Raw genomic sequence first — 51,532 nt, forward strand, 5'->3', positions numbered from 1 at the left:
AGATGTAATTTAACAGACAGTGTCTGGCAAATTATTGACAAGAAAATATTAAGACTTAGAGAAGTGGAATGCATCAACTTTTATTAATCAGCTATGACATAAGTCCATATAGCGTTAGCGTAGGTGATAGAGAAGGGAATCTGATATTAATAGAATGTAAAGAGGTTTATGAGGAAGGTCGAGAAGATGGACGCCATTTTGTTCACCTGGTTACTACAGAACGGCTTTGAGATTCATAAACGAGCATCATCAAATATTGCAGTTCTTAGCTAGTGAAAAAGAGACATGTCTTATAGCCGCTTATTTTTGTTAGGAGTGGGGAGTTCAGGAGACAAACGGAGATTTTAAGTTGCCTCCTAACTATTTTATGTTTTTTTCTTTAACGGCTGAAGCTATATATAATGCATATCCAGCTGCAATTAGCGCAATCAAAATACTTGAGATAATTTGCTTTTGTGGTGTAACGATCTCTTCATTTGAAAATACGCTTAAACTATTAAGAATACTATGCGTTAAAATGCAGGGTAGCAAACTTTTGGTCTTGTAATAAATCATGACAAATGCAAAGCCAATAGCTATTGCATAGACTACTTGTAACATGGTTGGTAGTAATCCCGCTCCTGAACCATTTACCAAATTCACGATATGGCCGATTCCAAAGCTCACACTTGAAATGATAATCGCTGATTTCACACCATCCCTAACCAGTGCATTAAATAAAAATCCGCGGAATATCATTTCTTCAAGAAAACCAACACAAAGCATCGATAAAATATATAATACATTTTCTAATGGTGAAAAATTAATCGTTACACCATACCAAAGGTTTGTTGTCATTATAATTATTAATGGAATGTAAAATAACATTTTAGAAGCTGGAATTTCTGATTTACAAAGTCCATACTTTTTTGCCAATCCATTATTTTTAACAAAAAGAAATAATATGATTGATAAAATTATCAATATAGGTAAGGTTGCAATCTTTAAAATCCCTATATTTTCTGATATATTATCTCCTGTTGATGCAAGTACAACGTATATAATAATCCATGCTAATGCAAACCAAATCTCACTCTTTTTATATAATTTTTTAATCATCAATTGAATCCTCCCAGTGATGCTTTCGCTAAATTAGCTTTGTGCATGGTCTTGAATTGCGACATTTTATATTTGAAAGTTAAGAGTGTGTAACGTGTAATTGGTTGTTTTAATATTTGCTTTTTTATTAAATCAACTGCTGTAATTATAATATACACTGCAGTGAAATTAAATAAGGAGTGTATAATTAAGTTGGAAAGAAGTAAACATGAGGAATGATTGGTTGCCATCAGCTGCTGAGACATCACTCTGAATGTGAAAGGGTAGTTAAGACTCTATTAATAGGGGTAAATCAATGATATAGATTAAGTGAAGGAGTCAGAGATGAAACGATTAGAGACTGAGCGTTTAATATTAAGAGTTCCTAGGCTGGAGGATTTTGATGAATTATATGCCATTCATGCCAATCCTGAAACGAATCGGTTTAATCCGGGATGGAAAAAACCAAGTAAGGAAGAATTTATCGATAGTTTAAATGCCATGATTGACCATCATAATAAGTATGGATTTGGCTATTATTCCTTAGTCGATAAAGCGGATAATAGTGTTTTTGGCTTGTGTGGGTTAAGGTTTACCTTAATAAACGATAAAAAGTATTTAAATCTCTATTATAGAATTGATCCGTCTAAAACGAGAAAGGGATTTGTCAAAGAGGCAGCTCGTCAAATAATGGATCGTGTTACGACTGAATTAAACAATGACTATAAAGTCGTTGCCTTAACCTTAGACGAAAATATCCCTTCAAGAAAAACCGCTGAATCATTAGGCTTAAAACATAATAAAGCCTTCGATAATGTGGGTGGAGCTGGGAATGTCTATTACTTTAATTAGTTGCATGATCATTATAAATGTTGGAGCATGACTGTGTCTTCTTATGATTCCCAGATAAAAGTTACTGACTGAAAAAGCTACTGAAGCCTGGGACTTCAGTAGCTTATTTTGTTATTGCTGATCGATGTTTGTCAGGTGGAGTTGTTTGATTTGTTCGAATAGATGAGGGCTAAGTTCGTGTTTGCTAACTTGGATGTCGCATTCACTGAAGAGATCAATCGCATTGGGGTCATTGTGGTAGTCATAGAGGTAATGCACTTTTTTGATACCTGCTTGAATAATGACCTTGGAGCAGTTGTAACAAGGAAAATGGGTAATATAGATTTCTGCACCATCAGTCGATATTCCCATCTTAGCGCATTGAATAACAGCGTTCACTTCGGCATGGATGGTCCGAATACAGTGTCCATCTACCACAAAACAACCGTGGTCGATACAGTGCGTTAAGCCTGAGACAGACCCATTGTAGCCCGTTGCGATTATTCGATTATTTCTAACAATGACCGCTCCAACCATCAATCGGTCGCAGGTGCTTCGCGTTGAAATCACTAAGCTTTGCGCCATAAAGTAATCGGTCCAACTAATTCGATCCATTGATATCACCTCATCTGATATTCTTTTCGTCCCAATTCTACCATGAAATCGAGGTGGATATAAGACCTTCGGTATTATATCTGGATTCATCCGATATTAAATTATAAGGTAATGTATTATAAGAAGAATGGAAGAGGGAAATTTTCTATTACATATACCGCTTAGAAGCCCCCTAGTATTGCTTGGATCTGCAGGCGATACTAGGGGGCGAAAGCAATGTTTAACTTGAATAGAGTGTGGAAACGAGATTGTTTGATGAGATCCGCCCAGAACAAATCGAAGAATTCCATTAAGAAGTAACACAAAATGGGTTTCTAATTAATATTTGGATAGTTTTTTGCTAATTCCTTAATTTCATTCGGGGTTATATCGGCCTTATCTGAGTAATTCACCTGTTTGATGCTTTGTATCACTGTGCCTTCTTGTTCAATTTGAAAGGATGTAAGTAGATGAGAAGTCTTATCAATCTCAAAGATCCAAGTTCCATCATTAAAAGGAGATAAATCTTTAGGCATTTGTCCTTTAATCGTATAGCTTTGGTCTGTTTCGCTCATTTCAAGTTCTTTTAATTCCTGCACTCGAATTAAGAGATCCATAAATAGACCTCGGGGTTCGATTAAATCAGCCATTTTTCCATTTTCCTGATAGGGATCCATTTCGGACGAAGCCATTTGTACGTATTGTCCATCCAGATAATAATTGAATGTTTTATTTCCTATTTGTAAGATTTCATAGAATAGGCCCTTGCTCTGATCGAACTTCCCCGATATAGAAGCAGAATCTACCCCTTCAAAATTTGTCATCTCATAGTTATAAGCCATCTGGTCTTTATTAAAAGCCGTTAAGGCATCAAAAATTACTTGCTTAATAGTGGGGTCCATCTTTTTAGCTTTTTCCTCATCTAGGCTTAGGACATAAGACAGGTAAGTCGGATTCTGCAAGTAAGGTTCTTCTTCCGACTGATTCGCAGAAATTTGTTTGATCGTGTTAACATTTTCTTGCTGTTCTTGCTGGTTGACTTGCTTAAGATAAAAGGAGTAGCCTCTGTAAGCCAATAGAGCGATAATGATTAGTAGACTAGGAATTAATATAAAGTGTATCTTTCTTTTTTTCATGAAGGTCATCTCCTTATGACTAACTTTACCGAATTAATGGGACTTTATTTTTAGTCGGGGTAGATAGCTGTAGACAATGTAGGTCAATCCAATCATTAAAAGTAAAATAAACAATCGGACTAGTAATGAGCCAACTGTCATCTGCGTAAAAGGCTGGGTTATGATCCAAGTAAAGTCCATTCGACTATAAAAGCTATGCACAATGATGACCAAATTAAGAACCAACCCTAGTACGCTGTAGCCTAGGCAATGAATTGCGATCTGCAAGCATAGCATTCCCCAGATAGAGAGCAATAAATGGATAAATAATGAAAGAATATCAGTCAGAGGCATTACATTATCCACTTGAAAGAAAAAGGCAAGCAGAATTGATAGGAAGACATACAAGCTGACATAGACTCCCATACAGGCAATGCTTAGAAGAAACAATATTTTAGGATGACGAATCCGAATAAAATCAAAGGGATTGTCTTGAACTAAGACTTGTCCAAAGAAATTAAAAGGAATCAATAAAGGAAATACATAAAAACTAAGCCAATTCATATTATTAGATAGGACATTTTTATCATGTATCGCAAAATAAGCCCAAGCATCTCCTTTGTCAATCATGAAAGAGACAATACTTAATAGGTAGATGAATATCAAGATGCCTATGAAATAACGTAGCTGGAAGAGTCGATAAAGATTCATTCTTAGATAGCGAAGTGAGGCTCTCATCATTATCTCTCCTTATTCTATTTGAAGCTGATAGATAATACTAAATCATATATTGTCGTTGATGCATCAGATATCTATCCAGTTGGTAAGCTGGATATAAAATAAAGCCCATCTTTAATAAGATAAAAACTAAACCCATCCAAGTCAGGGGATCGCTTTCTTCAATGAAGAATAAAAAGACTTGTTTCAATATGACGATAAATAATAATGGACTCAGTCCTAAACCTATCAAAAGGGCTAGGAAGCGATACTTGACTAAGGATTCTAATAAATGGTATATCACGCCAAAAATGCTTAAGATGAGCGACTGTTGAACAGCGGCATAGAGAATATCCAGTAGGATAAATTTTTCTTTAGTCCAGATCAAATCCAGTAGGACTATCCCTTCACTCATCAAAAATATCATTCCTAAACTGATTAAAAGTATGATCCATTTATAACGGCATTGCCGTTCAATGGAGATGCGCACTTGCTCTAAATTCGTAAAATAGCTTCTTAACAGATAAGTTAAGACCAGAAAGCTAGGTACAGCAATCCACCGTAGAAAATTGCTATCCATGGGTTGACTAATCAGTCCTTCGTATGGCCATTGGTCGATGATGCCTTTTTTAACATCGATAAACCTATTAATGAATAGCATTAAGGCCACAGACAGATAAAAAAGCAGACCTCTTTGCCAAGCAATACGGATCCGATCATAACAAATAAGCTTATTCATAATTCCACTCCCCTTGGAAGCCAAAATGCTGATTGTCTTCAATCATAAAATTACTAAAGGCCAAAATCCACTCGTTCTTACCAGGCTTAAAGGCTTCTTTGGGGAAGGCAAAGAACAGTCGATATTTCTCTCCATTAACTTCATTGGCTGAATAAACGGGCATGGTCCGGTATTGTCGATTAAATATGAGGCTATAGCCCATATGTTTTTCTTTGGTTTTTGAGACATCGCCTTCTACCTCTACTTGGAAAATGAAATCATAGTTTGGATTGACAAAGGCGGAATAATCTTTTTGAAACTGTTTTGTTTCCTGTTCATTTAAACGCTTGATAGAGTGCAATTTATAGTCTTTTTCTTGCAGGGTAATGATCTCGTCAGCGGCAAATAAACGAGCGGTGACGCCTACTTGGGTTAAATTCACATAAACGATCCGAACTAGGACTAGGACAACTAGAGTGATAGCCAGAATTATCTTAGTTTTTTTCATCGTTGACCACCTACAATTCGCCCATCAGCAATCTCGTATACATGGTCTGATACTGCTTGAATCAGTTGTTCATCATGGCTGGCAATCAAAAATCCTTTACCGCTCGCTTTAATTTTATGGATTAAGTCAATAACTACCTTGACGGAATCTCGATCCAGACCGTTGGTTGGCTCATCGAGTAAGATTAAGCTTTGATTTTCCATGAGGGCTTGAATAATGGCCAACTTTTGTCGCATTCCTAAGGAATAGTTCGATACTTTATCGTCTTTATGTTGGTACATATCTAAGTCTTTTAATAGGGATAAGACCCACTCTTCCTGGTAATTATCATTGATAGAGGCTAGATATTTCAGATTTTCTAATCCGGTAAAATGAGGAATAAATTCAGGGTTTTCAATGATGACTCCTACATCAAGGGGCAGTGGCTGGTTAAAGATGACTGGATGGTCCTTAAGATAGACTTGACCTTTATCCAAGCGCATACTGGCAATGATTGCTCTTAATAACATGGTTTTTCCAGATCCATTATGACCCACCAAGCCCACTACTTCGCCTTCATTTACCACAAGTTCAATTTGATCTAGGACTTGTTTTTTACCAAAAGCTTTAGAAATTTTATCGACTTTTAATAAAACCATCTTCTTCACTCCTTACTTAGTCTACACCCGATTTGTGATTTGATAATTTCCACAGAAATAAGATGCCACTGATCAACTCTAGAACTAGCCAAAAGGTTATAGTCTGTATCCATTCAATCTCATTCAACATCGATAAGTGAGATAAAAGCATCATTGGAATCAGGTCCAGATGAATAATGCCGATTATCCCAAAAACCAACGGTGTTAAATAAATAACAACAAAAGAAAAGAAATACTCAAAATACTTATAAGCAATAAAGTATGAGGCTGTCAGACTTAAACAGGTTAAAATTCCTGAAATTAAAAAAATTTCAAGACCAAAGAGCAACCACAAAACAAATGGGTGAAGCGAATATAACGAATACAAAATTCCCGGAGAAATCGTGTTTAATTGAGTGACAATAGGATCGGGTAGGGTCATGGGATAGACCATGAAGAAAATCGTTGAACTTACAATAAAAGGACTAATCCCTGCTAGGCCACCTCCGATAAAGGCGGTAAAATATTGTTGATAATAGTAGGCCTTTCGACCGAAACGTACTTCTTGATTCAGAATCATTGCTCGGTTAACATCTTCTCGGTAAAGGCCTGCTCCAAAGAAAGCGACCATAATTGGTAGGGTCATCGCATAAACTTCGGTTCCATACCCTGTACTATCAAAACAGAGTAATCTCGGAAAGACGGAAGGTTCAGTGTAATAATTAGGTCGATTATAGGTATAGAATTGAATCGCACTGATTACCAAAATATAAGCTAGTAAAATAAGTCCATTTCTTTGTAGGAATAGACGCTTCATATTGCCTTTAAATAGGGTCATGACTATCGAAACCTCCTTTTTTAAGATGGCCATCTTTTGTTCTCGCTTTCATCTTATCAAGAGGCCTTATAGGTGACAATAGGCTTTACTTATTTTGGCTCTTAAACAGCTAAATTTGGCTTTGAAAATGAAAGGTTTTCAGTTTTCAGTCTAGTAGCTGAGTTTTTGACCATCTTTTAATATTAAAGAGTGAAGTAGGAGGTCTTGGTACAGGATGTGATTTTTGTTAACAAGATAGCTTCTACCATAATAATCAAAAAGAGGTTGTAAATAGATGAAATGCTTTAAAGAAGCACGAACGCGTTCAAAACTTTTATTCTTATAATGAACTTCAAGATAATGACTGCCTTTTTCTTTTTTAAAATAACGTATGTGATCGGGCTGGTTAAGGATCGTACTCATAATAGGGTCTTGCTTTAACAGATATTTGGCCAGACTTTTTTTTAACTCTTCCATTGCTTCTACCCAATTAGCACTAACAATTAGATCAGCGCTATGAAAATGATGGTGAGACATCGCATTAAAAATTTCCTTGGATTCGTGAAGAAAAATGCTATCATGAATCTTACCATTCTTCTCGGATTCTAAAATAAAGGTTAACCACTTGTCGCTATAATCAGTTGAACAATCAAAAATAAAAAGTTGCTGCTTTTGATGATAATCTTCGATGAATTCAGCTAGAGGCAGGATAAGCTCATTCATATCCACAAAATTGAAATCAATAAAGAGTAACTCATAATGGTCATAGGTATGTTTGAATCCTTGCCAACGTTGAGGCTGGTGACTAAATATGTGTACATTCATGGTTTCGATCCTTTCTATGTGGCCCGTCTCATTATCAATGTCTCCTATTTAAATATAACAATAATATAAAACGTTTTCAAATATTGATGGGCGAGTTTAAAAATGCTAATAACTTGCATGTTTTTATTGAAAATTATAAATACTCAAGCCTTGATATTCATTTAAAAGTCTTTATGAATTTAAATGGTTTCGTGTGATGAAATAGTCTACCAAAAGCGATATTAATGAGTAGCAGCTAGATTGCAATTAGGAGTTCCTTTGTTAGAAGTCTTGTTAACGCATTGCGAATATTGCTCATCGTTGAATCTCAGCGAATCCCTGTCATTGGCTATAAATGCTATTGGGCGGGGATCTTTTTATGGGACGATTTTTTTATTCGATTTATATGGAAAGCTAACTTGACATCGAAAATGATCCGCGATATATTAAATGTAAAGCTAGCTTAGCATTTTAGGGGGAGGTAAAGGTGAAAAATCGGCTTGAAGAAATAAGAAAACAAGGTGGAATGACTCAAGAAGCCTTGGCTGCCTTACTTGAGGTATCCCGCCAAACTATCAGTTCCTTAGAGAAGGGGAGGTATAATCCTTCCATTATCTTAGCGTTTAAGATCGCACGACTTTTTGACTTGCAGATTGAAGATATTTTTATATTTGAGGAGGAAGACCAGGATGAACAAGGATAAAATTTGGTATTTGGGCTATTTAATCGGGATGGTTAGTTTAATATTATTATGGGTATTTAGACAGGATGAAACCATGACGATTCTATTGACCTTTGTCTTTTCAATCAGTGTCACGATTGCCTACTTAAAGCTCCGACACATTAAGCAAATGAAGAATGACTCGCATTACCGGATCCTTGTGCAGGATGAACGTAATGAGAAGATTAGAGACAAGGTTAATGCACGCATGACATCGATTCTAATGGTTATGATGGGCGTGTGGCAGTGATTTGTCTGTCGATGAAGGCCTATTTACCAGCGGGTCTATTAGTGCTTGCGGTAGTGGCTTATCCCTTATTATCCTTCTTTATTAATCAATACTATGAAAAACGTTATTGATCTTGTTAAATGTGGAGAGACAACGAAGAAAATTTAATCGAGATGATCAATGAAAAAAGGAAGGACAGAGTTTAAGTGAAGATTTTAGGCATTGGTTTGTTTTTAGCAGGTTTTGGCTATAATTATTGGCTAAAAAGTAAGATGACCATTTTCATTAAGCAGCGTCCGCTAGTTCAGTGGATACTTATCGCTTATGCCGTGCTTGCTTTTTATATGGCTTATCAATGGGGGTCTACGATTCAAGATTATGTCCTTGCCGGAAGTTCCGTCTTGCTTCTCTATTCTGTAGCCTTTTTTCAAGGAATCAACAAGGATTCGGTGCTGGTATTTTTGGGGACGACGTCCTTATTGAAGCGAATTAAAGCCAGTGAGATGGATCATATCCTGCTTGAAAAAGTGTCTGGTAAGACAACTTATCGACTCAAAATCGTCGCTTTTGGAGAAGAATTTACTCAGCTTTACCAGAGAGATCATTTGGAAAAGGAGGGTGCTTTTACCAAAGAGTTGACTGAGTTGCTGGCGACGGTGAAGCATCAATAAGTTGATTCAGCAATCCCATTTATCATTCAATCAATGAGTGAGGCTTGAATAACTTGCTTAAATGGCAGGATTCAAAGCCTCTTTTTTTCGGGTTCAAGCTAAAGTAAAATAGTTTTAAGAACTTGCTTGGACTGGTACAAAAGTGATTAGAAGGCGATGTCAATGATTTTTGACTGGCGAATTTTGCCCTTGTCAAAGAATTTTTACCCTGTTTTGTGGGGATGTCAAAGAAGTTGGATGGTATTTTTAGGCTGGATCGCTTAAAGTCATGGCTAGAAGGAGGAAAAAAGATGACTATAGGAAGCTTATTAAAAGAAGCCCGGCTAAAGTCAAAGTTGACTCAAGAAGAGGTGGCAGAATCGCTGGGTGTCTCCAGGCAGTCGATTTCAAATTGGGAAAATAATAAAACCTATCCGGATGTTTTGAATGTGATTGCTCTGAGTGATTTGTATCAGGTTAGCTTGGATGTCTTATTGAAGGGAAGTGCCGATTATATGCAGCATCTGAATGAAAGTACTGATGTGGTTAAAAGTAATAAGCTTTTAATTCGCGTTATATTATTTGCCTTATTGGGAATTCTCTTTGTTTTGGCGATCAGCCGCTGGATTCCTTTTCAACTGGCTTTGTCGATTGTTTTTGTCTTATCGCTGCTAGTAGCTGGGCTTATCTATTTAGAAATTATTCAACGTTTTTAAGGGAGGGTAAATGATGAATAACTATCAAGTGATGATGGTGGTCTCGGGAGCGGTCTTTTTAATGGGGGCACTTTTATTGAATTATAATCTGTATCAGTTGGTCGCTATTGATGCCAGAGCACGAGGGATGAAGCACCCTCGCTTATGGGGGGCTTTTAGCTTGTCGGATGGGCATGGAACAGGCTTAGTGACCTATTTGTTGTTTCGTAGAAAGTATGCCCGTCGGGCTTTAACGCAGCAAGAATCGCTTGAATTTTCTTTATATAAGAAAAAAGCCCAGTTATCGCTGATCATCTTCTTAGTCGGAGCGGTGCCTTTAATAGTGACAGGCATTTATTATTTGGGATTGAACTAATCGATAGCACATCGAACAAAAGCAAGCGGTTTGAAAAGCTTGCTTTTTTTATTAGAAGTTGGCTTCCTCTTTCTTAAAGGGCTTTTTGAATTCTTGCAGGGATTACTCAGGTAGGCCGTCTCCTGTCTTAGTAGAATGAAGCTAAGATCAAATGGATGAAAGAGGGGAACGACCATGTGGGCAATAAAAGTCGATCATCTAAGCAAGAACTTTGAGCAAAAGACCTTATTTAATGATTTTTCATTAAGGATTGAACAAAATACCGTTCATGCTTTAATGGGACCCAATGGAGCGGGTAAGACTAGTTTGTTGCGGTTAATAACCGGACTTTATCAGCCGGATCAAGGGACTGTTCAATTGAAGGGCAAGCATGCTATGTTGCTGGAGAATGACTATCTTTATGAAGATAAGACGGGTTTGGAGAACCTACGATTATTCGGACGCTATTTTGGTTTTGAGTTAAAGGATTATCAGGCTTGGGCTCAGCAATTAGGGATTCAAGGGGATTTAGAGCGTAAAGTGTCGACCTACTCTAAGGGAATGAAGCGAAAATTATCTCTGTTGATCATTATCTTAATGGATCGGTCGCTGATCTTTCTAGATGAGGTCACTTCTGGGGTCGATCCGATCTCACGGATTCAGATTCGTCAAGTGGTTGATGTTTTAAAAGATCAGGGTAAAACAATCGTCTTCACCTCCCACGACCTTGAGGAAATTGAAAAAGTGGCTGATTGGGTCACAATGATTAAAGAGGGACAGATCGTCTTTACCAAGCGGATTCAAGATTTGAAAGGGGAACGCTTGGAGGATATATTCATTGAGGAGGGGTTGAAATGAAGGAGCAGACGCCATTAAATAAGGCCGTGCAGTCGATGATTTGGGATAGTCGGGATTACCGTTTCAATTCTTTGTTAGCGCTGATATTTAGTGGACTGTTCTATCTGGGGGTCTATCACCTTAGTCAGGTCTCGGACCGGTTTGGAAGCGATCCCTTGTTATTATTAATCTGGGCACTCATGTTAGGCATGGGTCTTCTATTGGGCACGTCAATGGTGGTGGATGTGACCGTTAAGGATAAGCTGAGCCATCGCTTGGACTTTTTCCTGGCTTCGGGCATTGATATTAAGTCCTTGATGTTGGCTTATAGTTTGCAGATGTGTCGCTTTTCAATGCTGATTCCTTTCGCCTTGTTGATGGCTTTTGTTTGTTTACCAGCGTTTGAACTTGGTTTTTTAGCTATTCTAGGTCTGTTTGGGTCCACCGTTATCTTGGTTTTTATGACGATTTTGTATTTTAATGTGTTGGTCTTAGGACAAAAACATTTGAAATTTGTTAAATACCTACTTTTTATCAGCCTTAATTTGCTGATCTATGGAGTGGGGAGCGTTTCTAATCAATTTTTACAATTTTTAGCTAATCATCATATTGAACTTTCCAGTTTAGTGTTGCTGGTAAATGTTAGCTTAACCCTGGTTTTAGTCGGCTTGGCTAGTTTAAAAAGGCGCCATCTAACTAACGAATGGGTTATTAGGCAGGAGGGGACTTGGTCATGACCTTTATTCGATTACAAGTGAAAGCCCTACTTGATCGGAATGCTTGCTTGTTTGCGGGAGTGATCTTTTTAGGGATGGGTCTGTTTGGAGCTGTTCAGGATTCATCATCCGGCCATGGAGATCTTACTTTATTGTTGCAGTTGGAGGGGATGCTTTGCCTTTATGGAGTGATCGTGACGGAATTAGCAAAGCCATCGTTGATTCGAGATAAACAGACCAAGCGTCTGGAATTTCTTTTAGCAAATGGGCTTTCTTTGAAGCAGCTAGTAAGGGGCTATCTTGTGAGCCTTTATCTGGCCAGCTTAATAGTATGGCTTCCGGGTTTATTATTTGAGGGGCTACAGGCTGTCAATCATTCAATGGGAAAGCCTTTCTTTCTCTTGATGATGGCCCTACTGATTCAAAGCTTCCTAATAACCTGGGGTCTAGTGAATGCGATTCTATCAAGGGTGAATCTGGGTCGCTTGAATGCCATTCAATATCAAACGGTCTTGGTCAATGGGATCTTGGCGGGGTTATCACTCGCCGTATACCACGATCAATCTATGGTAGAATATTATTTGGGAACGAAGTTATTATTACTGGTTCTTGTGGGCCTCTGGCTTAAAAGACGGCGGACCATTGAGGGGATTGTAAGGAGTTATTATTAATATCATGTATAAGAAAATCGCAATACTGGTTCTAATGCATGGACTCTTGTTGTTTTACTGGGCTTATCTATTCCATCAGCAGGCTGGACTGAATGAAGCTGTGTATTTCAACCTTTTCTCCATGACTATTTTTGGAACCCTATATACTTATCTCTATGGATTTTTAGCTAAACGTCAAAGCTTGACGAGAACGGATTATTTCTTTGTTGTTGCATCTTTTGCCTTAATTGGCTTGTCTTTGCAACTTACTTTGTTATATGCTTGCCTTGTCTTATTAACGAGTGTCGCCCTTACCAGCTATTATTTTCTACAACCGCTTGGCTCAAGACAGTTCGTTTCGGTCTCGATTTTACCCCTTTCTAGAAAGACGACGCAAGGCTTTACGCTAGGTTTTTTACTGGTCATGTTAATCTTGATCAATTTGTTAGGTTTGGATCCGGTGATTGTTCATATCGTGATTCACTTGATTTTTCTGTCTTTTGAGGCTTGTTTAATGTTGTTTCTTAAGGAGAAAGATCAGACCTATGAGAAGATTTATCGGGCCTATTATTTATCGGACTACCTAACACAGGACCGGGAATCCTTTGCCCGATGGATTCATGATGAGCTCATCCAACCAATATATGCGGTTAAGAATTTATTGTCCATGAAGGAACCGGATTATGCCTATGTAAAGCAAGTCTTAACCGACCTTGAAAAGAAGGCACGAGACCAAATGACTTATTATCAAAATCACCTCTTTGACAATGAGGATTTAACTGAGAATTTGATGCAGGTTTTCCACTCGGTACAATCGCTCTACCCTCAAAGCCAATTGGTCTTTGACGATCAGATTCAGCCGGATTTAAACCGGGGCTTGGATCCAGCTAGCTTGCGTTTGCTGTGTATCCTCAGTAAGGAATTGCTGAATAATGTTTATAAGCATTCGACGGGGACTTATGTGTCTTATCGTTTAGGCTTGGAGGGGGCGGACTTGTTGTTGGAGGTGGAGAGTGATGGTGCGAGCACCCAGGACTTAGCCTTGATTCAATCTTCAAAACGCGGTGTTCTATTGATGCGCTTGATCGTGGATACCCAAAGTGGCGACCTGGATTATCAATTAAATGGCGAGGTATTAACGGCACGTGTTCGCTTAAAAGGAGGTCATCATGAAACTATTATTACTGGATGACCATCATTTATTTGGTCAAAGTCTTAAATGCTTGTTGGAGGACCAGGCAGGGGTGGAAGTCTGTGACTATGTGGACGGCCCTCAGGCTTTCCTTGATCAAGTGGGCCATCAGGATTATGATATTCTGCTAGTAGATATTAATCTTAAGGCAGACTTAACCGGCTTTGATCTGATTCGTCAATTAAGAGATCAATCCATTCAAACGCCGATCGTGATCCTAACGGCTTATGACTTGACCAACTATCAGAGTCTGGCCTTTGATTTAGGCGTACAGGCTTTTATCCATAAGTCGGTTGAAATTAGCGATTTAATGGGGCGTTTGATCGAGGTTCAAAAAGGCCGAGTCTTGACCGCAAAACCTTCGATCGTGGATCCCCTAACGCCAAGAGAGATTGAGATTTTGCAAAAATTAGTTCAAGGTCAAAGTAAAAAGGAGGCTGCCCTCGAGCTTTTTATTAGTGAGCGGACCCTTTATAATCACCTAGCTTCGATCTATGCTAAGCTGGAGGTTAATAATTTGTTAGAAGCCTATAATCAGGCCATGGCCTTGGGTTATATTGAACCGAAATTATGATGCTTAGATGAAGGAGGAACTAACATGAAAAATACAGGAACTTGTCCAAAGTGTAAAGGTAAGTCACTCATTTTTATTCCAGGAGCGGCGGGAGCTTATGGTGCCGGAAATAATATCATGACCGGCAAAACAATCTTATCCGCGGTGCCAGTTAATCGTTATGTCTGTCAGTCCTGTGGCTACTCGGAAGAGTGGGTGGATCTAGAGAATTTGCCTAAATTAATCAAGCGTTACGCTAAGGACTAAGGAATCAAGAAAGAGAGGATTTAAATGCAAGTAATTTTTTCAAAAATTTGGCCATTGATGATTGTGGCGGTCTTGGTGGTTGTTTTGGTGATGTATGTCCGCGATCAAGCAAGTCGAGCTACTTCAGGACGGAATAAGCGCGACGACTCGCTAGGAGCTGCGATCGGTATTGGCCTTTGCCTGGGAACGGGCTTAGGAATTATTATTGATCAGCTTGCCATTGGAGCGGGGATTGGTCTATTGATGGGGGTTTTAATCGGGAGTTTCTATGACCGTGCATAATGATGCGCCTGTAACCTAGAAAGAAGTAGCGACCGATTCTGCTTGCTGGCTCTCAAGTTCTAAATTTGATGAGAAAAGGGCTTATTTCTTGCGATAAATAAGCTTGCGTGTCATAATGACCAATACAATAATTTATGGCATCGACAAGCTTGTCTGTGTCATGATAATCAGTGAAAAGGAGTAACTTAGAATGCATCAATTTAGTGAACAAGAAGAAGCTTTCATTCAAAAAGGCTTATCAACGGCCGAGATCAGCGATCAAGCAGCAGCCAAGAAGATTCTAGACTTGGTTCCAGCAGAATGGATTAAGAAGATTCCTTGGATCGTTCGCAAGCACGCAACGACCAAGACGGTTGAACGAGTGGCTCAGCAGTACCCTGAGCTTTATGCGGTAGCCAAGCAAGAAGGAGACCTACCTGTTAAAGAGGCTCAAGAATTAAAAAAGATCATGCAGGACATCTTCCAAGAAAAAATGGCTAAACATAAGATTCAATAATGGAGCGAGCTTTACTCTGGGATCCGAGAGGATTTCTGGAGTAAGGCTTTTTATTATTCTATATGCAAAACTGATTGTAGACGCCTTTGGCAAACTTTTATTAAAGGATGTAAAGATTCAATAAGTGATGATTCGATTACTATTTAAGCAGTGGCTTGGCCGCTGCTTTTTTTATTGAGGGGAAGACTTTGTCAAAAATATTGTTAGCTAGTTGACAATTGTGCTTAAGCGAGTATAATTTTTCAAGTCAGGAGGTTCTTATGAAAGACGAGGTATTTAACCGTATTAAAGATTTACATGTGGCTTGGATTCGTAGGATGGCACAGTTGAAGTCACAGACGGCTTGTCATGCTCAGCCTAAGGCACCCAATCCTACACAACTAAAAATATTTTCCTATTTAATGGAGCACCGGGATCAGCCGGTTCTGCAGCGGGATTTAGAAAAAGCCTTAAATTTAAGGCGAGCCACGATTTCAGCGGTTCTGAAGAAGATGGAAGCGAATGGTTATATTGAGCGTCAAGTCGCCGACCGGGATGCACGGTCCAAGCAGATTCATCTAACAGACTTAGCGCTTGATCGTTATCAAACGGGTTTGGATCACGTGCGTGATCTTGAATTACAGATGGTTCAAGGAATTAATGAGGAAGATTTGGCTGTTTTTATACGGGTCATGAAGCAGATGGTGGCGAATATTGAAGTCATGGAGGAGGGTGAACATGATTAAATGGGTGAAACAATGGACGATGAGGGACTATATCGATAGCGTGATTGCGATTGCCTTAATCGTTTTACAAGTGTATTTGGATTTAAAGATGCCAGACTATATGTCACAAATTACCGTTTTGGTACAAAGTGAAGGCAGTCAATTAAGTCAGATCATTGAGAATGGGGCCTGGATGCTGGCTTGTGCCCTGGGATCGATGTTGAGTGCCATGGTGACTGGCTATGTCGTATCCTTAGTCTCTGCCCGTTTTGCCAGAGAAACAGGTCGGCAGCTTTTTGATCAAGTGACCCGCTTTTCCCAAGAAGAGTTGCATCACTTCTCAACGGCGAGTCTCATTACTAGAAATACCAATGATATTACCCAGGTTCAACAATTCTTGGCCATGGGTTTTCAGATGTTGGTAAAAGCACCGATTACGGCAGTCTGGGCCGTTAAAAAAATCCTTAATAAGAGCTGGCAATGGTCGGCAGCTACTGGGATTGCAGTCTTAGTCTTATTGACAGGAGTAGCCCTTATTATGTGGGTGGTTGTACCCCGCTTCAAGTTGATTCAAGAAGCGATTGACCAGTTGAACCGTTTGATGCGGGAGCATTTAACCGGCATGCGGGTCATTCGAGTCTTTAATGCAGAAAGTTATCAAGAAGCCAAGTTTGATCAAGTGAATGGCGAATTGACCAAGCTTCAGACCTTCAACCAAAAGATGTTTGCTTTTATGTCGCCCATGATGTATTTGGTCATGAATGGCTTGGCTTTAATGATTTATTGGATGGGGGCGCATTTGATCGATCAAGCAGCGATGGTGGATAAGATCTCACTCTTTGGAAATATGATTGTCTTTTCTTCCTACGCGATGCAGGTGATTATGTCCTTCTTAATGTTGGCCTTTATCTTTATGATGGTGCCACGGGCTCAGGTATCGATGAATCGGATCAACGAGGTTTTAGAGACTCCTATCAAAATCAAGGACGGATCTCAGACAACCGGTTTACCGGGGCAGGCTGGAAAGGTAGAGTTCAAGCAGGTGTCCTTTGCCTATCCAGATGCTAAGGACCCGGTCTTAGAGGATATTTCCTTTACGGCCCTACCAGGGCAAACGGTGGCCTTTATTGGGGCTACAGGGTCTGGTAAGTCGACTTTGATTCATCTAATCCCCCGCTTTTATGATGTGACCAGTGGGAGTGTCTTGGTAGACGGAATCGATGTGCGGGACTATCGCCTGGAAGACTTATATCATAAGCTGGGCTATGTGCCTCAAAAGACGGTTCTTTTTAATGACCGGATTGATGCCAATATCCGCTTTGGTCAAAGTCAGAAGCTAATTGATGATGACCAAGTGAAACGGGCTCTAAGCATTGCTCAGGCCAGTGACTTTGTGGCAGCCATGGATGATCAAGAAGCCAGCGTCTTATCCCAGGGAGCCAACAATATCTCTGGGGGGCAAAAGCAGCGGCTCTCGATTGCTCGAGCGATTGCCAAGGATCCTGAGATCTTTATCTTTGATGATTCCTTCTCAGCCTTGGACTATCAGACTGATGCTAAATTACGTAAGGAATTGGCGGAAGCAATCGGCAACTCAACTAAGTTAATTGTTGCCCAACGGATTGGAACCATCATGCATGCAGACTTAATTATCGTACTCGACCAAGGTAAGATCGTGGGTCAGGGCAAACACCAAGAATTATTGCAGACCTGTTCTGTCTACCGCGAAATCGCCTTATCGCAATTGAGTGAGGAGGAATTGAATCATGGCTAGACCTGGAAGCATGGGCAAGGTCACTGAAAAACCTAAGAATCTCGGTGCTTCAATGAAGCGCCTCTTGAGTGCTTTACGCCCTTATCGAATTGGAATTATTGTGAGTCTACTGTTGGCGATCGGCGGATCAGTCTTGTCGATTATCACCCCTAACCGTTTGTCGGACTTAGTGGATGAGATCACTCAAGGAATGACACCTAAAATGGAAAAAATGGCACCGCTCCAAACTGCCTTTCAAAAAGGTTTTGCCAGCAACCAATGGCAACCAATCACCTTGGATGGGGTGACTATCTCCGTTGAAGATCAACAGGCTTTGGCTAAGCAGTTGCAAGCGGAAGCTCGGTCTAATCAAGGGACTGATCCTGAAGCGGATCAACAAGCCAAGTTGGATCAATTGAAGAACCTACCCGCATCCGTCCAAGAGCTGATTGAACCGGAGATGCCTTTAGCCAAGATTAAGAAGATGGCACTGACCGTAGCTGTCCTCTATCTAATGAGTGCTTTGATGACTTTTGGCCAATCGATCCTGATGACGGAAGTGGCTAATCGTTTTGCTAAGAGCTTACGAACAGCCTTAGCCCATAAAATGAATCAGCTACCTTTAAGCTTTTTTGATCAGAATACCATCGGGGATATTCTATCTCGGGTGACCAATGATATTGATACGATCGCCCAGTCCATGAACCAATCCATGGCTAGTTTGGTATCAGCGGTGGTCTTATTATTAGGAACGACGGGAATGATGATCTATACCAACTGGCAGATGGCCTTGACAGCCATTGGTTCGAGTTTATTAGGATTTGCCCTGATGTTTGCCATTTTATCAAAGAGTCAGAAGTATTTTGCCATGCGGCAAAAGTCCTTAGGGGTCTTGAATGGACAGATTGAGGAAGTCTATTCTGGCTTAGACATTGTCAAGGTCTACAATGCTAAGTCAGTGGTTCAGACGAAGTTCGATCAAGCCAATGAGGCAGTTTACCAAGCGAATCAGATGAGCCAGTTTTTATCGGGTATGATGATGCCTTTGATGTTCTTTGTGGGAAACTTAGGCTATGTCGCAGTTTGTATTGTTGGGGCGATTTTGACCCTTCGAGGAGAAACGAGCTTTGGTGTTATCGTCGCTTTTATCGCTTATGTTCGACTCTTCACTTCCCCGCTATCTCAAATTGGTCAGGCGATGACGGCTATTCAATCGACGGGGGCTAGTGCCGACCGGGTCTTTGAGATCATGGATGCACCGAATATGGACGATGAGTCGCATCTTCAAGCCTACTTGGATCCGCAAAAGGCTCAAGGCCGTGTGTCCTTCAGGGATGTCAGCTTTACCTATAGAGGTAACCAAAAGCCAACCTTAAAACACTTTACCGCCGAGATTCAAGCGGGGCAAAAAGTGGCGATTGTAGGCCCGACGGGTGCTGGAAAGACGACCTTGGTTAACTTATTGATGAAGTTCTATCCAATTAGTAAAGGGGATATTGTGATTGATGATCATTCCATTAAAGATTTAAGTCGGGAAAATGTGCATGATCTCTTTACGATGGTCTTGCAAGATACCTGGTTGTTCAAGGGGACCGTCCGTGAGAATATTGCCTATAACCGAATGGATGTGTCCGAGGAACAGTTGAATGACGTCTTGAAGGTGGTGGGCTTGGATCACTTCGTTAAGACCCTGCCTCAAGGCTTAGATTCAACCTTGGAAGAAAGTGAGTCCGTCTCTCAAGGTCAACGGCAACTCCTAACGATTGCTAGAGCCATGGTGGACGATAAAGCCTTTTTGATTTTGGATGAAGCGACTTCTAATGTGGACACTCGCAGTGAAGTCCTCGTACAAAAAGCGATGGATGCACTCACCCAAGGCCGAACTTCCTTTATTATTGCCCACCGTCTATCCACGATTAAAAATGCCGACTTGATCTTGGTTATGAAGGATGGCAATATTATTGAGCAAGGCCAACACGATCAACTCATCCAAGCTCAGGGCTTTTATGCCGATCTCTACCAATCACAATTTAGTCAATAAGCAAGGACTTAGTTAAAAAGAATTTTTCATAAATAATTTTTCAGGCTTGATTTTCAAGCCTGGTTTTTTGGTAGAAAGGATAAATTTTAACTCATTTTCAAGTTGAGACTGGGTCACAGCTGGCGGCTTATTTGCTATAATGGGGAATATCATCCGAAGAATGGATCAAGGAATAAAGGAGGCCTTTTATGCAGGGAAGATCAGGTAAGTTAAAAAAAGACATTGGCCTAGAAAATTATGTGGCACTCTTCATTTTCTTTGCCTTTTTTATCGCCATTGGGCGTAAAATGGGTGGCGTCAATATGATCAAGACCATGATGAATACCGGTTATGATCTCTTAATGAATGTGTGTTTTTATTTAATGGCGATTGCCGTCTTGGCAGGAGCAGTAGCGGGTATTTTCTCGGAATTTGGGATTATTGCCTTGGTTAATCGCATCTTATCCCGGGTGATGAAGCCGATTTATGATTTGCCGGGGGCTTCTTCATTGGGGATCTTGAACTGTTATTTGTCGGACAATCCGGCGATTTTAACGCTGACCCATGACGATAATTTTAGACGCTATTTCAAAAAATATCAGATGCCAGCGCTCACCAATCTTGGGACGTCTTTTGGGATGGGCTTGATTACGACCACGAGTATGATGGGCTTAGATATTCCAGGTGCGATCACAAGTGCCTTGATTGGTAATGTAGGAGCGATCATTGGCAGTATTGTTTCCGTGAGGTTAATGATCCATGCCTGTAAAAATATTTATGGAACCCAAGATCAAGTTGAGATTTATTCCAAGGATTTGATTCCAGAAGACCAACGAATTATTCGTGAGGGCAGTGTGGGGTCGCGCTTCATCCAGTCCTTGCTAGATGGCGGGAAGGTTGGGATTGATATGGGGGTAGCCATCATTCCAGGGGTGGTGATTATCTGTACGATGGTCATTATGCTTACGAAGGGCCCTTCAGCTGCAGGAATCTATACAGGCTCTGCCAACGAGGGGGTAGCCTTTCTACCTTGGCTGGGCGATCGTTTGCAATTTATCATCAATCCACTATTTGGCTTTAGCGCTCCTGAGGCGATTGCGGTACCGATCACGGCCTTGGGATCTACGGGGGCGGCGATTGGGACGGTGACTAAGATGGCAGCCGCAGGGCGAGCCAATGCCAATGATATTGCGGTCTTTACAGCCATCTGTATGTGTTGGAGTGGATATATTTCTACGCATATCGCTATGATGGATGCCTTGGGAACCAAGGAAGTGACCGGTAAAGCCATCGCTAGCCATACCATTGGAGGGATAGTAGCAGGCATTGCAGCCCATTGGCTTTATTTGCTGGTGACTGCTCTTTAGCAGAAAGATTAAATTCTTTGACTGTCCAAGCGATTGCTTTATACTAAGATTAATTGATTGTAGGAGGGATTTGGATGGAAGAAGTCAAGACGATTTATTTTGCAGGGGGTTGCTTTTGGGGAACCGAGCGGGCTTTTCAGCTCTTAGAAGGGGTGGTTGATACCCAAGTAGGCTATATTAATGGTCAGACTGAGAATCCGACCTATCGCCAAGTCTGCACGGATACCACTGGTTTTAAAGAAGCGGTTAAGATCAGCTATGATCCGGCAGTGTTGCCATTAGAACGTTTGTTACAGGCCTTTTTCTTATGTATTGAACCTGAAAAGAAGAATCAACAAGGTAATGACCGTGGCTCTCAATACCAAACGGGGGTCTATTATATGGATGAAGCCAGCCAGGCTATTTGTCAAGATTACTTTGACAAGGAAAGAGCCAAACACGCCGCCTTCTATACCGAATTAGCCCCCATGATCAATTATTATCCGGCGGAAGACTATCATCAGGACTATTTGATCACTCATCCTAATGGTTATTGCCATATTTCTAGCCAGGAATTTGATCAGGTTAAGGCCTTGAATCCTAAAAAATAATACTTAGATAAAATTGAATCAAGAATAACTAGCAGAGCGCGGATATGCGCTCTGTTTTTAGTATTTAAGAAAATTTTGTTTTAGTGCTCATCTATGTTATTCTTGTACAGTTAATGTTATTCACTTTTTAAGTGATTCTTTTAAAGCGGCCTTATTAAGTGAATACATGATTTTTGTTAAACCAAAATACTTTGTAATCGATCACATTAAGGAAAGGAGCATGGTATGTTTAAAAGAAGGAATCAAGGAGTTTATTATGGTGCTTTAGCTATTTTGTTTATTTTAGTGGTGCTGGGGGTTGCTATTCCTGATGAGTTTCAACATGTGACTCAGCGTTTGCATCAACAGATTACCCATCAATTTGGCTGGTTTTATTTATTATTAGTGACGGGGATTTTATTCTTTTGCTTTTATTTGATTGTTAGCCCCATTGGACAAATCCGTTTAGGCAATCCTGGAGAAAAACCCGATCATGGGACGGGATCTTGGATTGCGATGATGTTCTCAGCTGGCATGGGGATTGGCTTGGTTTTTTATGGTGCAGCAGAGCCTTTGAGTCATTTTGCGACCATGACCCCGAGTGCTGCTCCTGAAAGCCAGGAAGCTTTGGCGGAAGCCTTTCGTTATACTTTCTTCCATTGGGGGATTCATGCTTGGGGTGTTTATGCCATTGTTGGCTTAGCCTTGGCCTATTTTGGTTTTCGAAAACATGAAAAGTACTTACTATCGGCAACTTTTAAGCCTTTATTAGGGGACCGTACTTCGGGCTGGATCGGAAAGATCATCGATGTTGTGACCATTGTGGCGACAGTGATTGGTGTTGCTACCACATTAGGTTTTGGTGCATCTCAGATTAATGGCGGCTTGTCCTTTTTATTTGATCTGCCAAATAATTTTAAGGTTCAAATGGTGATCATTATTGTGACCACCTGTTTATTCGTATTGTCGGCGCTATCAGGATTGGGTAAGGGGGTTAAGATTCTCTCTAACCTTAACTTAATCTTAGCCATTGGCTTGTTAATTCTGGCTTTAATCTTAGGACCTAGTGTCACGATTTTGGATAACTTGACCGAATCGATTGGGGGTTATTTACAGAACTTTATGGCGATGAGTTTTCGTTCAGCCGCTTTTGCGTCGGATCAACGGGACTGGATTAATGCTTGGACCATTTTTTATTGGGCTTGGTGGATTTCATGGTCGCCTTTTGTCGGTGTTTTTATTGCCCGAATCTCAAAGGGGCGTACTATCCGCGAATTTTTATCAGTGGTTCTTTTAGTTCCAACCTTATTGAGTTTTCTTTGGTTTGCAACCTTTGGGACCCTGTCAACCCATCTACAAGCGAGCGGAATCGATCTGGGTGCCTTTGCGACAGAAGAAGTGCTCTTTGCTACTTTCGATCATTATACGGCAGGAGCTTTCTTATCCGGGATTGCGGTGATTTTGATTGTCTCTTTCTTTGTTACGTCAGCCGATTCAGCGACGTATGTGTTAGCGATGTTATCGGAAGAAGGCAATCTCCAACCCTCTAATCGTAAAAAGGTTATTTGGGGAGTTTTGTTGGCAATTATAGCGATTGTTTTACTTTTTTCTGGCGGTTTAGCGGCTTTGGAGAATACTTTGATTATTGTGGCTTTACCTTTTTCACTAATTATCATATTGATGATGGTATCTCTTCTAAAGGAATTGAAGCATGAACAAGCTAAGATGGGGCTAGTCATTACACCGGATCGTTTACCTAAAAAAGATCAACCTTTTAAATCTTATGAAGAATAAATAGTGACTAAGACTTAGAAAAAACCGTCATTTTTGACGGTTTTTTCTTGCTTGAGTGCTTATTTTCTCTATAATAAAAAGAAAAAAAGGAGTGAGACTTCTGCAGCGTGAACGAGACGGATGTCCTGGTTTTTAAGAGAGCAAGGTTAGCTCCATGTGACAAGCGGGGGGAACTTTTGTATCATGGATAAAAAAGGAGGAACAGCTTGTGAAAAGGGCTAATAAGTGGAGTCGGGGTTTATTTATTTTGGGCATCCTTACTTTATTGCTGGCGGCTTGGATTCCTATGGATTGGTTGACGATGTCTTCAAGCTTGCGACCGATGGGTTTAGTCTTAATATTTATCTGTCCTTTGATTGGGAGCGTGGGGATGATCTGCGCGATTATCGCTCGTAAGAAGTGGCTGATCTTAGGACATGGCCTCTTGATCCTAGCCTTTCCGATCGGTATGGGCTTGGTCTCTTGGTTAAACCGCTAATATAGATATCGTTGAGGAGGAGTTAGATGAAGCATAAGTTAAGTTTGTTGGCGTTATTGGTGGTGACCTTGATCTGGGGCGGAGGCTATGCGATGAGCGCCCTGTCTTTGGATTATTTTACCCCTGTTCAGACCATGGCTGTTCGTTTTAGCCTGGCTTTTTTGGGGAGCTTGTTGATCTATTGGCGTGATTTAGCGACGATGCGCTGGCAACAATTAAAGCCAGGCATGTGGATTGGCTTGATGGTCTTCTTGGGCTTCATCTTTCAAACGGTGGGTTTGCAGTATACTACAGCCTCCAAAAATGCCTTCTTAACAACGACCAATATTGTCTTTGTTCCTTTGCTCAATTTATTGATTTTTAAAAAGCATCTCTCGCGGCAAAAATGGGTGGGGGTCTTACTGGTCTTATTAGGGATTGGCCTTTTATCGATTGATTTTCAAGATCTATCCCAGCTCTTTAGCTATAATATTGGGGATGGGTTGACCTTGGTCTGTGCGCTTTTCTTTGCGGGTCAGATCATTTTGATCGATCACTTTTTGGACGAATTATCTTCAGCTTCTCTCATGGTCGGTCAGTTAGGGATGGCGGCCTTTTTATCCTGGGTGGTCTGTTTATGGCAAGGAGATCTATCCTTTAGCAGTCATCCAACCGGTTGGGCAGCACTCTTATATTTGACCTTTGCCAGTACCTTGATCGCTTTTGCCTTACAGACCTGGGCCCAAAAATATAGTAGCCCCACCCAAGTAGCCGTGATTCTATCGACGGAAGCCTTGGTAGGGATGATTGCATCGAGTTTGATTTTGGGAGAACCGATTACCTTTACGATTTTTATTGGGGGAATCTTGATTATTGTTGGGGTATTAAGGGTTGAATTAAGCAAGAACTAGGATGGTAAGGGGAAAAATTATTTTTTACTCTTTCTTCTTATCGAAAAATAAGGTATGATGGGTTAGGACATAATCTAAGTACTACGGGATGTGGCGCAGCTTGGTAGCGCACTAGCATGGGGTGCTAGGGGTCGCAGGTTCAAGTCCTGTCATCCCGATTTTTTAAATAACTATTCAAAAACCGCTAAACTCTGTTTTAGAGCTTAGCGGATTTTTTTGTTATTTAGGCCTATTTTTTACGGTAGTGGCGGTAGAGGAGTTGGACGAGGTCAAATAGGAAGGGAGCGATGATAAAGAGGATCCAAGACCAAGCCCAGGCCCTAAAAACAAAGCTGATTGTTAAATAGCTAACCAAGACTAGGCCCCAGTAGCTATTTTGAACGTGTGTCCAGATGGGGTCCTTCTTGAATTCAGGATCATCATCACTGGATTGACCCCAGCGAGTTGATGCTTGAGGCCCTTGGAGTAGGATTTGATAGCCTTTTTTAAGGTCAGCCGATCGCATGAGTTGATAAACTCCAGCACTGATGAGGGCGATGGTGGCGAGTAAGCTAATGGCTATAGGTAAGTCATCATCCAAGATGGAGGAAGTAATGACAAGGGGGAGGGCTGATAGGATACAGAGGCTAGTGCCTGTGATGGTTTGTTTTTGCCAGATTTCTCGATTGGCCCTTTGATCGCGTTCTAGAATCTCTTCAACTTGAAAGCCCAGTTGATGAGGCTGAGTCTCGATCCAACGGTATTTCTCGCTCAGTTGTTGATTTTGCATGAAACTAGCACTGGCAATGGCCATCGATGCAAGGAGAATCACCCAGGCGATAATTTGTAGCCAAAAAGCGGTTGGAACTTCATCGGCCATCATTTGCAAGGCGAAGAAGCTACCGCTACCGATAATGATTAAAAAGCAGGCAGCAGCATTGCTTTGACTCGTTACTTGCTTGACTTGTAAGTAGGCGTGGGCGCTAGCAAGGTCAATTTCATTGAGGGAAGTTAATGGAGTTTCTTGGTCTGTTTGAGGGGGTGTCGTTTTTGCTTGGCTTTGAAGGTCTTCTTTTTCGTCCTCGGTTATTTTATTCGATCGAATCAAATCATCAATGGATACTCCGAAGATATCCGATAAGCTGATCATTCGTTCTAAGTCTGGCAAGGCTTCGCCACGTTCCCACTTGGAGACAGATTGACGGGAAACACCAATCTTGGCGGCTAGATCTTCTTGGGACCAGTTTTTAGCTTTTCTAAGTTGATAGATTTTTTCGGCTAACATAGGAATCACCCTTTCTAGTTTATAGATTCAGTCTAACTAGAAAAGAGCGATTTGACTAGCAATTTTGGCTGTCAATTTGGATGCACTTGCTGGTTGCTCTTTATGGGTAGGTGGATATCGTTTATTTTAGAGTATGACTAGATTAAGCGCTTTAACTCCTTTATACTGAAATTAAGGAAATAGGACATTTATAGGAGAGGGGGAATCGAATGGACGAGGAACTACTTCAGTTAGCTCATGATTATCGGCAATGCAAACTATGGAAAAAATTAAATGAAAACCAAGTCTTTGCAGTAGACTTAGCGGGTAAAAAGACGATCTATCTTTCTATTTTAGGGATATTGGGAGAACATATTGCTTTATCCATCTATCAAGATTCCAAAGAAGTCTATCAGTTGAAGCGGGTGATGGAGTCAAGCCAAGAACCTTGTTTTAGTCCTTTACACCAGCAAGAATTATTTTTAGACCAAGCCTATTTGCAGGTTAGCTTTCTCAATAAGGAGGAGTCGGATCCAGAAGATGTCGCCTTGATTCAAGCTTTTCGTCAAGCTCAGGGAATCCGGGTTAGAGGGCCACAGACTTTTCCCAGCATTGAAGTTTGTCGTCCCAATCATTTGCCTTGGAAGCCAGTCGCTAAGAAGGACCTAAGCGTAATCAAAGCCGCTTTACAAGCATCCTTAGATTTGGCACTTGCTTTGGAGGGGTTAACGCAACCAGAGCGTGCTCGCTTGATTCCTGATTTGCGCAAGGGACAGCCGATTCCTTTGATGAAAAAAGGATCACAAGGCTATCAGATTGTGACTATGGTGTCTCAGCCAACACAGGGTCGAACTTCAGTGATCCGCCACCAGCGGTTGAATGAATTAGAATTAGCTCGCTTGAAAAAACTGCCAAAAACCGCAGATCTTCAATTGGACCTAGTCCTTACGCCAGAACCGATCCAAGAAGTTTCCACGCAGGCACCATTTTTTATGTATTCATTAGTGGGGGTGGATGCTGCTTCTAATTATTATTTTCTAACGGGATTAGCAAAAGAGTACTGGAACGAGGCCACCGGGATGCTCAATCAATTAATGAAGGAATTGGTGGATTATGGGAGTGCACCTCATCGGATCTGTGTGACGGATGATCGGACGGCTCAATTATTGCACCCCTTAGCAGCTGGTTTGAGAATTGATTGTCAGATTGATCCTGCGGCTTGTGGCTTAGTCCGTGATTTTGAGGAAGATCTCTTCCAGCATTCCTTGTCGGGAGATATGGATAAGCGAGATCTTGAGCTTGAAGAGTGGGATCTGGCAACATTTGCCGAGCAATTACGAATCTTAGAAGAGATCGGCAGTCCTAATGCTTTGCCGCGAGATATTCGATCGACGATTCTTTGGCAGTTATATCATGCTTTAGATTCCAATATTCCGATCGCTTTTAAGCAGCGCATTCGACATTTTTTGAATCAAAGTTAATGGTTAAGGACTTAATAAGAAAGTATTTTCAATGTTTGAATTAATTTTATCTTCTTTGATGGTATTTGTTTCCACTTCGATGGATTATTTGTTTATTTTGTTGATTGTTTTTGCGGCAGTCCATGGATCTAAGGCGCGTAGGCAGATTTATTGGGGGCAGTATCTTGGAACGGCTATCTTAGTGGCTATTTCACTGTTAGTAGCTTACTGGTTGAAGTAATTGCCGAGTGATGAAATGATCGGCCTTTTGGGATTGATTCCCTTAGCACTAGGAATTCGTTTAGCGTTGGTGGGTGAAGAAGAAGCTGAGGAAGCAGATATTCTCAGTCGGTTAACCGGACGGAAGCATTCTACCCAGTGGTTGAATATGGCTCTGATTACACTTGCTTCAGGTGGGGATAATCTAGGGATTTATATCCCTTACTTTGCTAGTCTGACTTGGTCCCAATTAGCTTTAGTTATGCTTGTTTTTGCAATTGCAACAGGGGCTTTGTGTTATATCGCTTATCGTTTAACACGGTTTGCCGGAATCGGTGAGCAAATTGAGACCTATGAAGCTTGGTTGGTTCCCCTGGTCTTTATTCTCTTGGGAATCTATATACTATGGGAAAATCACACGATCAGTTGGTTGTGGAATTTAGTCTTTTAAAAAAAGATGCCAGTGTTGAAAATCAACACTGGCTTTTTTTAGGTAGACGCAATTGCTCGCACTCTGTTAAAACGTGCTCCAAAAGTCAGAGCCTAGAATCTAAGCTAAAACCCTCAACATTTTCTGCGAAAATGCTCGTGTTTTTGCTTAGCTCAACGGCTCAAAGCGACTTTTGTCGCACTCTATTTTACCATAATTGTTGTTTGGCTTGGAGGCTTAGGCTGACGAGGATGATGCCGATCCAGCAGATGGCGCCTAAGATGAGGGCTTTTGAGCCGGTTTTGATGAGTTTGGCAAGGTCGGTGTTGATGCCGATGGCTGCCATAGCCATGATAATGAAGAATTTACTGATGGCACTAAAAGGAGCAAAGACTTGTGGGTCAATTCCAGCTTGAATGCAGAGGGTGGTGATCAATGAGGCCAGGATGAAAAAGACGATAAAGAGGGGTAGGGCATTTTTTAGTTTATGGATTAAGGATTGTTGGCCAGCTTGAGCGGTCTGTTGGCGATTATGATACCAACCGAGTCCTAGGGTGATGGGAATAATCGCTAATGTCCGAGTTAGCTTGACGGTGACTGCCTTATCAAGGGTCTGGTTGCCTAGGTTAAAAAGATTATCCCAGGTTGCTGCTGCAGCAGTGACGGAGGAGGTATCATTGATCGCGGTACCAGCGAAAATTCCAAAAGCTTGACCTGAATGGGTGTCAAAACCTAGTTTTTGCCCTAAAATGGGGAAAAGTAAAGCTGCCAGCAGATTGAAGAAGAAGATGACTGAGATAGCCTGTGCGACTTCTTCTTCTTCTTTGGCGTCAATGACGGGAGCAGTAGCCGCAATGGCAGAGCCCCCACAGATGGAGGAGCCGACTCCGATTAGGGTGGCGATCCGAGGATCAATCTTTAGTAGCTTGGCTAAGATGTAGGCCAGGATCAGGGCAGTCGAGATGGTGGCAAGGATAATGGGCAGCGATTCTTTGCCTGTTTGGAAGACGACATGGAGATTCAATCCAAAGCCCAAGAGAATAACGGCATATTGCAAGAGTTTCTTAGCGGCAAATTGTAGACCGGGTTGGAAGCTGGGATCCCATGTTTTGAAGTTGCCCAGAATCATCCCTAGAATGATGGCAAAGACGGGTCCGCCAATAATGGGAAAGGCCTGACCGAGGAAATAAGCGGGCAGGGCAATAGCTAAACTTAGCATCAGCCCTTTCAGTTGACTGGTATGAAACATCTTCAAACTCCTTTAATGAATAATAATAACTGATTTATTGTATCATCCCGGTGTCAAAAAAGGTAGCTGACGATAAAAAAAGAGCTCCTTTTTAAAAAGGAGTCTCTTGAAAAATTCTAGTCATAAAAATTAATCCGCCGACTGATTGGATAGATAATCAGACTACCTAATAACATGGCCAGTCCTTCATTTAAGGCCAGTGAGATAAAGAGTGGCCAGAAGGTTGACCAAAATGGTTCTAAGGCCTGGGTGAGATACTGGATCATGATGGTGATGGGAGCCATTTGTAGCATAAAGGCGATAATCATGACGGCATAGGCCAGTAACATCGGATCGAAAGACAGTCTTTGCTTGGTTTTCAAGGATTCTAGGAGCCATTGACTAACCCAACGACCGATCCAGAGAAAGACGAAGGTCGATAACGACCCAACGACCATATCCACGTAACCATTTGGGATGTTTGCTAAAAAACAGCCGAGGGTAATGGCATAGACATAGCGGCGATTATAGAGACCCAGGAAATTCAACATTTCTGAAATGCGAAATTGAATGGGACCATAAGCGACGGGGGCGACCAAGAGGGTTAGGACCACATATAGGGCAGCGACCAGCCCACCTTTGGCAATGTCTGATACCGTTAAACGGCTGTCTGTTGATACATGATGATTCATTTTTCCAACTCCTTTGTAGTCAGCATAATAGCTGCTAGTAATAACCTCGACCAAAGGAAGAAGTGCCGAGGTGCTGCCCCGTCATCACTGGGACAACAGACTTATTCTAACGATTCCTCAGTGTGGATGCAAGGGCTTTTTGATATTCATGCAAGGTGAAATCTGTTACAATAGAGATATCATATGTCAAAGGAGTGACCAAGATGGCAGATTTAAGAAATGAAGTTAAGGAATTAAAAGAAATTATTGAAGCAAGTGCTTCGCAAGATGGTATTCAACGTGCACTTGCTAAGCATCAAGCCAAAGCTAAAGTCAATCAATACAAAGATGATGCCGGAGTCTTGGCTAATCAAGCAAAAGACCAAGCCAGCCAATGGCTAGAAACCGGTAAAGATTATGCCTCCGACTGGATGGAAACAGGCCGTGACTATGCCAGTGACCTACACCAGTCAGCCTCACACATGAGTAACAGCGTTCAATCCTATTGGGACAAACACAGCTCCCACCTCTATGCGATCGCCATCGCCCTACTCGGAATCAAACTCATCCGAAACCTTAAAAAATTAGGAAAATAGCAGAGTGCGAGCAATTGCGCTTAGCGCCGCAGCGATAAGCGAGCTTTCGAAACACTCAAAGAGTGTTCGAGAAAGATCGCTTAACGTCCAGGCGCTGCAATTGCGAGCACGTTTTAAACGGAGTGCGAGCAATTGCGTTTACCTAACGGATGTAAGACTGTAAGTTGCTATGAGCCTGTAGCATTTTCAATGCGTACAGGCTTAAGTGCGACAGAAGAGCACGTTTTAAGCAGAGTGTCCCCATTCACAGCTACTTAATCGTAAGTTTGATTATTATTTCAAACACGCTTGATTGAGGAGTCAATTGATTATTCAGTGTTAAATGGAGGTTTAGCCAGCGGCTTGCTGGCTTTTTTCATGGATTAGACCTTGACGCTAGCCAAAGGGATGGTTAAGCTTGGAAGGGATTAGAGATAGCAATTAGAATAGAAGAGGTAAGAAATGAATAATTATCTAGGCATTGCTTTATCGTTGGCCTACATCGCCTTGGTGCTCATTCTAGCAACCCTTCTGCAGAAAAAGTGGCAGATGAGCGAAGAAGGTTCTCGTAAGTTGGTTCATATTTTAGTGGGGAATTGGGTCTTTATAACGCCTTTGTTTCAGGATCTATGGGCCTTGATGTTAGTGCCCACTTTATTTGTGGGTATTAATTATTGGAGTAAAAAAAGGCAGGTCATCCAGGCCATGGAACGAGGGGATGATTCTTGGGGAACGGTCTATTATGCCCTGAGTCTCTTGGCTCTATCGCTGGTGTCTTGGCTCTTGAATTGGCCGATTGCCCTCTATGGGGGAGTCTTGAACATGGCTTATGGCGATGGCTTGGCGGCGCTGATCGGTCAAGCCTATGGTGCAAAGCATCCGATTGCAGCCTTTCCTCATAAATCATGGCCAGGTTCCTGGACGGTCTTGGTGATGGCAACTGTAATTAGTGGAGCTTGTCTCAGCTTTTTCGCTCCGGCACTGCCACTTATTCATCAACTGATGATTGCTCTGGTTGCGGGACTCCTTGCCATGTTGATCGAACTCCAAGGCACTCGGGGACTGGATAATTTGACTCTGCCTCTGGCCTTGGGCTTGTTTTTGGCCTTTGCGAGTCAAGGGGCGGATACGGAGTTTTTACTGTATTTAGGGGTCATTTTAATTTGTTTAGCTACCGCAACCATGAAGGGCAAGTTAAGCTTAGATGGACTGACGACGGCTCTAGTAATGGGGGCTGGTATGTATGGCCTAGGGGGTTCTTCCTTAGCCTATGCCCTTTTGACCTTCTTCTTAATTGGCACACTTGCGACCCGTTTTGGAAACAAAGGACAGCTTGCAAAAGGGCAATCCAAACCAAGGAATTGGCGACAAGTGGTATGTAATGCTTTGCCTTCGCTATTAATGGCTTTCCTTTATCACCAAACAAAAGATCCGAGCTATCAATGGATCGGTCTGACTGTCTTTGCGGCAGCAGCTGCTGATACCTTAGCTTCTGAATTGGGCAGTCGCTTCAATCATCCAGTTTATCTCATTACCAATGGTCAGCGAGTGACAAAAGGTTTATCGGGAGGGGTTTCGCTCCCAGGACTCATAGCCAGTCTTTTAGGAAGTATGATCTTGGCCTTATGGACTTGGTCCGGCTTTGGCTGGAAGGGATATGGCTGGGCCTTAATTTTAGGCTTCTTAGGATCTGTGATTGATTCCATAATAGGCGCTCTTTTCCAACGGAAATATCTTGACGCAAATGGTGACCTGCAGGATAAGCCAGCCTATAAGGGGCAGGAAATCGCACAAGGGGTCTCCTGGGTATCCAATAACGGAGTGAATCTAGTTAGTTTGACACTGGTTGCTTTATTAGCTTATCTCGTTCAGCGAGTGATCGGTAGTTAGAAAGGTTGCTAACAAGAAAATTAAATAAATTTCAAAAGACTCAAGCAGGTTTCTTGCCTGCTTGAGTCTTTTAATTTGGAATCTCATGGAAGAGGATTTGATAGACCCGACTGGGGCGTCCTCGTTTAGTCAGTGGGGAAGTGGTGACAATCTTTGCATAGCCCGCTTCATTGAGGTTCTTGAGGATCCGATTGGCGTTACGGGGGGTAACCTCTAACTTAGCCGCAAGATCTTTAGAAGTTAGGAGAGGGTTGTTAGACTGTTGAATTAAGTTATAAATTTTTTGAATCGTAAAGGCAGATAGATTACTTTGTTTTGCGATCTCATTCACTAAGCTTCCGTAGCCTGCGGAATATGTTTGCTGTTTGTTTTCTTCACTGTAGGTATCTAGGTATTGAATCTCTCCATTAGGCTTCATAATTACATTTTGAGTGTTGCTTGATAGACTCTCTTTGACGGCCATCTTAGCGAGCGATAGGGCCTCTGGGATTAAGTTGCTAATGCCAATTCCGAAGTGGGTTAAGTCTATGCCGTTAGAGCTGAGATAGATCGCCAAAGCATTGGTACGCCCGTTATTAGTAATGATAGCTAAGGATTTTTGAGAAGCCATAAAATAGATGAAGCCTTCATCGATAAAGGTAAAAGCATCAATGGAATAACGTCGAAAGAAGGTCTGGGTTAATTGGTTGACCCGATTGAGGTCTTCGTTTTTATGAACAGCAATAACACCAACAATGGATTCGTTACTCGTTTGAGTAGCCTCATTAATGTTTTGGCAAAGATCCGTTAGACTTTTGATGATAAAGGGTAGAGAAGGGCTAGTTACATCATAAGGAATTTGATTTTCTTCATAAAAAGGAATGAGATTTGTTAAAGAGCATAGGATGCGTTTGACTTTATTTTTTTTCTTTTGTTCCAATAAAAATGTTTTTATCTTTGTATCGATGGTTTCTAGTTCATTGGCTTTTAGATTATTGGATATTTTTTGTAAACCAGAATCAATGTCTTCGTACTGTGCACTCTCAATGAAATAGTTTAAGGTTGGATCTTTGGAAAAAGGGATCAAATAATCAATATAGACTTCATTTAATTCATTTTTTTGGTAGTTAACTACAATGGATAGTAGTTGACCATAAAATTTAACTAGATTTTGACTTATTGAGACATAAGGAACCGTAATATCACGATTTAACAGAATAGTTCGCATGACATAATTTCCTGAGAAAACAACACCAGCTAAATTGGTTTGGTTTTGATCATACAGTTCGACGATTTCATTAAAATTAGTATATTCGACAATTTTAAAATTTAGATTTAATGGTTGAGTTAGTTGGATTTTTTGAACGGCTTTTTCAAAAAGGGGTTTTAAAAAAGAGCTTGTAATGATTAAAACAATATTCATAGGAACCTCCATGAGAAATATTTTAATAATTATACCAAAAAACGATTGATTAATCCGCTTACACCTATTATAATAGAATAAACTATTCTTTATATATTCCTTAAATGGATATAAAGAAAAAATAAGGAGGAATTGTTATGTCGGATCAAAAGGGTGCGGTAATCAGTTTACCAAAAAAGAGTAAGAACCTAGTTATTGCTGCGTGTTGCTTACTTATGTTGTTTATTGCTAGTTCAGGTGCGTCAGTGGCAGTTTTAATGACTCCCATTCTGGAAAGAATGAATGCCTTAGATCATTTTGGTTTAGTGGTTATTCTTGGAACGATCGGTGTAGCAGTTATGACACCAATCGGAGGTAAGTTAGGAGAAATCGTCGGATTTAGAAAGTTGATCTTGGTAGCGGGAACTATTTCGATCGTGTCTCTTTTAGCCTTAGGCTTTGTGAAGTCGATTGTACTATTTTCGGTTTTTCGGTTAATCCTTAGTTTGGCACAAGGAACATTCACAGCGGCACCTTACATATTGGTCAGTCTAGTGGGTGAGCGGGTGGATGTCCCTAAATATATGGGCTTTTTAGCTAGTTCAGTTGCATTAGGTACATTTGTTGGTCCTGTTGTATCAGGGATCTTGGAGGATAAGGGGCTTTATTCTATTTCAATTTCTTTCTCATTTATCTTCTTACTTGTTGCGCTATTACTCATTGCTAAGCACCTTCCTAAAGGTTCCTTGAATAAACAAGCTGCCATTGATAAAAAAGGTGTGGTGATGATAGCGGTGGTTGTTTCTGCTTTTGTCTTAACCTTGAATTACACGCCAAAATTAGGTTGGTCAAATCCTTTTATTCTTGCTGGAATCGTCATTTTCTTAGTGTCCTTGTTCCTATTTATCAAAGTTGAAAAAGATTATGAAAAACAAGGTGGTCAAGCTATTGTTCCAATGCGCCTATTTTCTAATCGTGAATTTGTGACTTTATTAATGATTGCGATAACTTGTTATTTCTATCAATCTCCTATGCTGTCATATGGATCATTAGCAGGTTTCCAAGTTTTGAAAAAGAGTGCAACGGTTGTTGGGTTATTACCGGTTCCTAGAACGTTAGTAACCTTATTATTGCCATCTTTCGTTGGGGTATGGCTAGGTAAAAGCTCATTGAATAAGTGGAAGGCGATGGCTGCAGCTACTTTAATTGTAGCGATTGTCTTTATTCCACTGATGAATATTAACCCTTCTATGTCGATTATGACTTTATTTATTTCTTTTGGCTTAACAGGGATTGCCGAAAGTTGCCGGTCAGTATCGGTGACTCCTTCTGTTCAAGAAAGTTTGAGTCCTGCTGATTTATCGGCAGGGACAGCCCTAGCTACTTTTGCTGGTTCTTTAACTTCTTTGATTTCATCTTCAGTGAGTGCCTTTATTATTAATGCCCATCCGGATAATGTGGCTTTGGGATTGAGTCGGGTCTTTCAAGTGGTTGTGATAATTTCCTTGCTTGGTTTCTTGTTAGTGACCCTTGTCATTCGCCCAATTCATAAAAAACGTTTTAATCAAAACAATTAAGGAGGTATTTCGATGGATTATTTAGTAAGAGCAAAAGAACTTTTGGATGACATGGTTTCTAATAGACGGTATTTACACCAACATCCAGAAATTGAATTTAAGTTAGATAATACGGTGTCTTTTGTCAAAGATAAATTAAAATCCTATGGGATTGAAGCACAGGACATTGGGGATCATGGTGTAACGGCTGTCTTAGGAGATCCTTCAGGAAAAACATATCTATTACGTGCAGATATGGATGCCTTACCAATCCAAGAAGCTACGGGCTTAGACTATGCTTCGAAGAATCAATATATGCATGCTTGTGGTCATGATATCCATACGTCCATGTTATTAGCAGCTGCAAAGATGCTTAAAGAAAATGAAGCCAATCTTAAAGGTCAAGTAAAATTCATTTTCCAACCTGCCGAAGAGTTGCTGGTAGGTGGCGATGCTATGATTAAAGCGGGAATTCTTGAAAACCCTAAGGTTGATGCTGCTTCTGGTCTCCATGTAGTTCCCAATATGCCAATATCTGGAGTAATGCCTGGTAAGAATATTGGTGCAGCTGGTGCGATTAATTTTGATATTGTGGTTAAAGGGGAGGGCTCTCATGGTGCTTCACCGGTAGATGGTAAGGATCCAGTTTTGGCGGCATCTCAAATTGTTATCGGTGTTCAGAGCATGTTGACTCGTGAAATTCCACACACTCGTAGTGCTACGTTAACCATTGGTAAGTTTATCGCAGAGGGATCCTATAATGTCATTCCAGGAAAAGCAGAACTTGCTGGAACGATCCGCTTCCATAATAATGAAACGAGAGATTATATAGCCGAACGTTTCCCACAATTGGTCAAAGCAATAGCACAAGCATACCGGTGTGAGGCTGAGGTTAGCTTTAAGTGCAATTGCCCCACTTTAGTGAACGATCCAGCAGTTGCAGATGCAGCTAATACTTATATTCGTGAATTATCAGACAATGGTCAAAGATTTAAGTACATTCCTAACCCAGGAACTTCTTTAAGTGGTGGGTCGGAAGACTTTGCTCATTATACTTATTATGTTCCAAGTACCTTCTTCTACTTATTCTGTCCACCTAAGGGGGTTGAAAAGCCGAAAGCTGTTCACCACCCTGAAGTTCAGTTTGATGAAGACATGATGCCAGTCGGTGCAGCTGCGTTAGCAACGATCGCTACAAGGTGGTTGGCGGATAATCGGTAGTGCTAGTGTATTGAGCTAATATATTTATAAAATCACAAGTTGACGGAATGTTGGCTTGTGATTTTTTATGTTCTTATTTTAAAACGGTGATAATAGTGTGAAATAAAGGAAATATAAAAATGTAGTTTGGTTTGTTGATAAAAGGTTAATACACTATTAAGCAAATTGCTTTTCGATCAAATCTCAATATTCTATAATGTTTCTTAGTTTGTGATGAATGATCATCCATAATATTGAGAAAAGGAGCTTTCTATGAAAAGAAATCTTTGGCATCAACGTTTACTATTATCAAGTTTGTTATTTCCTTTAGTCCTAAATGCACCACTTAGTCAAGTAGCTGCGCAGGAACCAGTGACAGATCCGGTTATTGAGACTACGGTTAATCAGTTGGAGGAGACGGCTGTCCCTTTAGAGTCTTCTAATCCAGAAGGCAGTCAAGCAGAAGACCAACCACTGGCTCCTTTTACCAAAGCGGATTACGAGACCAGTTCAGCCACTCAAATGGCTCAGGCCATCCGTCAAGGACGAGTGACCAGTGAACAGTTAGTGAATTGGGCTTTTGAAGAGATTGAGGCTAAAGATGGTGAGCTCAATGCCATGATTTCGACCCGTAAGGAAGAAGCCTTAAAAGAGGCACGGGAATTAGAAGATCAAGGGCAACCCTTTTATGGAGTCCCCTTACTCTTAAAAGGTCTAGGCCATACCATCAAAGGCGGCGATAATACCAATGGTCTGACCTATATGGAAGGGACGCAGTCTCGTAGTGATTCACGGATCACTAAGGATCTTAAAAAGGCTGGCTTTATTGTGGTAGGTCAGACTAACTATCCGGAATTAGGGCTGAAGAATATTTCGGATTCCAAACTCTATGGTAGATCAGCCAATGGTTTAGATCCCCAATATGCAGCAGGTGGCTCGTCAGGTGGATCGGCCGCAGGGATTGCAGCTCATTATGCGCCTGTAGCGAGCGGGTCAGATGCTGGAGGGTCTATTCGAATTCCTGCTTCCTGGAATGGCCTGATCGGTTACAAGCCGAGTCGTGGTGTCTTAGATCAGAATCCTGACCGTCCCAACTTGCAGGTCGTTCATTTTCCGCTAACAAAGAATATGACGGACACGGTTGGATTATTCGACTTTTTTGGAGGGAGTGTCTATCCAGAGATATCATTTGACCCCAAGAATATAAAAATTGCCTATAGCACACAATCCCCTGTTAATACCGATGTTTCTCCCGAGGCTCAGGAAGCCGTTCATCAAATGGTCGCTTATCTAAAAGGTCTTGGATTTAGCTTAGAGGAAGTAGCTGCTCCAATCGATGGGGTTTCTTTAATGCATGATTACTATACCTTAGCAGCGGCCAGCGGTAGTTTTGCGAATTTTCTATCCCAACAAAAACGTAAACAAGCGATCCAATTTGATGAGGTGGATCCTACAACCTGGGTTTTATATCAATATAGCCAACATCTCGATAAAAAGGATAGTGAGTTAGCTTGGCGACGCATTCATGAGCAAGCTGAAAAAATGAAGCAATTCCGCCAAAACTATCCACTCTATCTAACCCCTAGCACGGCTTTCTTGGCTCCCAAGTTAGAAGACCCCTTGTTGACTGCAGACCATCTGCAACAAATTAAGGAGAGTCATCTGTTAGATAAGGAGGCTCTAGCTCAATTGGTCTATGATCAGTGGTTAACGGCCTTAAGATATACACCTTTTACACAGTTGGCCAACTTGACAGGAGAGCCCGCGATTTCCTTACCGACTTATCAGGCTGAAGACGGGCGGACGCTGGGCGTGCAATTTCAAGCGGGCTTGAAGCAGGACCGACTCTTACTAGCAGTAGGTCAACTCTTAGAACAAGCCGGTCAATTTTATTACCAGAAACCATCCGTCCCAGTTCCTTCAACACCAGAAGACGAATCAGAGGAAGCAGGGCAAGACTCTGTTGATGAAAACGTGGAATCAGAAAATCCTAGTCCAGCACCGGCTGACAATGAGTCAGACCATGAGGAAGCGACTGGTCAAGATTCAAATCCAGATCATTCCACTTCTCTTGAAGCCACTGAGACAGATTCGGCGGATAAAGACTTGCCTTCAAACGATTCAAGTGAAGCGACAGCCTCTGATCCAGGCGATCATCAATCCCAAACCAAGCCCTTAAAATCTAAGGCTCTCTTACCAGAAACGGGCGAGACGTCGATTAATGGCTTCTGGCCAGCCATGATGCTTGGATGGGGATGGGTCTTTATTCTCTGGTCAAGTAAAATCCGTGGCGGAAAGTAAGCCTCTTCCTCAATTGTGCTTTCATACCTTCCTTGTTATAATCGGTTAGTAATAAATGGCGGTGAGTCATGGGGAGAGGAAGAGTTGTTATTAAGTCTTCAATACGATTAAAAGAAAGTGCCTTTGTAGCCAGTTATGGGGCCATGTTTTTTGAGGGGGCTTTGAATGTGATTATCAATGCCTCCTTGATTCAATTGGCACAGAGTCTAGACCGAAGCCTAGGTGAGGTGGCTCAGTTGATCTCAGCTAAGAGCTTGGGGACCTTGTTGTTTCTCTATCTAGCGGGCAAGTGGTCCGACCAATATGGGAGAAAACCCTTGGTTTTATTAGGGAGTCTTTGCTTCTTGATCTTTTTACTGGGTTTTTCTTGGACGACGTCCTTTACAGGTCTATTGTTGCTAGCCTTGTTGGGAGGGGTGGGCCATGGTTTGATGGATGCCCCGTCTATGTCCATTCTTTTTGATTTACTGGCGGATAAAGCAGGCTCAGCCTTGATCTTGGTGCAATTTTTCTTTTCTTTAGGGGGCATGTTTGTATCCTTTGTGGTCTCACATACGGTAGCGGCGGGTCTATCCTATCGCTGGATTTATTCTTTGATGCTGGGCTTTGGGCTGGTCTACTTGTTACATGTAGCTTTGAGTCCACTTCCGGCCTTAAGACGGTCAGAAGAATCGACCCCTTTACCGCAAAAGGCCAGCCAGATCTTAGCCACTCCAGCCATGATGACTGTCTTGGCGGGGATTTGCCTTTTTGCCATCTATCAATATATTATGTTGACTTGGACACCACATTTCCTTCAGCAGACCAAGGGCTATCAAGCCGCTACAGCCTTACGAACGGTGGCCATCTATCAAATGGGTGGGGCCCTGGGGTCAGTGGCTTTCTCTCTAGTGTTACGTAGGATTAGGGCCGCACAACTGGCTCTAATGAATACGGGGCTTACCTTGGGCTTGTCCTTGGCCTTGTTATTCTTGCAGCAAGCTTTGGCCTTGCAGCTTTGCCTCTTTTTGATGGGAGCGATTATGTCAGTGTACTTTTCCTTGTGTATCAGTATCGGTGGCGAGCTCTATCCTCAAGCGACAGGCTTAGTCAGTGGGGCCATTGCCAGCTTCAATGTGGTGACCACCTTGTTGGCTTCTCTTCTGATTAGCTTCTTGATGGAAGGGAAGATACCGGTGACGGCTTTATTTTTATTGCTGGTAGTTATTCTAGGAATCTTGATGGGGGTATCCTGGAAGATGTGGCAGATCGAACAAGGGCTAAAGGATTCGATTCCATCCTAACAACATCAAAAAAGCATCGTCGAAGACTTTGAGTCTGGACGATGCTTTTTATCTTGGCTTGAGCTTAGTCTTGGATCAAGGCTAAGGCGAAGCTAAAGTTAAAGCTTGGATCATTTAATTGATAGTCCTTGGCGAGTTCTGGACCACAGGCATTTGATCCGGTACCGCTTTGAGCGTAGTCAAGAATGAGATAGTGGCTGTCTTCCTTTTGCAGCTGATCGCGGTGGGCGACTTGAGTGAGCTGGTCAATGGAATAGGCGGATAGATTAAAGGATAAGGAGCTATCGGCTTGGACGGCCAAGTGTGCTTGACTCCCTTTCACAGTCAGGTCGAGGACTTGATTGTGGGCCCCATTTTCTTGGGGAGTGACATAGGCTTCGTATAAGTCGTCAATATCTTGGATAAAACGTGCTTGGAAGTTAGCATGGTGCTTGTCTTCATAGGATTCATGCGGACCATTTCCAAGATAGTTGACGCTTTGGTAGTCGCTAGCTAGTGGTAGAACCATTCCAAAGCGCGGAAGGAAAGGCATAATCGGGTTCTTTTCGACTTGGCAAGATAGATGAACCTGGCCTTGTGGGCTGATTTGCCAATGGATATCAAGGTCCAGAATAGTCTGCCGTGCGAGGGCATTGAGGACGCCTTTGAGTCGGATATCAATACCTTGATCGCTTTCCTCAATTTGATAGTCGTGGATGCGTGTCCGAGTATGATGGTAGTTGGCTTGTTCCCATTCCTTACGGATGTTGCGATCGTTATCGATCGGGGCACGCCAGATGGTCCAATAGCCTGGACGTGTGAGCTGGTCAACGCCCTTGAGGGAGAGTTCCTGAATGGCACCACTTTCCTTAGCAATGGATAGAGTGATGTCATCGATATGAACAGCAATCCGGTCAGTTAGGTCTTGAACAGAAATAGTCTTGGCTTGAGCAGGTAGATCAGTTAGCTGGTAGGCTTGGAGTTGAATACAGTCAAAGCCAAGCTCATAGCCTTCAGCTTGTTGGTAAGTAACTAAGCGTAGCATGGCAGCATCAGAACAGGCTTCCTGATAAGGGCTCAAGTCCAGTGTGGCTTGCCCTTGTCCAGGGCAGTCTAGGCTTCCTACAAAGAGGATGTCGGTGAGTTGACCGTCTCGATCATAGACTTCCAACTTAAAGTCGACCTGGTCTTTTAAATTGATAAAGTCATAGTAACTTTGGATCTTTGCTTGGAAATGCTCTTGATCAAAGGCCACTAATTTAACGGGACGGAAGACTTGGCGGTGGTCCAAAACACCCGTGTGTGGCGTTCGGTCAGGATACATGAGTCCATCCATGCAGAAGTTGCCGGCATGCGGATATTCCCCGTGGTCACCGCCATAACGGTAGAGGGGTTCTTGGTCAGGCTGGTGGCGGTTAAGGTTGACCGCATGGTCGGCCCATTCCCAGACGAAGGCTCCGATAAAGGAATCATGGGCCATCATAAAGTCGTAGTAGGCCTTGATATCACCGGGACCGTTCCCCATGGCGTGGATGTATTCACAGAGGATGAAAGGCTTTTGAGCGGGTTGACTGAAGTAGAGTTCCTCAATCTCTTCCACAGAGGGATACATGCGGCTCCACATGTCGAGACAGTCCGTATTATAGGTTTTTTGCCGGTCATGATACCAATAGGCTTCGTAGTGGAGCGGACGACTAGGATCGAGCTCACGAGCCGCTTGTAACATTTCTTCAATGCAGATGCCATAACCGGATTCATTGCCTCCCGACCAGAAGACGATCGAAGCATAATTCATAAATGGCCGCATGGAATGCAGCATCCGATCTTTGAATTGTTGGGCAAAGGTAGGGTCGTCTGCCATCATATTATAGTTATCATTGCCTCCTAAGCCATAGAGATCGACCACACCGTGACATTCAATATCCGCTTCAGAGATGACATAAAAGCCCATGCGGTCGGTTAGTTCGTAGAACTCGGCTGTCTTAGGGTAGTGGGCGGTCCGGATGGCATTGAAGTTATATTGCTTCATCAAAGTTAAGTCCTTGATTTGTTCATCCAAGGTTACTGTTGCTCCTGTATTGGGTTGGCTGTCATGTTGGTTGACACCGATTAATTTGACGGGGACTTGGTTGATATAAAAGATCTGGTCGCGAATTTCGATATGACGTAGACCTAGCGCTTGACGAATGACCTCCTGATCGCTTTCAAGGTAGATTTCATACAGATAAGGAGTCTCCGCATTCCATAGCAGGGGTTGGTCAACCGGAATGGTCAGCTCACTATTAGCAGGCATGGACCCTTGGTAGAGGGTATTTCCTTGGGGATCCAAAAGACTTAGCTTGACGTCTTTCTCCAAACCAATCCCCTGTAGGGCCAAATGAATGGACGCTTGGCTTAAGTCATCGTTAAAGCTTTGGGTGATTTGGTAGTCGGTGATTCGCGCCTTAGGACGTTGTAATAGGTAGACATCTCTAAAAATGCCTGAATAGCGGAATTTGTCCTGGTCTTCATAGTAAGTGCCATCACACCATTGCAGCACTAAGACATGCAGGTCATTTTGTCCGACATGTAGATAGTCTGTCAGGTCAAATTCACTCTGGCGATGACTGATTTGGCTATAGCCGACAAATTGACCATTCAGCCAGAGATAGAAGGCGGAATCCACTCCTTCAAAGTTCAAGAAGTAGTCGTCTTCTAGACTATCGATCTCAATCTTGCGGTGGTATAGGCCAGCTGGATTGTTGTAAGGGACATGGGGGGGATCGTAAGGGATCGGGAATTCCGTATTGGAGTACTGGATCTGACCATAGCCATGCAGTTGCCAGCATGAAGGAACGGGGATCTGGTCATAGTCGAGTGATACCGGACAATCGGCCTGCCAATAGGCTTGGTCAATGTGCCGAACATTGTCAAAATAATGAAAATCCCAGATGCCATTAAGGTCGATATAGCGTGAGGATTGCCGACGGTTGCTGCCATCGAAGTCATCCGCTTTTCGGTAAGGAATAAAATAAGACCGGTCAGCCTCCACATTCAAAGCGGTTAGGGACAGGTCTTCAAAATAATTCGGTAGTAACATGTAAACGCCTCCTCCTAGAATCTTCTTTTATTATAGGGAAAATACTAGCAAGAAGCTATATGCAATTGGGTGATGGAATATGGTTAAATGTTTCCTTGATTGTGTAGGCGATAATGGCTGGGACTTTGTTGATAGTAGCGCTTAAAGGTCTTGGAAAACAACAATTGATCGTCATAACCGACCGCATTGGCGATTTCGTTGATGGTCAATTGAGTATGGCCAAGCAGATAGTTGGCATATTCCATGCGTCGAGTCATCAGCAGGGACTGGGGAGAAGTTTGATAGCGTAGCTTAAAGAGCTTATAAAGGTAGGACCGGCTAATCCCGACGTAATGGGCTACATCTTGAATGGTGATCGGATGTTGAAAATTATTAAGGATATAATCATAGGCGATCTCTTCATAGTTCTTTGTTTGGCTAGTTATTACGGGGCGGTCTGTATTAGGGAATTCCCGACAAATCTCGTAGAGAAATTGGTAACAGAGGCTTTTAAGCAGGATCTCACGGTAGGCAAGGTTTTTTTGCTGAAAGCAGAGGTCAATCACTTGATTAAGGACATTGAAGCAAGCCATCTGTGGTTCGTAGGAGAAGTAACGCTGGTGGTCCAACAGAGACTGACCGATGTATTGGTCAAAATCCCTCCCACTCAAGCCGATCCAGCGATATTCCCAAGCCTTATCGAGGGGAAAGTAGCGGGCGTGGTCGCCGCGCCGAATGACAAAGCCTTGATTGGGGCCCACTTGAAAGACCTGGCGGTTGATCTCAACTTGCCCTTGTCCTCTAAGGACAAAGTGGATGACATAGTTTTGAAAGGCGGAGTAGTCATATTGGCGGAATTGATCATACTGTTGAAAGCCACATTCATCCAGTCCTAATCCATCCGCTTGTTGTTGAAATTGTAGCCATTGACGTGTCATGGAATATCCCTCCTAGGAAACATTTTACCATATAATCAATCCATTTGAACATATTAAGACAAAAAACTTGTGTTATAATGAAGGAGAAAACGCTTTACAATAAGGAAGGGGATAATCATGAAAAAGTTGTTTAAGGTTTTATCAGTGGTTGTCATGGCATTCGCAACATTAGCAGCGACATTGCTACCGATGACACAAGTTTCAGCCAAGGAAAAGGTGACGGTTTGGGCCTGGGATCCTAACTTTAACATCAAGGCCTTGGAGATTGCACGGGATATCTATTTGAAGGATAATCCGGATTTTGATTTGGATATTGTGGAAAGTGCGCAAAATGATATCGTTCAACGTTTGAATACGTCATTAAGTTCTGGTGTGACAGATGGGCTTCCTGATATCGTCTTAATTGAAGATTACCGGGCTCAAAGCTTCTTAACGGCATTCCCAGATGCTTTTGTGCCTTTAGATGACTATTACAACAAAGAAGACTTCGCTGATTATAAGGTACAAGCAACTACTGCGAATGATAAATCTTACGGTGTACCTTTTGATACAGGGGTAACGGGTCTATATATCCGTAAGGATTTATTGGAAGAAGCAGGATATACCTTAGATGATGTGACCAATATTACTTGGCGTGAATTAGCTGAAATCGGTAAGAAGATCAAAGAAACAACCGATGTCAAGCTATTATCAATGGACTTGAATGACTTGGGTCTGATTCGTGCTATGATCAATGCCAGTGGCGCTTGGTATACTAAAGAAGACGGCGTGACACCTTGGATTGCTGACAATGAAGCTTTGAAAGAAGCCTTCACGGTCTTCAAAGAAATGTACGATGCGGATATCGTTAACGTTCACTCTGACTGGGCACAAATGTTACAAGCCTTTAACGGTGGTAAAGTAGCGACTGTTCCTCAAGGTAACTGGATTACACCATCCGTTGTAGCTCAAGAAGACCAAGCAGGCAAATGGGCAGTGGTTCCATGGCCTAAACAAGACAATGTTGAAGGATCCGTTAACGCTTCAAACTTAGGAGGATCTTCCTTCTATGTCCTAAATACTAAAAACTCTGAAGCAGCAGCTAAATTCATCGGTACGATTATTGGTGGCAGCAAAGAATTCTATGAACAAGCAATGAATGAAATTGGTGTTCTTGGAACTTACACGCCAACGCTTGAAACCGACGTTTATAATCAAGAAGTAGATTACTTTGGCGGACAACAAATTTATAAAGACTTCGCTCAATGGGCTGAACAAATTCCATCCGTTAACTATGGTTCACATACTTATGCGGTCGAAGACATTCTTAAGAATGCATTACAACAATATTTAGGCGGTGGCGACCTCGACCAAATCCTAAAAGACGCCCAAACCCAAGCAGAAAACCAATTAAACTAAAGAGTGCGACAAAAAGCGCCATGATCCGCCGCAATAAGCAAACCCTCGAAGCACCAAAGCGTGCCCGAGAGGGAGTGCTTATTGGCAAGGATCAGCTTTTTGAAACAGGTTTAGAAAGAGTGCGACCAGGCGCGGTTATCTCCTGTAGGATAAGCCAAGCCTAGCAGGGAGGGTGAACAAATCACCCGAGCTAGGATTGGCTTAGACCTAAGGAGATGCGACTGGAAGCAGGTTTAAAGAGTGCGACAAAAAGCGTCGCGCACTGCTAAAAACTTGAAAGTTTTATGAGAGTGATTGCTGTCACTCATGTATTGCCAGTTTGCATTTAGGAGGCTGTAACACTCATGTCACAGCCTCTTTTTTTACAGGAGGTTTATTACCATGGTATCAGAAAAAGATCGTCGAAAAATCGGTTGGTTGTTTATCCTCATTCCAACGCTTTTGATCTTTCTATTTTATTTTTACCCCATGCTGCAAGCATTTCTGATCTCGTTACAAAGTGGTTCAGGAACCAATCTTAAGTTTGTGGGTGGAAGTAACTATCAACGGCTCTTGCGGGATCCGGTTTTTATTGAGGCCTTCAAAAACACCCTAATTTTCTTGATTTTCCAAGTGCCAATCATGATTGTTTTGGCTATGTTCTTTGCGGTAGTCTTAAATGAACGCACTTTGAAATGGAAGGGGATCTTCCGAACGATTGTCTATCTTCCTTCGGTCACTTCTTTAGTGGCTTATTCCTTAGTTTTTAAATATTTATTTGCCAATAATGGAATTATTAACAACTTATTGATGGATTTCCATTGGATCGACCAACCAATCTTATGGTTGTCTCATCCGGTTTGGTCCAAGATTGTCATTATTCTAGCCATTACCTGGCGGTGGACGGGTTACAATATGATCTTCTTCCTATCGGCCTTGCAGAATATTGAACCTTCGATTTATGAGGCAGCAGATATCGATGGAGCCAGTGCTTGGACTAAGTTCACCCGAATTACGGCGCCGCTTTTGAAGCCAGTCATTCTTTTTACAACGATTACCTCAACCATTGGGACCTTGCAGCTTTTTGATGAGACCATGAATATCACTCAAGGAGGGCCTGGTAATGCTACTTTAACCTTGTCCCAATATATCTATAACTTAGGATTCAAGTACACTCCTGACTTTGGTTATGCGTCGGCCGTTTCTTTTGTAGTGGCAGTTGTTATTATTATCTTGTCGAGTATTCAATTAGTGGTAGGTGGAAAAAATGAAGCCGCATAAAAAAATCTTAATGTATCTCTTTTTATTCCTGATTTCAATTGTCTTTGCCTTTCCTTTTTATTTCTTAATCGTTTCGGCGACCAATGCCAGTATTGATGTGACCAGTGGTCGCTTATTACCCGGTGCGCATCTGTTGGAGAATTGGAAGAGTTTGATGGCGCAGACAGACTTGATGGGGGCCTTTATTAATTCAGCCTTGGTTGCTTTATGCCAAACCGTGCTGGCGCTCTTATTATCCTCGATGGCTGGTTATGCCTTTGAGATCTATCGGTCCAAGTTGTCAGACTTTATCTTTAATTTATTGCTAGCCTCGATGATGATTCCCTTTGCGGCGATCATTATTCCTTTATTCCGTCTCTTTGGATCGATGGGGCAAGTCTCGTCTGCGATTGGGATCAACTCCTACGCCTCGGTCTACTTGCCTTATATCTCCACGGCCTTTTTAATCTTCTTCTTCCGGCAAAATACCAAGATGTTTTCGCGGGAATTATTAGAAGCGGGCCGAATTGACGGCTTATCGGAATGGGGGCTCTTCTTTAGAATTTACATGCCAACCATGAAGAATTCCTATGCAGCAGCAGCGATTATTACCTTTATGAGCTCTTGGAATAACTTCTTATGGCCTTTAGTAACGCTTTTATCGCCCGATAAGCAGACTGTGCCAATTCTTCTATCCAACCTGGGTGCCTCTTATGCACCCGATTACGGCATGATTATGTTGGCGATTTTGATTTCCATGGTGCCAACCCTGATCATCTTCTTCTGTCTACAACGTTATTTTGTAGCGGGTATGCTGGGTTCTGTTAAATAATAGGAAGGATACGCTATGAAAATCTGTAAAGCGGAGAATTTATTTTATTTAGTGAATGACCAAGTGGCCTTGATTATGGAAGAAAAGGAAGGCCGCCTCTTTTTAAGACACTTTGGAGGGCCGATTGCTTCCTATCACCATGCTAACGCTATGTATGAAATGGACCATGCTTTTTCACCGAATCCAAGGTCTGAAGACCGGACCTTCTCCATGGATACCCAGCGTCAAGTGCTGGGACAAGTGGGGCGGGGGGATTTTCGCAAGCCGTCCATTCGAATCAACCATACCAACAATCAAGTCACGGATTTTCGCTATGTCGATTATCAAGTGCTAGAGGGGGTGCCTCAAGTAACCGGGCTTCCTAGTCCTCATGCCAAAGAGGGACAGGCTCAGACCTTGAAGTTGCAGCTTAAAGACACGGTTTTGGACCTGTATTTGAATCTGTACTATACCCTTTATGAAGGCAGTGCTACTTTGACTTGTTTTCAGGAAGTGGTCAACCAGACTGGGGAAACGATTGAATTAGCCACTTGCTTATCCGCTATGTTGGATCTACCGGCAGGGGCTTATGATGTGATCAGCTTCCAGGGGGCTTATGGTCGTGAGAAACGATTCCAGCGGCAAGCTCTCCAACAAGGTTACTTTGAAATAGGCTCTAGTCGTGGGGCTAGCGGTCATGGTCAAACACCAGCCATTATTTTAGCGGACCGCTTGACTCAGGATGACGCAGGCCAAGCCTATGCCTTACAAATAATGTATAGTGGTAATTTCCAAGCATTTGCTCAGTGCAACCAATTGGAAGAGGTTCGCTTAGGAATTGGCATTCATCCAGACTTCTTAAATTGGCGTTTAGCGACAGGCGAGAGCTTTTCAAGCCCGGTCGCTTTGATGACTTACACTTACCGGGGATTGAATGCCTTGAGTCAGGCAAGCCAGACCTTTATCTTAGACCATATTATGCCGCAGGCTTATTCCCAGCAACTTCGTCCTATCCTGATTAATAATTGGGAAGCGACTTATTTTGATTTTAACTTTGATAAATTGACCCAGATTGTCGATAAGGCTCAGGAAGTTGGGATTGAACTTTTTGTCTTGGATGATGGATGGTTTGGTGATCGGCAAGATGATCAACGGGCTCTGGGTGACTGGGTGGTCAATGAATCCAAGCTGGGGGGACCCTTGAGTCGCTTGATCGATTATGTGCATGATCGGGGGATGAAGTTTGGTTTATGGATTGAACCTGAGATGATCTCGCAAGAATCCGATCTCTACCGTCAGCATTCAGATTGGGTGATTCAAGTGCCAGGTCGTAGTCACACTTATGCCCGTAGTCAACTCGTTCTGGATTATGCCAATCCGGAAGTGGTCGCTTATTTCAAAGAATTGTTTGGCGATCTCTTAAGCCGATATGCCATCGACTATATCAAGTGGGATATGAACCGCAATATCACCGATGTGGGTAATGGAACTAGTCTCAGTGACACCTTGATGCAGCCCCACCGACATCTCTTAGGGGTCTATGACTTAATGGCTTATCTCACGCAGACTTTCCCACACGTATTATTTGAATCCTGTGCCGGGGGTGGGGGACGCAATGACCTGGGGGTGATGCGCTATTTCCCACAAGTTTGGGTGTCCGATAATACGGATGCGGTTGAACGATTAGCCATTCAGCATGGTCATACTTATTTATATCCAACAATTGCCATGGGGGCGCATGTCTCCGCTGTACCTAATCACCAGATGAACCGCACGACGCCTTTAAAGACGCGGGGGGACGTGGCCATGACGGGGAACCTGGGCTATGAATTGGACCTTTGCCAACTTTCGGATGAGGAATTAGAGCAAGTGGGCCAACAAGTCGCTTTCTACAAGACCATTCGACCGATTATCCAAAGGGGTCAACGGACCCGCTTGTTAGATCCGGAGCTTTTCCCCAACGATTGGGCCTGTCAGTTTAGCTATCAAGACCAACTGGTCGTCTTTTATGGACGTGTCTTATCGACCTTGGAGAAGAGTGAACTGACCCTTAAGTTAAAGAATTTAGACCCGCACGCCTTTTATCAAGAACAGTCCTCTGGTAAAATTTATTCAGGAGCCGAATTGATCTATGCCGGTCTAACCATGGTTGTTCCTCGTGGTGATTTCCAAACGTCACTGCAATATTTTAAGAAGATCCAATAGGTGGCGTTAACAATTTGTGTGGGAACTTCCTCAGCGAGATCGAGTAGGTTGAGATAGGAAGTGCCTTGCGGTTTTGACATAAAGGAGAGTTTCAGATGGTAGAAATTAACTTAAAGAATATCTATAAAAAATATGACAATGCGACTGATTATTCGGTGACGGATTTTAATTTGTCGGTGGCTGATCAGGAATTTATCGTCTTTGTAGGGCCTTCTGGTTGTGGGAAATCAACCACTTTACGCATGATTGCTGGCTTGGAAGAGATTACCCAAGGAGAGCTCTATATTGATGGTCAATTAATGAACAAGGTGGCGCCTAAGGACCGGGATATAGCCATGGTTTTCCAGAATTATGCGCTTTATCCACATATGACGGTCTATGACAATATGGCCTTTGGTTTGAAGTTGCGTAAGTATGACAAGGCGAAGATTGATCAACGGGTTAAGGAAGCGGCAGCCCTCTTAGGCTTGACGGAATACCTAGATCGCAAGCCGGCGGCCTTATCCGGTGGGCAACGACAACGGGTGGCTTTGGGCCGGGCGATCGTGCGTGAAGCCAAGGTCTTCTTGATGGATGAACCCCTATCTAACTTGGATGCTAAATTGCGGGTGCAAATGCGAGCAGAGATTTCTAAGATTCACCGTCAATTTAAGACAACCACGATCTATGTCACTCACGACCAGACGGAAGCCATGACCATGGCGACACGGATTGTCATTATGAAAGATGGTGTGGTGCAACAAATCGGTAGCCCACAAGAAGTCTATAATCGTCCAGACAATGTGTTTGTAGCGAGCTTCATTGGCTCACCAGCCATGAATTTCTTCGAGGTGACCTATCAGGATGGTCGTATTCACAATGCCAATGGTTTGGATATTCCGGTATCGCTACCGAGCAAGGCAATGTTGGATAAGGCTGGTTACGAAGGCAAGGAATTGATCTTTGGTATTCGTCCGGAAGATATCCATAATGAGCCGATTGTCTTTGATACAACACCGGAGACTGTTACCTCGGCTGAGATTACGGTGGCTGAATTGTTGGGTGCGGAATCGATCATCTATCTTAAGAAGGGGAGCGATGAATTTGTGGCTCGTATGGATGACCGTCAACAAAGAGATCCTGGTGAAAGCATTGAGTTTGCCTTTAATATGAACCGAGCCCACTTCTTTGATAAGGCGACCCAACGGCGTATTGATGAAGCTGAATAAAATCTGATAACTATCAAGCTCAGAGCACGAAGCTCTGGGCTTTTTTGTGTAGTGAGGGCGAAAGGGTTGGTTGCGGTCTCACGGGCTCTAGGGTATTAAGGCGGTGTGGGGTTGTAACTCTGAGTATGCTGAGAGTAGTAAAAATGGTTGGAATTGTAACTCTCAGTGAGTTGAGAGTACTAAAATGGGTAGAAATTGTAACACTGATTGGGCTGAGAGTACTAAAAAGGGCCGAAATTGTAA

49 protein-coding genes, 1 tRNA gene and 1 pseudogene are annotated in these 51,532 nt (G+C 42.2%); 36 read left to right on the plus strand and 15 right to left on the minus strand.

Features of this window, described 5'->3' with window-relative positions:
* Nucleotides 1-360: 360 nt before the first annotated feature.
* Nucleotides 361-1,098 (minus strand): CPBP family intramembrane glutamic endopeptidase, encoded by a 738-nt coding sequence (locus tag HMPREF2758_RS06505; protein WP_210384437.1) that lies wholly within the window; start codon nucleotides 1,096-1,098, stop codon nucleotides 361-363.
* A gap of 324 nt (nucleotides 1,099-1,422) precedes the next feature.
* On the opposite strand from HMPREF2758_RS06505, the gene HMPREF2758_RS06510 reads away from it, so the two are divergent.
* The gene (locus HMPREF2758_RS06510; protein WP_070609679.1) at nucleotides 1,423-1,929 is read left to right on the plus strand and encodes a GNAT family N-acetyltransferase; all 507 of its coding nucleotides are present in this window, start codon (nucleotides 1,423-1,425) and stop codon (nucleotides 1,927-1,929) included.
* 111 nt (nucleotides 1,930-2,040) lie between these two features.
* Here HMPREF2758_RS06510 and HMPREF2758_RS06515 read toward each other — a convergent pair whose 3' ends face one another.
* The 8 genes from HMPREF2758_RS06515 to HMPREF2758_RS06550 all read right to left on the minus strand — a co-directional run bounded on the left by HMPREF2758_RS06515 (nucleotide 2,041) and on the right by HMPREF2758_RS06550 (nucleotide 7,819).
* The gene (locus HMPREF2758_RS06515) at nucleotides 2,041-2,523 is read right to left on the minus strand and encodes a ComE operon protein 2 (protein ID WP_070609680.1); all 483 of its coding nucleotides are present in this window, start codon (nucleotides 2,521-2,523) and stop codon (nucleotides 2,041-2,043) included.
* Nucleotides 2,524-2,837: 314 nt separating this feature from the next.
* Nucleotides 2,838-3,638 carry a hypothetical protein gene (locus HMPREF2758_RS06520; protein WP_070609681.1) on the minus strand — a complete coding sequence of 267 codons (801 nt, stop codon included), beginning with the start codon at nucleotides 3,636-3,638 and terminating at the stop codon, nucleotides 2,838-2,840.
* Between the two features lie 33 nt (nucleotides 3,639-3,671).
* Nucleotides 3,672-4,358, minus strand: a complete 687-nt coding sequence (locus HMPREF2758_RS06525; protein ID WP_083304859.1) for a hypothetical protein — start codon at nucleotides 4,356-4,358, stop codon at nucleotides 3,672-3,674.
* A 37-nt stretch (nucleotides 4,359-4,395) separates the two neighbouring features.
* Complete coding sequence (locus tag HMPREF2758_RS06530) at nucleotides 4,396-5,073, minus strand: hypothetical protein (protein WP_070609683.1); 678 nt, start codon at nucleotides 5,071-5,073, stop codon at nucleotides 4,396-4,398.
* Nucleotides 5,066-5,560 (minus strand): hypothetical protein, encoded by a 495-nt coding sequence (locus HMPREF2758_RS06535; RefSeq protein ID WP_070609684.1) that lies wholly within the window; start codon nucleotides 5,558-5,560, stop codon nucleotides 5,066-5,068. Before HMPREF2758_RS06535 ends, HMPREF2758_RS06530 begins: the two co-directional genes overlap by 8 nt.
* Nucleotides 5,557-6,198 (minus strand): ABC transporter ATP-binding protein, encoded by a 642-nt coding sequence (locus tag HMPREF2758_RS06540; RefSeq protein ID WP_070609685.1) that lies wholly within the window; start codon nucleotides 6,196-6,198, stop codon nucleotides 5,557-5,559. The genes HMPREF2758_RS06535 and HMPREF2758_RS06540 overlap by 4 nt, the downstream gene beginning before the upstream one ends.
* Before the next feature lie 16 nt (nucleotides 6,199-6,214).
* Nucleotides 6,215-7,015 (minus strand): hypothetical protein, encoded by an 801-nt coding sequence (locus HMPREF2758_RS06545; protein ID WP_070609686.1) that lies wholly within the window; start codon nucleotides 7,013-7,015, stop codon nucleotides 6,215-6,217.
* Between the two features lie 150 nt (nucleotides 7,016-7,165).
* Nucleotides 7,166-7,819 (minus strand): LytTR family DNA-binding domain-containing protein, encoded by a 654-nt coding sequence (locus HMPREF2758_RS06550; protein ID WP_070609687.1) that lies wholly within the window; start codon nucleotides 7,817-7,819, stop codon nucleotides 7,166-7,168.
* Between the two features lie 466 nt (nucleotides 7,820-8,285).
* Here HMPREF2758_RS06550 and HMPREF2758_RS06555 point away from each other — a divergent pair, with 466 nt between their 5' ends.
* The 22 genes from HMPREF2758_RS06555 to HMPREF2758_RS06660 all read left to right on the plus strand — a co-directional run bounded on the left by HMPREF2758_RS06555 (nucleotide 8,286) and on the right by HMPREF2758_RS06660 (nucleotide 25,174).
* Entirely contained in the window at nucleotides 8,286-8,501 is a 216-nt protein-coding gene (locus HMPREF2758_RS06555; protein ID WP_070609688.1) for a helix-turn-helix transcriptional regulator, read from the plus strand.
* Entirely contained in the window at nucleotides 8,488-8,769 is a 282-nt protein-coding gene (locus HMPREF2758_RS06560) for a DUF2178 domain-containing protein (RefSeq protein WP_246823267.1), read from the plus strand. Before HMPREF2758_RS06555 ends, HMPREF2758_RS06560 begins: the two co-directional genes overlap by 14 nt.
* A 185-nt stretch (nucleotides 8,770-8,954) precedes the next feature.
* Entirely contained in the window at nucleotides 8,955-9,419 is a 465-nt protein-coding gene (locus HMPREF2758_RS06565; protein ID WP_246823268.1) for a hypothetical protein, read from the plus strand.
* Nucleotides 9,420-9,709: 290 nt separating this feature from the next.
* Complete coding sequence (locus tag HMPREF2758_RS06570) at nucleotides 9,710-10,114, plus strand: helix-turn-helix domain-containing protein (RefSeq protein WP_070609689.1); 405 nt, start codon at nucleotides 9,710-9,712, stop codon at nucleotides 10,112-10,114.
* A 10-nt stretch (nucleotides 10,115-10,124) separates the two neighbouring features.
* Complete coding sequence (locus tag HMPREF2758_RS06575; RefSeq protein WP_246823269.1) at nucleotides 10,125-10,469, plus strand: hypothetical protein; 345 nt, start codon at nucleotides 10,125-10,127, stop codon at nucleotides 10,467-10,469.
* 174 nt (nucleotides 10,470-10,643) lie between these two features.
* Nucleotides 10,644-11,306 (plus strand): ABC transporter ATP-binding protein, encoded by a 663-nt coding sequence (locus tag HMPREF2758_RS06580; RefSeq protein ID WP_070609691.1) that lies wholly within the window; start codon nucleotides 10,644-10,646, stop codon nucleotides 11,304-11,306.
* Entirely contained in the window at nucleotides 11,303-12,022 is a 720-nt protein-coding gene (locus HMPREF2758_RS06585; RefSeq protein WP_070609692.1) for a hypothetical protein, read from the plus strand. Before HMPREF2758_RS06580 ends, HMPREF2758_RS06585 begins: the two co-directional genes overlap by 4 nt.
* Nucleotides 12,019-12,672, plus strand: coding sequence for a hypothetical protein (locus HMPREF2758_RS06590; protein WP_070609693.1), 654 nt, complete (start codon nucleotides 12,019-12,021; stop codon nucleotides 12,670-12,672). Before HMPREF2758_RS06585 ends, HMPREF2758_RS06590 begins: the two co-directional genes overlap by 4 nt.
* A 4-nt stretch (nucleotides 12,673-12,676) precedes the next feature.
* A complete protein-coding gene (locus tag HMPREF2758_RS06595) occupies nucleotides 12,677-13,843 on the plus strand; it encodes a sensor histidine kinase (RefSeq protein WP_070609694.1) in 1,167 nt (388 codons plus the stop codon).
* Nucleotides 13,821-14,417, plus strand: a complete 597-nt coding sequence (locus tag HMPREF2758_RS06600; RefSeq protein ID WP_070609695.1) for a response regulator transcription factor — start codon at nucleotides 13,821-13,823, stop codon at nucleotides 14,415-14,417. Before HMPREF2758_RS06595 ends, HMPREF2758_RS06600 begins: the two co-directional genes overlap by 23 nt.
* A 24-nt stretch (nucleotides 14,418-14,441) precedes the next feature.
* The gene (locus HMPREF2758_RS06605; RefSeq protein ID WP_070609696.1) at nucleotides 14,442-14,663 is read left to right on the plus strand and encodes a hypothetical protein; all 222 of its coding nucleotides are present in this window, start codon (nucleotides 14,442-14,444) and stop codon (nucleotides 14,661-14,663) included.
* 24 nt (nucleotides 14,664-14,687) lie between these two features.
* Nucleotides 14,688-14,945 (plus strand): glycine zipper domain-containing protein, encoded by a 258-nt coding sequence (locus tag HMPREF2758_RS06610; protein ID WP_070609697.1) that lies wholly within the window; start codon nucleotides 14,688-14,690, stop codon nucleotides 14,943-14,945.
* A 190-nt stretch (nucleotides 14,946-15,135) separates the two neighbouring features.
* Nucleotides 15,136-15,441, plus strand: coding sequence for a hypothetical protein (locus HMPREF2758_RS06615; RefSeq protein ID WP_070609698.1), 306 nt, complete (start codon nucleotides 15,136-15,138; stop codon nucleotides 15,439-15,441).
* Nucleotides 15,442-15,701: 260 nt separating this feature from the next.
* Nucleotides 15,702-16,166 (plus strand): MarR family winged helix-turn-helix transcriptional regulator, encoded by a 465-nt coding sequence (locus tag HMPREF2758_RS06620; protein WP_070609699.1) that lies wholly within the window; start codon nucleotides 15,702-15,704, stop codon nucleotides 16,164-16,166.
* Nucleotides 16,159-17,919, plus strand: coding sequence for an ABC transporter ATP-binding protein (locus HMPREF2758_RS06625; protein WP_070609700.1), 1,761 nt, complete (start codon nucleotides 16,159-16,161; stop codon nucleotides 17,917-17,919). Before HMPREF2758_RS06620 ends, HMPREF2758_RS06625 begins: the two co-directional genes overlap by 8 nt.
* Nucleotides 17,912-19,939, plus strand: a complete 2,028-nt coding sequence (locus HMPREF2758_RS06630; RefSeq protein ID WP_070609701.1) for an ABC transporter ATP-binding protein — start codon at nucleotides 17,912-17,914, stop codon at nucleotides 19,937-19,939. Before HMPREF2758_RS06625 ends, HMPREF2758_RS06630 begins: the two co-directional genes overlap by 8 nt.
* Before the next feature lie 188 nt (nucleotides 19,940-20,127).
* Nucleotides 20,128-21,285, plus strand: a complete 1,158-nt coding sequence (locus HMPREF2758_RS06635; RefSeq protein WP_070609702.1) for a CD0519/CD1768 family membrane protein — start codon at nucleotides 20,128-20,130, stop codon at nucleotides 21,283-21,285.
* 74 nt (nucleotides 21,286-21,359) lie between these two features.
* Nucleotides 21,360-21,875, plus strand: a complete 516-nt coding sequence (gene msrA / locus HMPREF2758_RS06640) for a peptide-methionine (S)-S-oxide reductase MsrA (RefSeq protein ID WP_016648490.1) — start codon at nucleotides 21,360-21,362, stop codon at nucleotides 21,873-21,875.
* Between the two features lie 225 nt (nucleotides 21,876-22,100).
* Entirely contained in the window at nucleotides 22,101-23,648 is a 1,548-nt protein-coding gene (locus HMPREF2758_RS06645) for a glycine betaine uptake BCCT transporter (RefSeq protein ID WP_070609703.1), read from the plus strand.
* A gap of 208 nt (nucleotides 23,649-23,856) precedes the next feature.
* Complete coding sequence (locus HMPREF2758_RS06650; RefSeq protein WP_070609704.1) at nucleotides 23,857-24,126, plus strand: hypothetical protein; 270 nt, start codon at nucleotides 23,857-23,859, stop codon at nucleotides 24,124-24,126.
* Between the two features lie 26 nt (nucleotides 24,127-24,152).
* Nucleotides 24,153-25,016 (plus strand): DMT family transporter, encoded by an 864-nt coding sequence (locus HMPREF2758_RS06655; protein WP_070609705.1) that lies wholly within the window; start codon nucleotides 24,153-24,155, stop codon nucleotides 25,014-25,016.
* Nucleotides 25,017-25,100: 84 nt separating this feature from the next.
* Nucleotides 25,101-25,174: transfer RNA gene (locus HMPREF2758_RS06660), tRNA-Pro, on the plus strand.
* 71 nt (nucleotides 25,175-25,245) lie between these two features.
* On the opposite strand, the gene HMPREF2758_RS06665 is transcribed toward HMPREF2758_RS06660, so the two are convergent.
* Nucleotides 25,246-26,280: a helix-turn-helix transcriptional regulator gene (locus HMPREF2758_RS06665; RefSeq protein WP_070609706.1), complete on the minus strand. Its 1,035-nt coding sequence runs from the start codon at nucleotides 26,278-26,280 to the stop codon at nucleotides 25,246-25,248.
* 209 nt (nucleotides 26,281-26,489) lie between these two features.
* Between HMPREF2758_RS06665 and HMPREF2758_RS06670 the strand changes: the two genes are divergently transcribed.
* A complete protein-coding gene (locus HMPREF2758_RS06670) occupies nucleotides 26,490-27,740 on the plus strand; it encodes a DUF7309 domain-containing protein (protein ID WP_070609707.1) in 1,251 nt (416 codons plus the stop codon).
* Between the two features lie 31 nt (nucleotides 27,741-27,771).
* A pseudogene (locus tag HMPREF2758_RS06675) lies at nucleotides 27,772-28,389 on the plus strand (CadD family cadmium resistance transporter).
* A 187-nt stretch (nucleotides 28,390-28,576) separates the two neighbouring features.
* On the opposite strand, the gene HMPREF2758_RS06680 reads toward HMPREF2758_RS06675, so the two are convergent.
* Together HMPREF2758_RS06680 and HMPREF2758_RS06685 are read right to left on the minus strand one after the other, a co-directional pair.
* Nucleotides 28,577-29,617 (minus strand): YeiH family protein, encoded by a 1,041-nt coding sequence (locus HMPREF2758_RS06680; RefSeq protein ID WP_070609708.1) that lies wholly within the window; start codon nucleotides 29,615-29,617, stop codon nucleotides 28,577-28,579.
* Nucleotides 29,618-29,733: 116 nt separating this feature from the next.
* The gene (locus HMPREF2758_RS06685) at nucleotides 29,734-30,288 is read right to left on the minus strand and encodes a QueT transporter family protein (protein ID WP_070609709.1); all 555 of its coding nucleotides are present in this window, start codon (nucleotides 30,286-30,288) and stop codon (nucleotides 29,734-29,736) included.
* Between the two features lie 203 nt (nucleotides 30,289-30,491).
* Here HMPREF2758_RS06685 and HMPREF2758_RS06690 point away from each other — a divergent pair, with 203 nt between their 5' ends.
* The gene (locus tag HMPREF2758_RS06690) at nucleotides 30,492-30,863 is read left to right on the plus strand and encodes a hypothetical protein (protein WP_006908676.1); all 372 of its coding nucleotides are present in this window, start codon (nucleotides 30,492-30,494) and stop codon (nucleotides 30,861-30,863) included.
* A gap of 441 nt (nucleotides 30,864-31,304) precedes the next feature.
* A complete protein-coding gene (locus tag HMPREF2758_RS06695; RefSeq protein ID WP_070609710.1) occupies nucleotides 31,305-32,732 on the plus strand; it encodes a DUF92 domain-containing protein in 1,428 nt (475 codons plus the stop codon).
* A 70-nt stretch (nucleotides 32,733-32,802) separates the two neighbouring features.
* On the opposite strand, the gene HMPREF2758_RS06700 is transcribed toward HMPREF2758_RS06695, so the two are convergent.
* Nucleotides 32,803-34,134, minus strand: a complete 1,332-nt coding sequence (locus tag HMPREF2758_RS06700; protein ID WP_070609711.1) for a winged helix-turn-helix transcriptional regulator — start codon at nucleotides 34,132-34,134, stop codon at nucleotides 32,803-32,805.
* A 137-nt stretch (nucleotides 34,135-34,271) separates the two neighbouring features.
* On the opposite strand from HMPREF2758_RS06700, the gene HMPREF2758_RS06705 reads away from it, so the two are divergent.
* The 4 genes from HMPREF2758_RS06705 (at nucleotide 34,272) to HMPREF2758_RS06720 (ending at nucleotide 40,453) form a co-directional block, all read left to right on the plus strand.
* Nucleotides 34,272-35,690, plus strand: a complete 1,419-nt coding sequence (locus HMPREF2758_RS06705; protein ID WP_070609712.1) for an MFS transporter — start codon at nucleotides 34,272-34,274, stop codon at nucleotides 35,688-35,690.
* A 12-nt stretch (nucleotides 35,691-35,702) separates the two neighbouring features.
* A complete protein-coding gene (locus tag HMPREF2758_RS06710; protein WP_070609713.1) occupies nucleotides 35,703-36,890 on the plus strand; it encodes a M20 metallopeptidase family protein in 1,188 nt (395 codons plus the stop codon).
* Between the two features lie 252 nt (nucleotides 36,891-37,142).
* Nucleotides 37,143-39,170, plus strand: a complete 2,028-nt coding sequence (locus HMPREF2758_RS06715; protein WP_070609714.1) for an amidase family protein — start codon at nucleotides 37,143-37,145, stop codon at nucleotides 39,168-39,170.
* 68 nt (nucleotides 39,171-39,238) lie between these two features.
* Complete coding sequence (locus HMPREF2758_RS06720) at nucleotides 39,239-40,453, plus strand: MFS transporter (protein WP_070609715.1); 1,215 nt, start codon at nucleotides 39,239-39,241, stop codon at nucleotides 40,451-40,453.
* A 64-nt stretch (nucleotides 40,454-40,517) separates the two neighbouring features.
* Here HMPREF2758_RS06720 and HMPREF2758_RS06725 read toward each other — a convergent pair whose 3' ends face one another.
* Entirely contained in the window at nucleotides 40,518-43,511 is a 2,994-nt protein-coding gene (locus HMPREF2758_RS06725; protein WP_070609716.1) for a glycoside hydrolase family 2, read from the minus strand.
* 83 nt (nucleotides 43,512-43,594) lie between these two features.
* A complete protein-coding gene (locus tag HMPREF2758_RS06730) occupies nucleotides 43,595-44,428 on the minus strand; it encodes an AraC family transcriptional regulator (protein ID WP_070609717.1) in 834 nt (277 codons plus the stop codon).
* Between the two features lie 117 nt (nucleotides 44,429-44,545).
* Between HMPREF2758_RS06730 and HMPREF2758_RS06735 the strand changes: the two genes are divergently transcribed.
* The 5 genes from HMPREF2758_RS06735 to HMPREF2758_RS06755 all read left to right on the plus strand — a co-directional run bounded on the left by HMPREF2758_RS06735 (nucleotide 44,546) and on the right by HMPREF2758_RS06755 (nucleotide 51,289).
* Nucleotides 44,546-45,826: an ABC transporter substrate-binding protein gene (locus HMPREF2758_RS06735; protein WP_070609718.1), complete on the plus strand. Its 1,281-nt coding sequence runs from the start codon at nucleotides 44,546-44,548 to the stop codon at nucleotides 45,824-45,826.
* 381 nt (nucleotides 45,827-46,207) lie between these two features.
* Entirely contained in the window at nucleotides 46,208-47,086 is an 879-nt protein-coding gene (locus tag HMPREF2758_RS06740; RefSeq protein WP_006908686.1) for a carbohydrate ABC transporter permease, read from the plus strand.
* Entirely contained in the window at nucleotides 47,073-47,897 is an 825-nt protein-coding gene (locus HMPREF2758_RS06745) for a carbohydrate ABC transporter permease (RefSeq protein ID WP_016648473.1), read from the plus strand. The genes HMPREF2758_RS06740 and HMPREF2758_RS06745 overlap by 14 nt, the downstream gene beginning before the upstream one ends.
* Before the next feature lie 15 nt (nucleotides 47,898-47,912).
* Nucleotides 47,913-50,081: an alpha-galactosidase gene (locus HMPREF2758_RS06750; RefSeq protein ID WP_070609719.1), complete on the plus strand. Its 2,169-nt coding sequence runs from the start codon at nucleotides 47,913-47,915 to the stop codon at nucleotides 50,079-50,081.
* 95 nt (nucleotides 50,082-50,176) lie between these two features.
* A complete protein-coding gene (locus HMPREF2758_RS06755; protein WP_006908689.1) occupies nucleotides 50,177-51,289 on the plus strand; it encodes an ABC transporter ATP-binding protein in 1,113 nt (370 codons plus the stop codon).
* Nucleotides 51,290-51,532: the final 243 nt, after the last annotated feature.

The organism is Facklamia sp. HMSC062C11 (assembly GCF_001810675.1).
GTDB lineage: Bacteria > Bacillota > Bacilli > Lactobacillales > Aerococcaceae > Facklamia > Facklamia hominis.

What these genes read in the sequence shown, in the direction of transcription:
- HMPREF2758_RS06530 (WP_070609683.1), bottom strand. Translation starts at nt 5,073, where the DNA reads ATGAATAAGCTTATTTGTTATGATCGGATCCGTATTGCTTGGCAAAGA.
- HMPREF2758_RS06680 (WP_070609708.1), bottom strand. Translation starts at nt 29,617, where the DNA reads ATGTTTCATACCAGTCAACTGAAAGGGCTGATGCTAAGTTTAGCTATT.
- HMPREF2758_RS06735 (WP_070609718.1), top strand. Translation starts at nt 44,546, where the DNA reads ATGAAAAAGTTGTTTAAGGTTTTATCAGTGGTTGTCATGGCATTCGCA.
- HMPREF2758_RS06745 (WP_016648473.1), top strand. Translation starts at nt 47,073, where the DNA reads ATGAAGCCGCATAAAAAAATCTTAATGTATCTCTTTTTATTCCTGATT.
- HMPREF2758_RS06635 (WP_070609702.1), top strand. Translation starts at nt 20,128, where the DNA reads ATGCAGGGAAGATCAGGTAAGTTAAAAAAAGACATTGGCCTAGAAAAT.
- msrA (WP_016648490.1), top strand. Translation starts at nt 21,360, where the DNA reads ATGGAAGAAGTCAAGACGATTTATTTTGCAGGGGGTTGCTTTTGGGGA.
- HMPREF2758_RS06645 (WP_070609703.1), top strand. Translation starts at nt 22,101, where the DNA reads ATGTTTAAAAGAAGGAATCAAGGAGTTTATTATGGTGCTTTAGCTATT.
- HMPREF2758_RS06725 (WP_070609716.1), bottom strand. Translation starts at nt 43,511, where the DNA reads ATGTTACTACCGAATTATTTTGAAGACCTGTCCCTAACCGCTTTGAAT.
- HMPREF2758_RS06750 (WP_070609719.1), top strand. Translation starts at nt 47,913, where the DNA reads ATGAAAATCTGTAAAGCGGAGAATTTATTTTATTTAGTGAATGACCAA.
- HMPREF2758_RS06715 (WP_070609714.1), top strand. Translation starts at nt 37,143, where the DNA reads ATGAAAAGAAATCTTTGGCATCAACGTTTACTATTATCAAGTTTGTTA.
- HMPREF2758_RS06685 (WP_070609709.1), bottom strand. Translation starts at nt 30,288, where the DNA reads ATGAATCATCATGTATCAACAGACAGCCGTTTAACGGTATCAGACATT.
- HMPREF2758_RS06695 (WP_070609710.1), top strand. Translation starts at nt 31,305, where the DNA reads ATGAATAATTATCTAGGCATTGCTTTATCGTTGGCCTACATCGCCTTG.
- HMPREF2758_RS06690 (WP_006908676.1), top strand. Translation starts at nt 30,492, where the DNA reads ATGGCAGATTTAAGAAATGAAGTTAAGGAATTAAAAGAAATTATTGAA.
- HMPREF2758_RS06545 (WP_070609686.1), bottom strand. Translation starts at nt 7,015, where the DNA reads ATGACCCTATTTAAAGGCAATATGAAGCGTCTATTCCTACAAAGAAAT.
- HMPREF2758_RS06575 (WP_246823269.1), top strand. Translation starts at nt 10,125, where the DNA reads ATGATGAATAACTATCAAGTGATGATGGTGGTCTCGGGAGCGGTCTTT.
- HMPREF2758_RS06540 (WP_070609685.1), bottom strand. Translation starts at nt 6,198, where the DNA reads ATGGTTTTATTAAAAGTCGATAAAATTTCTAAAGCTTTTGGTAAAAAA.
- HMPREF2758_RS06670 (WP_070609707.1), top strand. Translation starts at nt 26,490, where the DNA reads ATGGACGAGGAACTACTTCAGTTAGCTCATGATTATCGGCAATGCAAA.
- HMPREF2758_RS06630 (WP_070609701.1), top strand. Translation starts at nt 17,912, where the DNA reads ATGGCTAGACCTGGAAGCATGGGCAAGGTCACTGAAAAACCTAAGAAT.
- HMPREF2758_RS06740 (WP_006908686.1), top strand. Translation starts at nt 46,208, where the DNA reads ATGGTATCAGAAAAAGATCGTCGAAAAATCGGTTGGTTGTTTATCCTC.
- HMPREF2758_RS06615 (WP_070609698.1), top strand. Translation starts at nt 15,136, where the DNA reads ATGCATCAATTTAGTGAACAAGAAGAAGCTTTCATTCAAAAAGGCTTA.
- HMPREF2758_RS06610 (WP_070609697.1), top strand. Translation starts at nt 14,688, where the DNA reads ATGCAAGTAATTTTTTCAAAAATTTGGCCATTGATGATTGTGGCGGTC.
- HMPREF2758_RS06755 (WP_006908689.1), top strand. Translation starts at nt 50,177, where the DNA reads ATGGTAGAAATTAACTTAAAGAATATCTATAAAAAATATGACAATGCG.
- HMPREF2758_RS06520 (WP_070609681.1), bottom strand. Translation starts at nt 3,638, where the DNA reads ATGAAAAAAAGAAAGATACACTTTATATTAATTCCTAGTCTACTAATC.
- HMPREF2758_RS06605 (WP_070609696.1), top strand. Translation starts at nt 14,442, where the DNA reads ATGAAAAATACAGGAACTTGTCCAAAGTGTAAAGGTAAGTCACTCATT.
- HMPREF2758_RS06665 (WP_070609706.1), bottom strand. Translation starts at nt 26,280, where the DNA reads ATGTTAGCCGAAAAAATCTATCAACTTAGAAAAGCTAAAAACTGGTCC.
- HMPREF2758_RS06550 (WP_070609687.1), bottom strand. Translation starts at nt 7,819, where the DNA reads ATGAATGTACACATATTTAGTCACCAGCCTCAACGTTGGCAAGGATTC.
- HMPREF2758_RS06730 (WP_070609717.1), bottom strand. Translation starts at nt 44,428, where the DNA reads ATGACACGTCAATGGCTACAATTTCAACAACAAGCGGATGGATTAGGA.
- HMPREF2758_RS06515 (WP_070609680.1), bottom strand. Translation starts at nt 2,523, where the DNA reads ATGGATCGAATTAGTTGGACCGATTACTTTATGGCGCAAAGCTTAGTG.
- HMPREF2758_RS06570 (WP_070609689.1), top strand. Translation starts at nt 9,710, where the DNA reads ATGACTATAGGAAGCTTATTAAAAGAAGCCCGGCTAAAGTCAAAGTTG.
- HMPREF2758_RS06625 (WP_070609700.1), top strand. Translation starts at nt 16,159, where the DNA reads ATGATTAAATGGGTGAAACAATGGACGATGAGGGACTATATCGATAGC.
- HMPREF2758_RS06560 (WP_246823267.1), top strand. Translation starts at nt 8,488, where the DNA reads ATGAACAAGGATAAAATTTGGTATTTGGGCTATTTAATCGGGATGGTT.
- HMPREF2758_RS06720 (WP_070609715.1), top strand. Translation starts at nt 39,239, where the DNA reads ATGGGGAGAGGAAGAGTTGTTATTAAGTCTTCAATACGATTAAAAGAA.
- HMPREF2758_RS06655 (WP_070609705.1), top strand. Translation starts at nt 24,153, where the DNA reads ATGAAGCATAAGTTAAGTTTGTTGGCGTTATTGGTGGTGACCTTGATC.
- HMPREF2758_RS06595 (WP_070609694.1), top strand. Translation starts at nt 12,677, where the DNA reads ATGTATAAGAAAATCGCAATACTGGTTCTAATGCATGGACTCTTGTTG.
- HMPREF2758_RS06580 (WP_070609691.1), top strand. Translation starts at nt 10,644, where the DNA reads ATGTGGGCAATAAAAGTCGATCATCTAAGCAAGAACTTTGAGCAAAAG.
- HMPREF2758_RS06705 (WP_070609712.1), top strand. Translation starts at nt 34,272, where the DNA reads ATGTCGGATCAAAAGGGTGCGGTAATCAGTTTACCAAAAAAGAGTAAG.
- HMPREF2758_RS06510 (WP_070609679.1), top strand. Translation starts at nt 1,423, where the DNA reads ATGAAACGATTAGAGACTGAGCGTTTAATATTAAGAGTTCCTAGGCTG.
- HMPREF2758_RS06585 (WP_070609692.1), top strand. Translation starts at nt 11,303, where the DNA reads ATGAAGGAGCAGACGCCATTAAATAAGGCCGTGCAGTCGATGATTTGG.
- HMPREF2758_RS06600 (WP_070609695.1), top strand. Translation starts at nt 13,821, where the DNA reads ATGAAACTATTATTACTGGATGACCATCATTTATTTGGTCAAAGTCTT.
- HMPREF2758_RS06710 (WP_070609713.1), top strand. Translation starts at nt 35,703, where the DNA reads ATGGATTATTTAGTAAGAGCAAAAGAACTTTTGGATGACATGGTTTCT.
- HMPREF2758_RS06590 (WP_070609693.1), top strand. Translation starts at nt 12,019, where the DNA reads ATGACCTTTATTCGATTACAAGTGAAAGCCCTACTTGATCGGAATGCT.
- HMPREF2758_RS06620 (WP_070609699.1), top strand. Translation starts at nt 15,702, where the DNA reads ATGAAAGACGAGGTATTTAACCGTATTAAAGATTTACATGTGGCTTGG.
- HMPREF2758_RS06535 (WP_070609684.1), bottom strand. Translation starts at nt 5,560, where the DNA reads ATGAAAAAAACTAAGATAATTCTGGCTATCACTCTAGTTGTCCTAGTC.
- HMPREF2758_RS06505 (WP_210384437.1), bottom strand. Translation starts at nt 1,098, where the DNA reads ATGATTAAAAAATTATATAAAAAGAGTGAGATTTGGTTTGCATTAGCA.
- HMPREF2758_RS06700 (WP_070609711.1), bottom strand. Translation starts at nt 34,134, where the DNA reads ATGAATATTGTTTTAATCATTACAAGCTCTTTTTTAAAACCCCTTTTT.
- HMPREF2758_RS06525 (WP_083304859.1), bottom strand. Translation starts at nt 4,358, where the DNA reads ATGATGAGAGCCTCACTTCGCTATCTAAGAATGAATCTTTATCGACTC.